The organism is Prevotella sp. P5-92, from assembly GCF_002251245.1.
Taxonomy (GTDB): Bacteria; Bacteroidota; Bacteroidia; order Bacteroidales; family Bacteroidaceae; genus Prevotella.
The window spans coordinates 1-56,448 of record NZ_NPJG01000085.1 but is presented as its reverse complement, the minus strand read 5'-3'; the positions used below and the strand labels follow the sequence as shown (position 1 = coordinate 56,448).

49 protein-coding genes and 2 pseudogenes are annotated in these 56,448 nt (G+C 48.3%); 33 read left to right on the top strand and 18 right to left on the bottom strand.

The window, feature by feature from the left end:
- The first annotated feature begins 36 nt into the window (after nucleotides 1-36).
- Nucleotides 37-561: a Fur family transcriptional regulator gene (locus tag CIK99_RS09410; RefSeq protein WP_094381273.1), complete on the top strand. Its 525-nt coding sequence runs from the start codon at nucleotides 37-39 to the stop codon at nucleotides 559-561.
- A gap of 397 nt (nucleotides 562-958) precedes the next feature.
- Here CIK99_RS09410 and CIK99_RS09405 read toward each other — a convergent pair whose 3' ends face one another.
- The 6 genes from CIK99_RS09405 to CIK99_RS09380 all read right to left on the bottom strand — a co-directional run bounded on the left by CIK99_RS09405 (nucleotide 959) and on the right by CIK99_RS09380 (nucleotide 8,633).
- The gene (locus CIK99_RS09405; RefSeq protein ID WP_094381272.1) at nucleotides 959-1,474 is read right to left on the bottom strand and encodes a pyridoxamine 5'-phosphate oxidase family protein; all 516 of its coding nucleotides are present in this window, start codon (nucleotides 1,472-1,474) and stop codon (nucleotides 959-961) included.
- 32 nt (nucleotides 1,475-1,506) lie between these two features.
- Nucleotides 1,507-2,400, bottom strand: a complete 894-nt coding sequence (locus tag CIK99_RS09400) for a hypothetical protein (RefSeq protein WP_094381271.1) — start codon at nucleotides 2,398-2,400, stop codon at nucleotides 1,507-1,509.
- Entirely contained in the window at nucleotides 2,397-6,044 is a 3,648-nt protein-coding gene (locus CIK99_RS09395; protein ID WP_094381270.1) for an ATP-binding protein, read from the bottom strand. The genes CIK99_RS09400 and CIK99_RS09395 overlap by 4 nt, the downstream gene beginning before the upstream one ends.
- Complete coding sequence (locus CIK99_RS09390) at nucleotides 6,041-6,580, bottom strand: hypothetical protein (RefSeq protein ID WP_094381269.1); 540 nt, start codon at nucleotides 6,578-6,580, stop codon at nucleotides 6,041-6,043. Before CIK99_RS09390 ends, CIK99_RS09395 begins: the two co-directional genes overlap by 4 nt.
- A gap of 81 nt (nucleotides 6,581-6,661) precedes the next feature.
- Nucleotides 6,662-7,876 carry a hypothetical protein gene (locus CIK99_RS09385; RefSeq protein ID WP_371591009.1) on the bottom strand — a complete coding sequence of 405 codons (1,215 nt, stop codon included), beginning with the start codon at nucleotides 7,874-7,876 and terminating at the stop codon, nucleotides 6,662-6,664.
- A 76-nt stretch (nucleotides 7,877-7,952) separates the two neighbouring features.
- Nucleotides 7,953-8,633, bottom strand: a complete 681-nt coding sequence (locus CIK99_RS09380) for a DUF2461 domain-containing protein (RefSeq protein WP_094381268.1) — start codon at nucleotides 8,631-8,633, stop codon at nucleotides 7,953-7,955.
- A gap of 395 nt (nucleotides 8,634-9,028) precedes the next feature.
- Here CIK99_RS09380 and CIK99_RS16060 point away from each other — a divergent pair, with 395 nt between their 5' ends.
- Nucleotides 9,029-9,394: a leucine-rich repeat protein gene (locus tag CIK99_RS16060; protein WP_371591011.1), complete on the top strand. Its 366-nt coding sequence runs from the start codon at nucleotides 9,029-9,031 to the stop codon at nucleotides 9,392-9,394.
- 59 nt (nucleotides 9,395-9,453) lie between these two features.
- On the opposite strand, the gene CIK99_RS09370 is transcribed toward CIK99_RS16060, so the two are convergent.
- Complete coding sequence (locus CIK99_RS09370) at nucleotides 9,454-9,972, bottom strand: methylated-DNA--[protein]-cysteine S-methyltransferase (RefSeq protein WP_094381266.1); 519 nt, start codon at nucleotides 9,970-9,972, stop codon at nucleotides 9,454-9,456.
- Between the two features lie 294 nt (nucleotides 9,973-10,266).
- On the opposite strand from CIK99_RS09370, the gene CIK99_RS09365 reads away from it, so the two are divergent.
- Entirely contained in the window at nucleotides 10,267-10,599 is a 333-nt protein-coding gene (locus tag CIK99_RS09365) for a Spy/CpxP family protein refolding chaperone (protein ID WP_144007948.1), read from the top strand.
- 187 nt (nucleotides 10,600-10,786) lie between these two features.
- Here the strand turns inward: CIK99_RS09365 and CIK99_RS16055 are convergent, their stop codons facing one another.
- From CIK99_RS16055 to ligA, 10 genes and pseudogenes are all read right to left on the bottom strand, one after another.
- Nucleotides 10,787-10,840: a hypothetical protein gene (locus tag CIK99_RS16055; RefSeq protein WP_371591010.1), complete on the bottom strand. Its 54-nt coding sequence runs from the start codon at nucleotides 10,838-10,840 to the stop codon at nucleotides 10,787-10,789.
- Nucleotides 10,819-11,046 (bottom strand): annotated as a pseudogene (locus tag CIK99_RS09360) (hypothetical protein); the annotation flags it as partial. The gene CIK99_RS16055 and the pseudogene CIK99_RS09360, both read right to left, overlap by 22 nt.
- 107 nt (nucleotides 11,047-11,153) lie before the next feature.
- The gene (gene rny, locus CIK99_RS09355; protein WP_094381264.1) at nucleotides 11,154-12,689 is read right to left on the bottom strand and encodes a ribonuclease Y; all 1,536 of its coding nucleotides are present in this window, start codon (nucleotides 12,687-12,689) and stop codon (nucleotides 11,154-11,156) included.
- Nucleotides 12,690-12,724: 35 nt separating this feature from the next.
- Complete coding sequence (locus CIK99_RS09350) at nucleotides 12,725-13,036, bottom strand: cell division protein ZapA (protein ID WP_094381263.1); 312 nt, start codon at nucleotides 13,034-13,036, stop codon at nucleotides 12,725-12,727.
- Between the two features lie 18 nt (nucleotides 13,037-13,054).
- Entirely contained in the window at nucleotides 13,055-13,351 is a 297-nt protein-coding gene (locus tag CIK99_RS09345; RefSeq protein WP_094381262.1) for a hypothetical protein, read from the bottom strand.
- Between the two features lie 81 nt (nucleotides 13,352-13,432).
- Complete coding sequence (locus CIK99_RS09340) at nucleotides 13,433-14,068, bottom strand: hypothetical protein (RefSeq protein WP_094381261.1); 636 nt, start codon at nucleotides 14,066-14,068, stop codon at nucleotides 13,433-13,435.
- A 181-nt stretch (nucleotides 14,069-14,249) separates the two neighbouring features.
- Nucleotides 14,250-14,594 carry a 50S ribosomal protein L20 gene (rplT, locus tag CIK99_RS09335; protein ID WP_094381260.1) on the bottom strand — a complete coding sequence of 115 codons (345 nt, stop codon included), beginning with the start codon at nucleotides 14,592-14,594 and terminating at the stop codon, nucleotides 14,250-14,252.
- Nucleotides 14,595-14,630: 36 nt separating this feature from the next.
- Nucleotides 14,631-14,828, bottom strand: coding sequence for a 50S ribosomal protein L35 (rpmI, locus tag CIK99_RS09330; RefSeq protein ID WP_094381259.1), 198 nt, complete (start codon nucleotides 14,826-14,828; stop codon nucleotides 14,631-14,633).
- A gap of 84 nt (nucleotides 14,829-14,912) precedes the next feature.
- Entirely contained in the window at nucleotides 14,913-15,623 is a 711-nt protein-coding gene (gene infC, locus CIK99_RS09325) for a translation initiation factor IF-3 (protein WP_094381258.1), read from the bottom strand.
- Between the two features lie 104 nt (nucleotides 15,624-15,727).
- The gene (gene ligA / locus CIK99_RS09320; RefSeq protein ID WP_094381257.1) at nucleotides 15,728-17,749 is read right to left on the bottom strand and encodes an NAD-dependent DNA ligase LigA; all 2,022 of its coding nucleotides are present in this window, start codon (nucleotides 17,747-17,749) and stop codon (nucleotides 15,728-15,730) included.
- A gap of 127 nt (nucleotides 17,750-17,876) precedes the next feature.
- Here ligA and CIK99_RS09315 point away from each other — a divergent pair, with 127 nt between their 5' ends.
- The 10 genes and pseudogenes from CIK99_RS09315 to CIK99_RS09270 all read left to right on the top strand — a co-directional run bounded on the left by CIK99_RS09315 (nucleotide 17,877) and on the right by CIK99_RS09270 (nucleotide 34,490).
- Nucleotides 17,877-19,859, top strand: a complete 1,983-nt coding sequence (locus CIK99_RS09315; RefSeq protein ID WP_094381256.1) for an ABC-F family ATP-binding cassette domain-containing protein — start codon at nucleotides 17,877-17,879, stop codon at nucleotides 19,857-19,859.
- 44 nt (nucleotides 19,860-19,903) lie between these two features.
- Nucleotides 19,904-21,943 (top strand): M13 family metallopeptidase, encoded by a 2,040-nt coding sequence (locus tag CIK99_RS09310; RefSeq protein ID WP_094381255.1) that lies wholly within the window; start codon nucleotides 19,904-19,906, stop codon nucleotides 21,941-21,943.
- A 167-nt stretch (nucleotides 21,944-22,110) separates the two neighbouring features.
- Nucleotides 22,111-22,983, top strand: coding sequence for a zinc ribbon domain-containing protein (locus CIK99_RS09305; protein ID WP_094381254.1), 873 nt, complete (start codon nucleotides 22,111-22,113; stop codon nucleotides 22,981-22,983).
- A gap of 5 nt (nucleotides 22,984-22,988) precedes the next feature.
- Complete coding sequence (locus CIK99_RS09300; RefSeq protein ID WP_094381253.1) at nucleotides 22,989-25,964, top strand: protein kinase; 2,976 nt, start codon at nucleotides 22,989-22,991, stop codon at nucleotides 25,962-25,964.
- Nucleotides 25,961-29,272: an AAA family ATPase gene (locus tag CIK99_RS09295; RefSeq protein WP_094381252.1), complete on the top strand. Its 3,312-nt coding sequence runs from the start codon at nucleotides 25,961-25,963 to the stop codon at nucleotides 29,270-29,272. The genes CIK99_RS09300 and CIK99_RS09295 overlap by 4 nt, the downstream gene beginning before the upstream one ends.
- Nucleotides 29,273-29,292: 20 nt before the next feature.
- Complete coding sequence (locus CIK99_RS09290) at nucleotides 29,293-29,865, top strand: FHA domain-containing protein (RefSeq protein WP_094381251.1); 573 nt, start codon at nucleotides 29,293-29,295, stop codon at nucleotides 29,863-29,865.
- Between the two features lie 4 nt (nucleotides 29,866-29,869).
- On the top strand, nucleotides 29,870-30,622 hold the full coding sequence (locus CIK99_RS09285) for a PP2C family serine/threonine-protein phosphatase (protein ID WP_094381250.1): 753 nt from the start codon (nucleotides 29,870-29,872) through the stop codon (nucleotides 30,620-30,622).
- A 10-nt stretch (nucleotides 30,623-30,632) separates the two neighbouring features.
- Nucleotides 30,633-31,551, top strand: a pseudogene (gene metA, locus CIK99_RS09280) (homoserine O-succinyltransferase).
- Nucleotides 31,538-33,463, top strand: coding sequence for a U32 family peptidase (locus CIK99_RS09275; RefSeq protein WP_094381249.1), 1,926 nt, complete (start codon nucleotides 31,538-31,540; stop codon nucleotides 33,461-33,463). Before metA ends, CIK99_RS09275 begins: the two are co-directional and overlap by 14 nt.
- Nucleotides 33,464-33,488: 25 nt before the next feature.
- The gene (locus CIK99_RS09270; RefSeq protein ID WP_094381248.1) at nucleotides 33,489-34,490 is read left to right on the top strand and encodes a beta-carotene 15,15'-monooxygenase; all 1,002 of its coding nucleotides are present in this window, start codon (nucleotides 33,489-33,491) and stop codon (nucleotides 34,488-34,490) included.
- Nucleotides 34,491-34,632: 142 nt separating this feature from the next.
- Here the strand turns inward: CIK99_RS09270 and mscL are convergent, their stop codons facing one another.
- Nucleotides 34,633-35,055, bottom strand: coding sequence for a large-conductance mechanosensitive channel protein MscL (gene mscL, locus CIK99_RS09265; RefSeq protein ID WP_094381247.1), 423 nt, complete (start codon nucleotides 35,053-35,055; stop codon nucleotides 34,633-34,635).
- A 200-nt stretch (nucleotides 35,056-35,255) separates the two neighbouring features.
- Between mscL and gap the strand changes: the two genes are divergently transcribed.
- From gap to CIK99_RS09165, 20 genes are all read left to right on the top strand, one after another.
- The gene (gap, locus tag CIK99_RS09260) at nucleotides 35,256-36,266 is read left to right on the top strand and encodes a type I glyceraldehyde-3-phosphate dehydrogenase (protein ID WP_094381246.1); all 1,011 of its coding nucleotides are present in this window, start codon (nucleotides 35,256-35,258) and stop codon (nucleotides 36,264-36,266) included.
- A 105-nt stretch (nucleotides 36,267-36,371) separates the two neighbouring features.
- Nucleotides 36,372-37,286 carry a tRNA (adenosine(37)-N6)-dimethylallyltransferase MiaA gene (miaA, locus tag CIK99_RS09255; RefSeq protein ID WP_094381274.1) on the top strand — a complete coding sequence of 305 codons (915 nt, stop codon included), beginning with the start codon at nucleotides 36,372-36,374 and terminating at the stop codon, nucleotides 37,284-37,286.
- Nucleotides 37,277-38,212, top strand: coding sequence for a diacylglycerol kinase family protein (locus CIK99_RS09250; RefSeq protein WP_094381245.1), 936 nt, complete (start codon nucleotides 37,277-37,279; stop codon nucleotides 38,210-38,212). The genes miaA and CIK99_RS09250 overlap by 10 nt, the downstream gene beginning before the upstream one ends.
- Before the next feature lie 266 nt (nucleotides 38,213-38,478).
- Nucleotides 38,479-40,401, top strand: a complete 1,923-nt coding sequence (locus tag CIK99_RS09245; protein ID WP_094381244.1) for a glycogen debranching enzyme N-terminal domain-containing protein — start codon at nucleotides 38,479-38,481, stop codon at nucleotides 40,399-40,401.
- 18 nt (nucleotides 40,402-40,419) lie between these two features.
- Nucleotides 40,420-41,688 carry a glycosyltransferase family 4 protein gene (locus CIK99_RS09240; RefSeq protein ID WP_094381243.1) on the top strand — a complete coding sequence of 423 codons (1,269 nt, stop codon included), beginning with the start codon at nucleotides 40,420-40,422 and terminating at the stop codon, nucleotides 41,686-41,688.
- A 58-nt stretch (nucleotides 41,689-41,746) separates the two neighbouring features.
- Entirely contained in the window at nucleotides 41,747-43,189 is a 1,443-nt protein-coding gene (locus CIK99_RS09235; protein ID WP_094381242.1) for a glycoside hydrolase family 57 protein, read from the top strand.
- Nucleotides 43,190-43,311: 122 nt separating this feature from the next.
- Nucleotides 43,312-44,493, top strand: coding sequence for a hypothetical protein (locus CIK99_RS09230; RefSeq protein WP_094381241.1), 1,182 nt, complete (start codon nucleotides 43,312-43,314; stop codon nucleotides 44,491-44,493).
- A complete protein-coding gene (locus CIK99_RS09225) occupies nucleotides 44,465-45,346 on the top strand; it encodes a nucleoside phosphorylase (protein WP_094381240.1) in 882 nt (293 codons plus the stop codon). Before CIK99_RS09230 ends, CIK99_RS09225 begins: the two co-directional genes overlap by 29 nt.
- A 31-nt stretch (nucleotides 45,347-45,377) precedes the next feature.
- Nucleotides 45,378-46,748 (top strand): tRNA uridine-5-carboxymethylaminomethyl(34) synthesis GTPase MnmE, encoded by a 1,371-nt coding sequence (mnmE, locus tag CIK99_RS09220; protein ID WP_094381239.1) that lies wholly within the window; start codon nucleotides 45,378-45,380, stop codon nucleotides 46,746-46,748.
- A 268-nt stretch (nucleotides 46,749-47,016) separates the two neighbouring features.
- Nucleotides 47,017-48,591: a helix-turn-helix domain-containing protein gene (locus CIK99_RS09215; protein WP_254047771.1), complete on the top strand. Its 1,575-nt coding sequence runs from the start codon at nucleotides 47,017-47,019 to the stop codon at nucleotides 48,589-48,591.
- Between the two features lie 183 nt (nucleotides 48,592-48,774).
- The gene (locus CIK99_RS09210; protein ID WP_371591007.1) at nucleotides 48,775-49,878 is read left to right on the top strand and encodes a tyrosine-type recombinase/integrase; all 1,104 of its coding nucleotides are present in this window, start codon (nucleotides 48,775-48,777) and stop codon (nucleotides 49,876-49,878) included.
- A 142-nt stretch (nucleotides 49,879-50,020) separates the two neighbouring features.
- Entirely contained in the window at nucleotides 50,021-50,716 is a 696-nt protein-coding gene (locus CIK99_RS09205; protein WP_094381236.1) for a hypothetical protein, read from the top strand.
- Between the two features lie 14 nt (nucleotides 50,717-50,730).
- Complete coding sequence (locus CIK99_RS09200; RefSeq protein ID WP_254047770.1) at nucleotides 50,731-51,099, top strand: helix-turn-helix domain-containing protein; 369 nt, start codon at nucleotides 50,731-50,733, stop codon at nucleotides 51,097-51,099.
- Between the two features lie 286 nt (nucleotides 51,100-51,385).
- Entirely contained in the window at nucleotides 51,386-52,105 is a 720-nt protein-coding gene (locus tag CIK99_RS09195; RefSeq protein ID WP_254047769.1) for a hypothetical protein, read from the top strand.
- A 171-nt stretch (nucleotides 52,106-52,276) separates the two neighbouring features.
- Entirely contained in the window at nucleotides 52,277-52,615 is a 339-nt protein-coding gene (locus CIK99_RS09190) for a helix-turn-helix domain-containing protein (RefSeq protein ID WP_094381233.1), read from the top strand.
- A 125-nt stretch (nucleotides 52,616-52,740) separates the two neighbouring features.
- Nucleotides 52,741-53,859 carry an AAA family ATPase gene (locus tag CIK99_RS09185; RefSeq protein ID WP_094381232.1) on the top strand — a complete coding sequence of 373 codons (1,119 nt, stop codon included), beginning with the start codon at nucleotides 52,741-52,743 and terminating at the stop codon, nucleotides 53,857-53,859.
- Between the two features lie 67 nt (nucleotides 53,860-53,926).
- The gene (locus tag CIK99_RS09180; protein ID WP_094381231.1) at nucleotides 53,927-54,874 is read left to right on the top strand and encodes a toprim domain-containing protein; all 948 of its coding nucleotides are present in this window, start codon (nucleotides 53,927-53,929) and stop codon (nucleotides 54,872-54,874) included.
- A gap of 273 nt (nucleotides 54,875-55,147) precedes the next feature.
- Nucleotides 55,148-55,627 carry a hypothetical protein gene (locus CIK99_RS09175; RefSeq protein WP_094381230.1) on the top strand — a complete coding sequence of 160 codons (480 nt, stop codon included), beginning with the start codon at nucleotides 55,148-55,150 and terminating at the stop codon, nucleotides 55,625-55,627.
- On the top strand, nucleotides 55,608-55,955 hold the full coding sequence (locus CIK99_RS09170) for a DUF4134 domain-containing protein (protein ID WP_094381229.1): 348 nt from the start codon (nucleotides 55,608-55,610) through the stop codon (nucleotides 55,953-55,955). Before CIK99_RS09175 ends, CIK99_RS09170 begins: the two co-directional genes overlap by 20 nt.
- 90 nt (nucleotides 55,956-56,045) lie before the next feature.
- Nucleotides 56,046-56,448 (top strand): DUF4134 family protein (locus CIK99_RS09165; protein WP_094381228.1); only part of this gene is annotated, 403 nt, incomplete at its 3' end.

Sequence of the window (56,448 nt, the reverse complement as noted above, 5' to 3'; positions counted from 1 at the left end):
GATTTACGCTTGTTTTGATTTGCAACACTAAGATAAGTGAAAAATCTGACATGGCAAAATCCTGAGCAACTTTTTGTTGCTCAGGAACTTATAAATAAAGTTAAATCAAAGTGTTGCGGAATTAAGGTGAATCAAAAATATAAAGAAATACTAGAACAAGCAGGGATTCGCTCGACCGCGAATCGTCTGCTTGTACTCCAAACCTTGCACGAAACCGTGCAAGGTACTTTCGCGTTTTCTGATATTATGGAGAAGATGCCTTATATGGACGAATCCTCTGTCTATCGTACATTGACCTTGTTTGCTGAAAACCACATCCTTCACCATGTTGATGATGGCTCTGGCAAACAGAAATATTGTCTGTGCCGATGCGACTTGAAAGAAGGCGGGAATGAACTTCATCATCAGGGACACGTTCACCTGACGTGCATCAAATGCCACAAGACCATCTGCCTTGACAACATTATGATTCCACAAGTACCGATTCCCGATACCTTTACTGTCATCGAGTCAGAATATATCATAAAGGGATTGTGTGAGAAATGCAGAAATAAAGGGTAGTCTTGTGACAGTACGTATGCGCTTCGGGTTGCCATGGGAATGGATGTGGCTTTGGTCTTGAAGTCGTCTTTCATTACGTCGATGTTTATGGCCTTGGCAATGTGTCCAATTTCATGTTTTTTTACTGTTGAATCAACCATTTCCAACATGGAATAACCTCAATCACTCCATATTCATCTTCAATTATCTTTTCTTCATCGTAGGTGATGATTACTCTACGTTTGCAAGACAAGGCTTTTGGCAACTTCTTTCATCTCACTCTCATTCTTATCCAAATTGACCGTGGAATCATCTATTCTAGCCACCTCATAACCGATGCCAGATGTGGCTCCCATTATTATAGCAAAACGTATGTTACTCATATTTAATCGTAGATAGTGGCAACCAATGTATTTAATTATACCATCCGTCCGTATTTCATTTCATCGCCGTTGGCATCATACTGCTTGCGCTTGCCAACAGGAGGTTCAGTAAGTGTGATGCGTACAACAGCTGTGCGCGACATGCTACGTTCCACGGCGGCGTCAAAAGCATCCATGTGATTGGGTAGAAAACGTTGGCAAATGGCGCGAAGAGCCTCACGTTTCTCCTCATCATCCGTAACCATCTCAGCCTTGCCAAATGCTATGGCCGACTTGAATTCCAATGTAAAACTGCCGTCCTTCGGGCCTACCGTGGGCTTGCATTTGCTTACAGCATTCAGGCATACATGCGGATTTGTCCGCAGTATGTCCAACTTCTTTCCCTCGATGGCGCAATGGAAATAAAACGTATTCTCGTCGGTGCGAGCCAAAGACAAGGGAACGGAATAAGGCATCCCGTCGGCATCTGTCATACTCACTGTCATATATGGTGCCTTGTCCATCACTTCAAGTGCCCAGGAGGCATCCATTTCTCTGCTTTTCTTTCTCATAATTAGTACTTGTATAAAGTGAACAAAACTCCTTAACTTCCAAAAAGTTGAGCACATGCGAAACTTAAGTATGTGATATATCCTTCCTGGTCGTAACACCTGTGATATTTATTAATAAGGTCTATCAGGTGTTGCAGGGAAGGATTGTCGCAATGCAGATGACGGAAATGACAGTACTGACTGTCGTACCGTTCTCTTGAACCGCGGGACAGCCTTGCCTCAATGTCTTCGGGAATAAGGAACAAGGAGCGTTCGCCTAAGTGTATATGAAACTCGGTAAGGAAGATATGGATGCCGGCAAGGTCGAAGTCGCCGAAATGTACATATCGGTTGGGAATGTGTTGCAACCACGAGACGAGGTCGGTGGATTGCGGATAGCGTGAGACAAAGAGCAGTTGCGTGCTTCCAATGAATTGTTCAAACAATGTGCGTTGCTGGCGGATAAAGCGGAAGTTCTCCATGTTCTCTATGCCTACAACCACAACATCCTCCGGAATGCTGAACTCCTGCCAATCAGTCACAAACAGGAAACTTCCTTCCTCTGGACTAACCACGAACTTCTGACCATGCAGACTGCATACAATCGGCTCGTAGGAGTTGACGGGAAAGCCTGGACAGGAGCGTACGGTCAGCAGTTTGGAGTTGCCAGTTGTTGCGGCTTGTTTGGCACGTAATGCCTCCTCTGATAATAGCATCTCCCTCATCTGACTCAAGTCAGCCAGCCTCTCGTCCATAGCAGACAAGGCTTGACAGAAAGGGTGGGGTAGGGGGGCACGGAGTGTTCTGCGACTGCCATACGAGGTGCTTACAAGGATGCCTTCGCTTAGCATCTCGTCAACCCATTCTCCTCGCAGTTGGCTGGCTGGCAGCGACTCTCCATTGCGCAAGCGGATGAGTTTGTCGATGAGTGCAGTGGTTATCTTCATAGTTGTGAGATGAGTGGATGAATGATGGTCTTCGACTTGCCGTCCTTCTGCAGAAGATAGGTATAGCGGTAGTCGGTCACATTGTATGTGGTGGGCGATGAGTTGATGAGCAGGATGTTGCGTGCGTTGGCAAAGTCGAGTATGCCTTTCACGTTCTGCGGATGCAGCTTACCTATCTCGTCCATCATGCAATGGATGAGGAAGTCGCCGAACTTGCGGCTCACCTTCGCCTTGAACACGTTGATGAGCATGATGTTGATCATCGCCTTTACGAGTGTGTCCGTCCCCTCGCTGCCCACATGCGAGAGTTTGTCTGCCCAGCCCGTATCGTTGTCGTTCTCTATGATGCGAAACTGAAGCTGGAAGAGGTCGGAGAGCGAAAGGAATTGGCGTTGGGGATTGTCGGAGAGCGACTTCATGAAGTCGAGCAGATGAACTACCGCCTTCTGGTTCACCTCCTCACGATTAGCGGTGGAGAAGAGGTTCATCTCGCCCATAGCAAACTGGTTGTCGTCGTTGAACTCCTTGATGCGCTTCATCAGTTGCACCATCTTGTCGGCTGACGGCACCGACTGGAGTGCTATCAGCTTTATGACCCCCACGAAGTTACGCTCCTTGAAATCATTATTGATGTCATGGATAATCTTGTCAACGTCCGACTCGTGGCGTGTCAGTTCGCCCATCTCTTTCGACACACGGGCGAGTATGTCCACATAGCGTTCGCTGGTCCTGCGGCGGTATTCCTCAAGTTTGTTGTTGATGAGGAAGTCGTCGAGGTTGTTGGCGAAGTCAAGGTAATCCTCGTCGAGGGTCAGTTCGGTGCGGAAGTTGAAGGTGTTCTTCGCCGAGAAATTGGCTTTGAACACATTGACTCCCTGCTTAAACAGGTTTTGGCATTTCTGTCTTGACACGATAATGCTTGTGAGTTCGTCAACGGCCTGTCCGGGAGTGCGCAGAGTCTGCTTCTCCCTTGCATCAGTTAGCATTGGCGGACAGATATTCTCGTCGTGGGCGAAACGCTCTGCCTTTGTCAGTTCCTCTTCCAGTCGCAGCTTCTCGTCCCTTCGTCCGCTCAGTTCTCTGGCGATGGCGGTCAACTGACCGTCGTGCTTCTGCTTGCGCAGTGCGTATTTCCCGTTCAGTTGCGAGAGTTTGTCGGCAAGCATCCTCTTTAGGGTCTTGAGGTTCTCTTCCTGGTCGAAGAGTTCCTCCTTGTCATGACGGTAGTCATACACTAACTTGCGATGCTGCTCGATATACCTCAGTTCATTCTCCGAGGACAGTATCTTTGTCTTGCAGTCTTCCACTAAAGCCGTGTCTGCGCCACGTCCTTTCAGTTCCTCCACCTCCATCTGCCTTAGTTTCATCAGTTCTGCCTCGGCTTCTTTCTCGCGGAGCTTGGTTTCAGCCCGAATATCTTCCACTCGTTCCGTATGGCCCTTTTCGTTATTCCTCTTTGCCTCGTCATATTTCTTTTGTGCCGCGGTGATTTGCTTTTGTTTGTCGGCATTCATTTTTTCAAGATGCGCTTGTGCCTCTGTCATGCTGTGAGCCAACTCCAGCTGACGGGTGTTCAGTTCCTGCTGTCGCTGTTCAATGAGAGTCTTGCCCTTGGCTTCAAAGTCATCTATCTTTACTCGTATGGCTTTTCGTTGCTGTGGAATCATGTTCAGCTCAGCCTCGGCAATCGACTTCTTCTGTCTGAGTTCCTTCACTTTCGGACTAAACTGATGTTTCAAGTCCCCGATGGCTTTCTCCCTTTTCTCCTGCAGTCTATTCAGCTCAGCCTTGACACCATTCCCTTTGTTTTCCAGTGCCGTCTTCTCTTCTTGCAGTTGCTTGGGCTTCCTTACGTTAAGCGGAAGGTCGGCAAGGTCCAGTCTCACTCCATACAATGACGTACCCTCAGCTTTCTGTGGATGCAGACCTGTCTGATAGAGCACCTTTTCCTCATTGATCACCTTTCCGATGTTCTTCTCCCAGTCCTTTTTGTTTTCTTCGAGCCATTCATACAGAGAGCCTTTCGTGCGGTCGAGCATCTTGTCAATCTCGGCAATCTGCTCTTTGAGTGAATCCATTTGCGCCTGCTTTTCATCCATCTGGCGTTGATGTTTGGCAAGAGTCTCCACCTCCTGCTTGTCATATTCTGCCTGAAGTCGGTTAATCTCCGCTGTCTTGGCAGCTATTGTGCCTTGCAGTTCCTTATCCTTAAGACTCAGTTCGTTAAGCTGACTGTTCAGGGCATCCTTCTCTTCTTTAAATGGATTGAGATACTTTAGTTTCAAGAGTTCCTTTTCACAATCGTTCTGCTCAGAGCGTATGCTTTCCATCGAAGCCGACGCGGTGGCAATCTTCTCTTTGAATGAGAATTCTATCTCAGTGCGTGCCGTGTTGTATTCGTTGAGAAGACGCTCGTCCGTCTTCTGTTTGTCTTGACCTTCGAAGAGAATGCGTTCCTGCTGTGCGTGTCGGAATGTCTCCAATTGGTTGGTGACGTTCTGACAAAGTGCCTTGTACTTTGTCGTGATATCGTTGAAGCGTGCGGTAAGTTCGGCGAGTCTCTCCTTGAGTGTGTCCAGTTCCGCTTTCACGCCTTGCTCCTTGTCGTATCGTTTGATTACTTCCCCTATCTGCTCCTTGGCATAGAAGTCACGACGTTCCTTCAGTCGTTTCAGTTTTTCGTTTACGACACCTTGTTCCTGGTTGAGGCTCGATTTCTCCGCATCATGCTTCTGCTGCAGTTCCTCGAGCAGTCGTTTTTGCTTCTCCTGCTCCTGCATAAGCTCGGCAATCTTTGCCTCGATAAGGGGAAGCCGCTCGCGTGATATGCGCTCGGCATATTTCAGTTCGCCGCATAAGTCTGTGATTTGCTGTTTTATATAGAGCAACTCATGGTACGCCTTTACCACAGCCTCAGCCTGTTTCCTTACCACCGATTCTCCCTTTTGGTTCTGCTTGTACCAGCAGGAGATGTCGCGGTATTCCTGTTCAAAGTCAGCCACCTGACGTCGGAAATATCCCAAGTCAATATTAGCCTCCTCCTCACTCATCGAGCGGATGATAATGTCCTTGATGAAATTGGCGTCGAGGCGTGAGTTGAGGAACACGTTCTGAATGCTGCGCGGAATATTCTGATAGCGGTTGCTCTCCATCAGTTGGAAGCGCACGAACTCCTTGCCCACAGCCTGACGGTTGCCGTAGATGATATCGCGATACTGCTCGTAGCGGTCGATTATCTTGCTCATAAACACTCCGTTCAACCGCTCACGTATCACCTTGCTCTCTGCCGTCACCTCGCCATGTTCATCCACTATCCACTCTTTCTGATAGGCAGCATCCACAAACCTGTAGCATGCCCGGCCTGACGAACGGAATACAAGGATGGAGAAGGGGCCATGCTCATGCTCCACCTCATAGACCATATAGGAATTGGCATGAGGAAGATAGAACTCGTCGAACGATTTCATCTCCTTGGGGATGCCAAGATGTAGCTTGTCGGCATTATAAAAGAACAGGATTGCGCGGAGAAGTGTACTCTTGCCCACTCCCTGCGTGCCGATGAAATGCACATTGCCGTCCAACTTCACCTCGGCATAACGTATGTTGGCACTGTTGATGAAAATGATTTTCCGTAATGCTCTCATGCTTCTTCTGTTTCAATGATGGTGAGACAATCTATCAATTCTTCGATATAGTGGAATGCGGCAGTCACCTTGTAGGTGCCGTCAAGCTCATTCTCCAACTCCACAAAGCCTTGCCGCTCCAGGTCGGCGATGAGTTTCTCCATCTTCTCTTCGTTGGTTTTCACTTCGGGATAGAGGTTGCGTGCCTTTTCCTTCAGCTCGATGTCGCTGGAGAATTGCTCTAAGATGTTTGACTTCTGGAAGGAGAATCCCGAAGCAAAGGTATTGTTGAAAGTCTTGAGGAAATCCACACGGTCAATCCATAGGGCAAGACGCTGCACCTTGTCGGCAAGGTCAACCTTGTTTTCTGTGCGCGAGAAATAATAGTAGCCGTTGCCGCCTTCGAGCAGGAAGCCTATGCCACGGTAGTACTCCTGATAACTTTCAAAGTCATCCTCTATCGCATCGTAGAGGTGCGACCGCTGCTGTGATATGGAGTTCTGGGAGATGAATCCGCCCTTGCTCAGTATGTCGAATATTTCTTTCGTATAACGCATAATTATTATTTTTAGTTGACAAGTTGACGAGTTGTTACCGTCATCGCATATAACTTGTTTACTTGTCAACTTGTTTACTTGTCAACTTTGTTTAGAAAAAATCATTGGATATTCCATATTGCCGAATTGGCGATATTCTGCCGAAATTTGCATTTCGTCGAGATATTGTGTGGCAATCTGACAGAACAGCACCAACTTGGCTTCATCGTCCATGGGAATTCTGTAGTTGGAATAGTTCATAATGAAATGGAAGAGGTGGTCGCCTGATGCCATGAAGGCATTCTTCACCTCACTTATATCAACCATCTGGAGCATCTGTCGCTGCTCGGTAAGTTCCTCAGCAGTCAATGGTTCTGCCAGGTTGCCTTTCTTCAGGCGGCTGTTGCCTTTTCCTTTGGCAATATCCTGGACGATTTTCAGTCCCTCTTCCGTATTGCGCAGCATCGACAAGGAGACCTTTAGCGGATAACGTGGGCGAGGCTCCATCCAAACGGGGTTTCTCGCCGAGAGCTTTGCCCTGATGTCGGTATTTGTGTCCAACAACATTTGGTCGTGCAGATATTTCAGCTTCTGCACTTTCTGGAACAGTCGGTTCTGATATTCTATCAGATTCAAGTAGTTGATAATCTGGCGGTCAAGTTCCAGCAGATTGTGATACACCTCGCGCAACTGCAACTTCACGTCGGTCACTATCTCCTTCAGCTGCACGTCCATGGCAACTATGAAGAACGTGGTCTGCTTTTCGTCAATCACCCGCTCACACTCGTTTATCAGCACAGCTATGTCATGCCGCTTCTCATCTAAATGGACGAGTTTCTTTTTCTTGATGGCGAAGGTAGGCTCGTTCTTGTAGGTGTTGTCGATGTTGCGTTTCAGGTCGATGACATTCCTTAGCGTTGTCAACGCTATCTTGCGGAGCATCCGCTTCACGTCGCGCAGGTAGCCGTATTTCCTGCTTGGGTTGTTCTCGCTGAGATAATAGTCGATGGCATTGTTCAGCGAGTCGATGCTCTCCTTCACGCTCGCCACGTTGATGTCCTCGTTCACCTCCAGCACTTCCTCAAAGAAGGAGAGATAGACATCCTCCAACTCCACGAAGTCGGCATTCTCACGTATGATGCCGTAGCGGCGCAGAAACTCAATGCTCTCGTCCCTCTTACTGGCCAATTCACGTGCCAGGTCGTATCGGAACGACAGCCGCTTCCTGTCCTGGAAGAGAGCATGCAGCAACTTTCGCTCCCTGTCCAAGGCACGTATCAGTTCGTCGAGCGAACGGAAATGAGAGATATTGTCCATAATGTCTTAGTCATTCATTTTTATCATGCTGATTCAATGTATTTAATCATTCCATCCGTCCGTATTTCATACCTTGTCAATCCTTCTCGAAATCCACAGCGCGGTTGATATAGTCGTTGAAGGGCTTTACGGTTTTGAACAGTTCTGCCACACGAGTTACAAGGTCGGGCTGGAGAATGAAATCGTCGTCGAGATATGTAACCAATGAATAACTTTTAAGACGCATGAAGTCGGCGTATGGGGCGTCAGCGGGATAATCCTTTGGCACTCGCTTCAGCGCTCCGTCCATATCCACCTTGAACGAAGGGTGAGCAACATCAAGCACATCCTCCTTGAACTCCTCCCAACCGAAGCTGATATCCTCGCGAAGCATCTTTACGACGCGAGGCTCAAAGCAATAGTTGCCCGATGCTATCATGTGGCAATGAGGGTATTCATTCCCTGTTCCTGTTCCCACATGGAAGTAATATCCGGCGTGCATGGATTTCTTGCCGCCTTTTGACAAGAACACTCCAAAATGAGTCTTGTAAGGACTTTTGTCGGCACTGAAACGTGTGTCGCGATAGATGCGATAGGTGCAGTCCTTTACAGAGAGTAGGGCAATGTCTGGGTCATATTGTCCTACTGCCTGAATAAGTTCTCCGCAAAACTCATTCCAACGCGACAATACCTCCTGATAGCGTCGCTTGTTGGCATTAAACCACTCCTTATTATTATTGCGCGATAGGTCGAGCAGGAAATCAATTATCTCTTTCATTTTATTTTCATTCTTATATTACTCAACCTCCTTAACTTCTGTAATATTGTCCTTCATACCAAAGGGAGTAATATTATGTTTTTTATATAATTAGGTTGCAAAGTTAATACAAATCTAAGATATTACAAAATTAAAGTGCCAAAACTTAATAAAACACGTGTTGTTTTCTGTTTATGGCGTGCTTAAAGTAGGTCTCATAGAACGGTTTAAGCACGCTATAAACAAATATCCTCCATATTAGCGGCATATAGCGGCACATTAGTCATCAAGTCCTGCTCACGATAGTCGGACATCGACAGGCGGATGGCATGCAGCGAGGGATAGCGGGCTATAAAGGCAGAAAGACTCTTGGTGACTTAGACTAGAAATAGTTGTCACTTCTTTTGCCTCCTAAAGTGACAACTTTTTCTAGTCTAAGTCATAGGGCAGTATGCTTTTTATGGTTGCCAAAATTGACTTCTGATGTAAGTTTTAATAATGTAACATCTATTGGAGAAAGTGCTTTTGAGAGATGTGGCGATGGATGGCTCAATTTGACAATCAATGATCTTGATTGTTATGAAATTTCTGATGCTGCATTCCGTAACTTTAATGGCACTGTGAATTTGAATGGTACAGTCAAAGTTATCTATCAAAATGCTTTCTGCAATTCTAATAATAATGAAAATTTTATAGTGAATGCTACACTAAGTGGAATTACAGAGATTCACCAAAATTGGCTCTACAGATTATGTCCGTGGATAACCCACACAAATCTGTAGAGCCAAAAAAACACCCGTTTTGGGCAAGGTACCTTCGTCAAGCGATGAAGGTACCTTCGTCATCTTCTCTCCAGTTCTATCAGGAACTTCTTCTTGTCCAATCCTCCTGTGTAGCCAGTCATTGAATGGTTGCTGCCAATGACACGATGGCAGGGGATAAGAATGTCGATGTCGTTGGCACCGATGGCTTGTGCCACAGCCCTTACTCCCTTCGCATTGCCGATCTTGGTGGCTATCTCCATATATGTCCTCGTTTCCCCGTATGGGATGTCGACCAACGCCCTCCATACCAGGAGCTGAAAATCAGTACCGAAGGGATGCAGAGGTATATCGAACGTCTTGCGGTGGCCTGCGAAATAGTCGTCAAGCTGCCTCTTTGTCTGTTCGACGACTGGGGAAGACTCTACTCGGAAATCCACATTCATATATCGCCCAATCCTGCGTATGTTTCGTTTGGCACACGCCATTCCGCTCCAGTCGCACAGACACAGCTCATGGCCCATCGAAGCTAAGACGAGTTCACCGCATGGCGAACTGTAATGTTGTATGCTGATCCTCTGAACTTTTTCTCTATCCATGCTGCAAAGTTACGAAAATGGTTTTACTTTTGAGGAGCCTCACCTGACAATTTGCCTTCTCGTTTGCATAAATTAACTCATCGCTCCCCATGACGTAACTACTCAGCACCTTGTAAACAAAGGAACATGACGCCTAAGTGTTAATTCATCCTAAATACTACTGCTGTGCGATTAAACCTTTTACCCTTTTGTCAGTCATATAACCAAAAGCAACATTCATCTGATGTTTGTGACAAGATAATAAAAAATGATGCATCGAAATAATTAAATTAGTAACAATAAAAAAGGAACATTATGAAGAAAATTTTTGTATTTGCCTTGGCAGTCCTTTTGGGCGCAGGCACCATGTCGGCACAGCGTGAAGGCGGTCCTCGACGAATGTCAACAGAAGAGCGTGTAGAACATATGGCAAAGGCTCTTGACCTCACTGCCGAGCAGCAGAAGAAGATAATCGACATCTACAAGGGATTCGAGTCGAAGCGTCAGGAAGGCACACGCCCCACACGTGAGGAGATGCGTGCTGAGTTTGAGAAGATAGACAAAGAGGTCAACGCCGTGCTCACCGACGAGCAGAAGAAAAAGTATGAGGAGATGAAGCAAGCTCGTCGTCGCGGTCCTCGTCGGTAATCCTCTCTTCTTCAGGCAATTTTTATAGGTTGAAGAGCAAGTGGGTCTTCTGTGTCATGGTGGGAAAAGCCTTGGCAGGAGACCCTTCTTCTTGTGTGGAAAAGGGGTGTGTGGGACATTATCATTCGCAAAATGAAAGCGGTGCCGAGGCAGTTGCCTCAGCACCGTTTCGTATATTAACCAATCGTCACACGTATTGTTTCACTACCATACAACTCGTCACTCCGAGAGTTGTAGCAATAGCAGACAATGCTGCCACAATGAGCTGCCACTGCCTCCGTCGGTGTTGTCAGGGTCCTCAACGTCGCCGCCGTCGCCCGAGGTCACGTTCTTGATCACTTTGCCGTCGCGGTTGTAGCAGGTGATGTTGATGGCAGTGTCGTGAAGTGCGCATTTGATGTCAACGCTTGGGGTGAAGATCACTCGTCGGGGGGTGATGAGCGATGTAAAGTGTCTTTCTGCCCACTAATTGATGCAACATATTGTTGAACAAAATAAAGGGGAGACTACTCGTTAGAGCGGCCTCCCCTTTAACCTTTATAATTATATTTGATTTATTTTGCGTAAGCTACGCTGCGAGTCTCGCGGATGACGGTGATCTTAACCTGTCCAGGATAAGTCATCTCGTTCTGGATCTTGTTGGCGATTTCGCCAGAGAGTGCTTCGGTCTCGACGTCGTCCATCTTGTCGGCACCTACGATGACGCGCAGCTCGCGACCTGCCTGGATGGCGTAGGTCTTGGTCACTCCCGGATAGCTCATGGCAATGGCCTCAAGGTCGTTTAGACGCTTGATGTATGCCTCTACAATCTCGCGGCGTGCGCCTGGTCGGGCTCCGCTGATGGCGTCGCACACCTGTACGATAGGGGCGAGCAGTGTGTTCATCTCGCACTCGTCGTGGTGGGCGGCAATGGCGTTGCAGATGTCGGGCTTCTCCTTGTATTTTTCCGCTATCTTGGCTCCGTAAAGTGCGTGTGGCAGTTCGCTCTCCTCGTCAGGCACCTTGCCGATGTCGTGCAGCAGTCCGGCGCGTTTTGCCTTCTTAGGGTTGAGTCCTAACTCAGACGCCATCACGGCACAGAGGTTGGCTGTCTCGCGTGCGTGCTGCAGCAGGTTCTGTCCGTAAGAGCTGCGGTACTTCATCTTTCCGACAATACGTATCAGCTCGGGGTGGAGTCCGTGGATGCCGAGGTCGATAGCGGTGCGCTTACCGGTCTCGATCACCTCGTTGTCGAGTTGTTTCTTTACCTTCTGCACCACCTCTTCGATGCGTGCAGGGTGGATGCGGCCGTCGGTGACGAGCTGGTGGAGAGCCAAGCGGCACACTTCGCGGCGTATGGGGTCGAATGCAGAGATGACGATGGCCTCTGGTGTGTCGTCAACGACGATTTCGACGCCTGTGGCGGCTTCGAGAGCACGTATGTTACGTCCTTCGCGTCCGATGATGCGTCCCTTCACCTCGTCGTTGTCGATATGAAATACGCTGACGCTGTTCTCGATGGCCGTCTCGGTAGCCACTCGTTGTATGGTCTGTATGACTATCTTGCGAGCCTGCGCGTTGGCGTTGAGCTTGGCTTCGTCCATAATCTCGTTGATGTAGCTCTGCGCGTCGGTGCGGGCCTCGTCTTTCATTGCTTCCACGAGGCGTTGTTTTGCCTCGTCGGCCGAGAGACCAGATAGCTCTTCGAGTTTCTCGCGCTCCTTGAGCTGCATCTTTTCGAGTTCCTCGTGTTTCATGGCGAGCATCTTCTTCTCGTTGTCGATGCGCGTTTGCTGGTTGTCGAGGTCGTTCTTGCGTCTTCCCAGTTCCTCTTGGCGCTGGTTGAGCGAGAGCTCGCGCTGCTTGAGTCTGTTCTCGCTCTGCTGGATGTGCTGGTTTCTCACCTGCACTTCCTTTTCGAGTTCGCTCTTCTTGTTGAGGAATTTTTCCTTTACTTCGAGAAGTTTTTTCTCCTTGATCACTTCCGCTTCTTTTTCCACGGTGGCCATCATTTCGTTGTACTTACCTTTCAGCACGTACTTGAAGAAAAGATATCCACCCACTCCACCTAAGATGAGTGTTGCGGCGGCTATAATAATTGTCAAAATCATAAATAGTTATTTAATTTAAAAGTTAAAAAAATGTTCTATTTCTTATTGATTCCCAGCGCATAGTCGATGTCGGCAGAGAGGCGCTCGATGGCCTTGTCGTAGGGACTGACATCGTTTTTCTGTGCTTCTATTTCGTATAGCAGAGCAATATCAATGAGAGTCATAAGGGCGATGGTGTGGTCGCTCTTATGTGTTTTGAACATTTCGGCGTACTTGTTGTATCTTTCGGTAATGAACTTTGCCGCCCTACGGTAGAGCGGTTCGTCCTCGGGTCTCACGGCGATGGTGAAATCCTCGTCGTACACATGTATGCGTATATGCTGTTTTTTGAGGTTGTCTTCTGCCATTGGGAATCGTGGGTGTTGTTAATCTTGTTCGGAGAGCAGAGTGATGCACTTGTTGACGTGTCTGATGAGAAGCGTGAGGCGTGCTTTCGTGGCCTGGATGTCGTTGTCGCTGACTGCTATCATCTTCGCCGTCTTGTAGTCGTTGAACTTCTGCTTTGTCTTATTGAGCTCGTCCTGCAGTCTCTTGTTTGCGGTTTCGCTTTTTTCGAGCATGGCATAGAGCTCCTCGTTCTCCTCTTTCAGTTTCTTGTAGTGGAGGATGAGGTTTCGGAGCTTTGCCTCGAAAGCGGCTAATGTGGTTTCGCTTGGACTCATGTTCTGTTGCTCAATAGTTTGTTACAAAGGTATCGCTTTTTTTCCAAATAATGGATGATGAAGTCGAAAATTTAAGTTTTTTTATTTCTTTATGTCTTCATCCTTTGGTCTCGGCTCTTTCTTTGCGAGCATCACGACTTTCTCGGCGAAGAGTGCTGTCCACTGCTGCGAGAAGCCGAGCTTGGCGGCGTACTGTCTCACGCCAACGGCGGTCTTGAGTACGGCAGCGTCGGTGTAGTCGTTTTTGTTGAAGATGTCGTCAACAGTCTTGTTGATCAGCGAGCGCAGGGTCTTCTGCATGAACGAGGGTAAGCGCAACTTGAACTTCATAAGGTTGCTCAGCAGCATCATGAGGTCTTGAGTGAAGTTCTGGAACTGTATCATATAGGTCTGCACGTCTTGTAGCCTTCTGCAGCGCTTCCGCAGGCTGGAGTCGATTTCCTTGAAGAAGAAGTCGTCGATATCGTACATGTCTTTCAGCATCTTCTTGCATCGTGTGCGTTCGCCTATGCCGAGGCGGTTGTTCACGGTAGGCACGTGCAGTGTGGTCTTAAACACTCTGAGGTCGGGCAGGGCGGCGAGGTTTGTAATGCCGAGGTCTGCTGCCATGGCTGCCTGGAAATATACTCTTATGAGGGTCATGAAGTCCTCCATTCCTCCTGTCTTCTGTTGTTGTTCGGCGTCTTTTCTGCCGAGGATTTTTGATAGTATGCTCATTTATTTCGTTTTTGTGTGCAAAGTTACATCTTTTTCTTCAGATTATAGATTTTTTTTGTGACAAAATTGCCGTATATGGCGATTTTTTCTTCCAAAAGTGGTGTGGATGCAGAAAAAAGCAGAGCCACCGTCATGGATTTTGACGATGGCTCTGTAGGGTTATGTGTAAGATGTGTTATTCTTACTTTACCTTTGCAACGATGGCCTTAAAAGCCTCAGGGTTGTTGACAGCGAGGTCAGCGAGCACCTTGCGGTTGATTTCGATACCAGCCTTGTTGAGTGCGCCCATGAGTACTGAGTAGCTCATGCCTTCGAGGCGAGCGGCAGCGTTGATACGCTGGATCCACAGTGCGCGGAAGGTGCGCTTCTTGTTGCGGCGGTCACGGTAAGCGTAGGTAAGACCCTTCTCCCATGTGTTTTTTGCTACGGTCCAAACATTCTTGCGTGCGCCATAGTAGCCGCGAGTAAGCTTTAAAATTCTTTTTCTCTTTGCTCTTGAAGCAACGTGATTTACTGATCTTGGCATAGTTTTTCTTACTTTAAAATGTTAGACAATAAGGGATTAACGGAGACACAACAGGTCACGAACCTGCTTCAAGTTTGTGCTATCCACGATAGTGTCGTGAACGAGGTTGCGCTTTTGCTTCTTTGTCTTCTTTGTCAGGATGTGACTGTGAAAGGCGTGAGCTCTCTTAATCTTACCTGTACCGGTGAAACGGAATCTCTTCTTCGCTCCGGAGTTTGTCTTTACTTTTGGCATTTTTTTAATGTTTTAATTTGTTGTTATTTATTATATGGTGGCAACGCATATACCGGGCGTTACGCACTTATTCCTTTATGTTCTTTACTCTTTTATGTTCTTTATTTTCTCCTTTACGGCGTCGCTCATCTTGGCGTTGGCGAACAGGCCGCCGTTGGCCGGAATCTCTACCAAGGCGTCGTCGGCAGTCTCAGCGGCTTTCTGTCGCGGAGCCTCTTTCTGCTCGGCGGCTTTCTTCTCGCGGTCGAGGGCCTGCTGGCTCTTCTTGGCTGCACCGGCTTTCTTTGGCGCGAGGTAGAGGAACATCTTCTTTCCTTCGAGCGAAGGCATGTGCTCTACCTTGCCGAATTCCTCAAGGTCGTTGGCGAAACGAAGCAGAAGCACCTCTCCCTGCTCTTTGAACAGGATGGAGCGTCCGCGGAAGAAGACGTAGGCGCGAACCTTGTTGCCGTCCTCGAGAAACTCCTTCGCGTGCTTGAGCTTGAACTGGTAGTCGTGCTCGTCGGTCTGTGGTCCGAACCTTATTTCCTTCACCTCCACCTTCACCTGCTTGGCCTTCATCTCCTTGGCGCGTTTTTTCTGCTGGTAGAGGAACTTCGAATAGTCGATAAGACGACATACGGGTGGGTTGGCGTTTGGCGAAATCTCGACCAAATCCACTCCTTGCTCACGAGCCATGTCTAATGCTTGGCGTGTAGGAACCACTGTAGATCCGCCGTCTCCTACGATGCGGACTTCTCGTACACGTATCTGTTCATTAACACGGTACTGATTTTTTATATTGTCATTCTTCATTCAACTATTTTTGTGAAAATCGGCTGCAAAGGTACTAAGAAAAATGAAAATTTAAGAATAAACTGTGAAGAATTTCTTTCTTAGCTTCTTTCTTTTAACATTTTTTACGCATTTAGGCCTATCATTTCGAGGAATTGTTGTTCGTTTATTATCTTAACTCCTAATTTTTCAGCCTTTTGCAGTTTGGCAGGACCCATATTGTCGCCAGCGAGAAGGTAGCTTGTCTTGGCGCTGATAGAGCCAGTGTTTTTGCCTCCGTGCTGTTCGATGAGTGTCTTGTATTCGTCGCGGCTATGGCGCTGGAAGACGCCGCTGATGACGATAGTCAGGCCTTTGAGACGATCGGTGTGGCCGGCGAGTTGTTCTTCCGAGAGGCTCATCCTGAGGCCGTAGTCCTTGAGTCGTCTGACGATGGTGGCGTTCTCGTCATTTTGGAAGTAGCTGATGACGCTCTTTGCCATTATCTCTCCTATGCCGTCGATGTGGGTGAGCTCGTCGAGGGTGGCTGCCTGGAGCCGGTCGATGTCTTTGAAGTGCCGTGCGAGTGTCTTTGCCGATGTCTCGCCCACGAGACGTATGCCTAAGGCGAACACAACGCGTTCGAATGGCACTTCGCGCGAGGCGGCGATGCCCTCCACTATTTTCCTTGCCGACTTCTCGCGGCTGCCGTCGCCATTGATCTGTTGCACGTCGATGTCGTATAGGTCAGCTATGTTTTTGATGATACCCCGGCGATAGTACTCGTCTATGGTCTCGGGGCCGAGCGAGTCGATGTTCATTGCCCTGCGCGAGATGAAGTGTTCGATACGTCCCTTTATCTGAGGCGGGCAGCCGTCGTCGTTGGGGCAGTAGTGTACGGCTTCGCCCTCGTATCTCACCAAGGGAGTGCCGCATTCGGGGCAGCACTTGATGAACTCCACCCGTGTGGCGTCTGCCTGACGCGAGTCGAGGTCAACTCCTACTATCTTCGGTATGATCTCTCCTCCCTTTTCTACATACACATAGTCGCCTATGTGGAGGTCGAATGAGCGGATGAAGTCTTCGTTGTTGAGTGTGGCGCGTTTCACCGTCGTGCCTGCAAGCTGGACGGGTTCCATGTTTGCCACGGGGGTGACGGCTCCAGTGCGTCCCACCTGGAACGTCACGTTGATGAGTCTGGTGCGCTCTCTCTCAGCCTTGAACTTGTAGGCTATTGCCCATCGCGGACTCTTGGCAGTGAAGCCCAAGGCGCGCTGCTGTCTGAGGCTGTTCACCTTCAGCACGATGCCGTCGGTGGCCACGGGCAGGTTCTTGCGCTCGGTGTCCCAGTAGTCGATGAAGTCATAAATCTCGTCGAGCGAGTGTACTTTTTTCATGCCCTTGCTGATCTTGAATCCCCATTGTGAGGCTTTTTCGAGGTTTTCGTAGTGGCCTATGGAGGGGAGCTCTTCACCTATTATATAATATAGGTATGCGTCGAGTTGACGGCTTGCCACGAGAGCTGACGAGAGGCTCTTCAAAGTGCCGCTGGCGGCGTTGCGTGGGTTGGCGAAGAGCGGTTCTTCGGCTTTCTCACGCTCGGCGTTGAGGTGGTTGAACACGTCCCACGGCATGAGTATTTCGCCTCTGATCTCAAACGAGGCGGGGTAGGCGGAGCCGGTGAGCACGAGCGGTATGGACCTTATGGTGCGCACGTTGGCGGTGACGTCGTCGCCGCGCACGCCGTCTCCACGTGTCACAGCCCTGACGAGTCTTCCATCCTCGTAGGTGAGGCTGATGGACAGACCGTCGTATTTCATCTCGCAGCACACCTCAAAGTCCTCGCCTTCCAGTCCTCGCTTCACACTGTCGTACCAGTCGGCCACTTCCTGCTGGTTGTAGGTGTTGGCAAGCGAGAGCATGGGGTAGCGGTGGGCCACGCTCTGGAAGCCACCCATGAGGTCGCTGCCCACACGTTGGGTGGGTGAGTTGGGGTCGTACATCTCGGGATGAGCCTTCTCAAGACTCTCTAACTCGTGCATCATGTAGTCGAAGTCTTGGTCGCTGATGACAGGCTGGTTTTCCACGTAGTAATGTATGTTATGCTGGTGGAGCTGCTGGCGCAGTTCGACGATTCTCTCTTTCTCGTTTCTCTCTTTTTCGTCCATTGTTTTTGATATTTGGGGGCAAAGTTACATATTTTTGATGAGAAAAGCCCTCTTTGTGAGAAAAAAAATTAAAAGATTTTGTGATGTAGCATAAAAGGTGTAATTTTGCAGTCCAAAATAAGTATATATGATATCAGTAGAACAACTAAAGGTGGAGTTTGGCGTCAAGCCGCTCTTTTCAGGTGCCTGTTTCGTGATCAACGACCGCGACCGCATCGCCCTTGTTGGAAAGAACGGTGCAGGCAAATCGACCCTCCTCAAGATACTCTGCGGCAAGCAGAAGCCCACGGAAGGCGTTGTGGCTGTGCCTAACGACACCACCATTGGCTATCTGCCGCAGGTGATGATCCTTCAGGACGACACCACCGTCAAGGACGAGGCGCGCAAGGCGTTTGCCAATGTCAACGAAATGCAGCGGCGCGTTGACGACCTCAACAGGCAGTTGGCGGAGCGTACCGACTACGAGAGCGAGGACTATGCACGCCTTGTGGAGACGTTCACCTCCGAGCACGAGCGACTTCTGATGATGGGAGCCGAGAACTGCGAGGCGGAGCTGGAGCGCACTCTGTCTGGATTGGGCTTCACACGCGAGGACATGGTCCGTCCTACGAGTGAGTTCTCTGGAGGATGGCGAATGAGGATCGAGCTGGCAAAAATCCTGCTTCAGAAGCCCGACGTGCTGCTGCTCGACGAGCCCACCAACCATCTCGACATCGAGTCGATACAGTGGCTGGAACAGTTTCTCAGCACACAGGCCAAGGCTGTGGTGCTGGTGAGTCACGACCGCGCCTTCATCAATAATGTCACCAACCGCACGTTAGAAATCTCGTGTGGCAAGGTGATTGACTACCGCGTGAAGTATGACGAGTATGTGAAGCTGCGCCAGGAGCGTCGCGAACAACAGTTGCGAGCATACGAGAACCAGCAGAAGGAGATTGCCGACATAAAGGACTTCGTGGAGCGTTTTCGCTACAAGCCCACCAAAGCCGTACAGGTACAGAGCCGACTCAAGCAGCTTGAGAAGATCGTGCCAATAGAGATAGACGAGGTGGACAACTCAGCACTCCATCTGAAGTTTCCGCCCTGCCTTAGAAGCGGCGACTATCCCGTCATCTGCGACGAGGTGAGGAAAGACTACGGACAGCACACCGTCTTCGACCACGTGAACCTCACCATAAAACGTGGCGAGAAAGTTGCGTTCGTGGGGCGCAACGGAGAGGGAAAGTCAACACTCGTGAAATGTATCATGGGCGAGATTCCCTTCACTGGCGGACTGAAGGTGGGACACAACGTCCAGATAGGCTATTTCGCGCAAAACCAAGCGCAACTCTTGGACGAGAGCCTCTCGGTGTTTGAAACCATCGACAATGTGGCGCGAGGCGAGATACGCTTGAAGATAAACGACATCCTCGGTGCGTTCATGTTCGGTGGCGAAGCGTCGGAGAAGAAGGTGAGGGTGCTGAGCGGTGGCGAGCGCAGCCGACTGGCAATGATAAGGCTACTGCTCGAACCCGTCAACCTGCTCATCCTCGACGAGCCCACCAACCACCTCGACATGCCCTCGAAAGACGTGCTTAAGGAAGCCATAAGGGCCTTCGATGGGACGGCAATCATCGTGAGCCACGACCGCGAGTTCCTCGACGGACTGGTTAGCAAGGTCTATGAGTTTGGCGGTGGAAAGGTGCGCGAACATATAGGAGGCATCTACGACTTCCTCCGCGAACACCAGATAGAGAATCTCGACGCCCTCGGAGGCAAGTCGCTCGCGGCAGTAACACAGGCACAGTCGTCGCCGAAGACTGCCCAACAACATAACTCTAATGCAGCAGACATACCCGTGACCGACAGTAAGATGAGCTACCAGGAAAGGAAAGAGATGCAGAAGAAAATCTCCAAGGCGGAAAAAACCGTGAAGGAGTCGGAACGCAAGATTGAGAGCATGGAGAAACGACTGAAAGAACTCGACGACATACTCTGCCACCCTGAAAACGCCAGTGACATGACTATCATCACCGAATACACCTCGACAAAGAAAGCTCTCGACGAGGAGGTGGAACGATGGGAGGAGGCGGAGATGCAGCTCGACGAACTAAAGGCTACGATGGGATAAGACCACGGCAAGACAAGAAAGAACAACGAAAAATCGAAATAATTATGGAACTGAAGAATTTATTGACTGTAATCACAATGGCTACCGTCACCATGGGAGCCGCGGCGCAAGACAACCTCACAGCAGGTGTGTCGGCCGACAATCTCGACAAGACCGTGCGTCCTGCCGACGACTTCTACTCCTTCGCCTGCGGAGGATGGATGAAAGCCAACCCGCTGCCAGCAGCATACTCCAGGTACGGCAGCTTCGACCAACTGGCCGAAAACAACAACAAACGGATCAACGCCATACTCGACGACCTGAAAAACGCCGACTACAAGCCTGGAACCACAGAACGAAAGTTGAGCGACCTCTATAAACTCGCCATCGACCAGCAGCGACGTAATGCCGACGGCGTGAAACCACTCATGGAAATCATCAACCGCATGGAGAAAGCAAAGACCGTGACACAGCTCTTCGACATCCAACTCGAACTCGCTGCATACGGCGACAACGAGTTCTTCGGAGCTTACTACGGCACTGACCGCAAAAACTCAAAGCAGAATATCCTCAACGTGTGGCAAGCCGGAATAACACTCAGACAGAAGTCGTACTACATAGACGAAGACCCAGCAACCACAGCCATCAGGGAGGCTTACAAGAAACATATCGTCAGCATGTTCAAACTCTTGGGTTTCAGCGAGAAAGCTGCGCAGGCAAAAATGCAGAACATCATGAAGCTTGAAACCACATTGGCTAAGGCGTCGAAGTCGCCGGCTGAGCTCCGCGACCCTGAGGCCAACTACAACAAGATCACACGCGAGGAGTTTAACAGACGTTACCCCAACACTCAGCTCGACCGTCAGCTCAAGGCAACAGGCATCGACCTGAAATATATTGATGAGGTGGTTGTCGGACAGCCCGACTTCGTGGCGGCTGCCGACAAACTCATCGGTAGTCTCACACCTGCCGAATACCGTGACTATATGGAGTGGGGACAGATTATGGACGCTGCAGACCTGCTCAGCGACGACATCATAGCAGCGAAATTCGACTTCTTCGGCAAGACCATGTCGGGACGAAAGGAAAACTTCCCGCTGTGGAAACGAGCCACACAACAGGTGGAAGGAGTGATGGGAGAGGCTCTCGGAAAGATCTATGTGGAGAAGTACTTCCCTGCATCGTCAAAAAAACGCATGGTGACTCTCGTGCGTAACCTGCAGACTGCCCTCGGCGAACGCATCAAGGCTCAGGACTGGATGGGAGAAGAGACAAAGAAAAACGCTCTCGACAAACTCTCTACCTTCTATGTAAAGATAGGATACCCCGACAAGTGGGAAGACCTCAGCCAACTCACCATCGACCCCTCAAAATCGTACTACGAGAACATGAAAGAGTGCTCGCGCTTCTGGCTGAAACGAAGCCTCGAAAAAACACTAGGCAAACCCGTCGATCGAGACGAGTGGCACATGACACCACAGACCGTCAACGCATACTATAACCCCACCACAAACGAGATCTGCTTCCCCGCAGGAATCCTTCAGCCGCCATTCTTCGACCCTGAAGCCGACGACGCTTTCAACTACGGTGCCATCGGTGTGGTCATCGGACACGAGATGACACACGGTTTTGACGATAGCGGACGCAATTACGACAAAGATGGTAACATGAACGGATGGTGGACAGAAGACGATGCGAAGAAATTTAACGAAAAGGCTGACCAGCTCGACCGCTTCTTCTCTGACATCAAGGTGCTACCCGACCTTAACGCCAACGGACGATTCACACTCGGAGAGAACCTTGCCGACCACGGAGGACTGCAAGTAGCTTGGACAGCATACCAAAACGCCACAAAAGGCAATAAACCCGCAGAAAAAGAGGGGTTTACAGCAGACCAACGATTCTTTATGGCCTATGCTGGAGTGTGGGCAGGCAACATCACCGATGAGGAAATACGCAACCGAACAAAGAGCGACCCGCACTCTCTCGGACGATGGAGAGTGAACGGAACACTGCCACATATCGACGCCTGGTACGAGGCGTTTAATGTGAAAGAAGGCGACAAACTTTACCTCCCAAAGAGCCAAAGACTGGATCTCTGGTAAAACCACAAATTTTAAAATATTAAAATAAAGACCACTGGATTTAAAAAAATCTGGTGGTTTTTTTTGGTATTTAAAGAAAAATTTATATCTTTGCACGCAATAAACCGTATTCCTTGTGTTCGTCTAATAAAACAGACGCACAAAAAATAAACCAATTGAAACCTTTTATGGACGATAATAACATTCAGACAGACATAAACGAACTGGAACAGACACTGCCCAAAACACTGTCGAAACAACTATTCCAGACAATGGATTCAGACAACGAGATGATGCCTTTTGAATCCATAGGACAGATGCAATACCAGCAGGCTGACGCAATGACCATTTGCCCTAACTGTGGTGCTACAATGTCACAAGGCTCCGACTTCTGCGAGGCTTGCAAACACTACGTCAAGTACGACACATGCTCCTTCTGCGGAGCACAACTGCAAGGCGACGAGGCCTACTGCCCTGAGTGCGGAAACCCAAGGGGCGGAGTGGTCTGTCCACGATGCAATACGATGAACGACTTCGCCTTCTGCAAACAGTGTGGGATGCCCCTTACAGACGAGGCTAAACGACTCCTCCATCAGGTAAGGCAGACTCCCGAATATATGGAGATGCAGAAGATTGCAGACAAACTCTGCGAACTCGACAAGGCCGTGCCGATGACCTCAGAAATCGAGGTAATGCACGAAAAAGCCAATCAGGCTCTCCGCGACCGAGTGCTCAAACTGCTCGCCGAAGACCGAGGAGAGACTAATCCCGTCATTCCCGAGATAAAGTCGAAGAGAATAACACAAGAAGATTATAAGGAAAACAAAAAAACACTCACCGACCAACTCATGGAGGCATTGGACGCACTGAAAACTCAGCCAATGGAAAAGCCGGTAGAGGCAAGAAACTATGCCATGGCGATGAAACCGGCTGGACTCAGACTCGCCTGGAAATGCAACTATAAGAATGCCATTCACAGCAGCCCTTGCGGATGCGCAAAGCCTCACCTCGGAGGAAAATGGATTATTCTCGGACAGAATACTAAAACAACTAAAGACTGACGACAATGGATGAAAGTACGATAAGAGGCATGGGCAACAACGATGTGACGCTAAACAGCGTGACACTCAACGACGAGACGTTCAACAGTTTGACACTTAACGACGGGACACTAAGATCCGACGCGAAGCTCAACGACGCGACAAATATTACCCTCTCGCATGCCAATGCCATGCTCGACGTCACTGGACGTATGGACGACGATGGACAGTCGCAGATGCCTAACAACGATAGCATCGACACCGATACGTTTGAAATAAACAACACATACTACCGAAAGGTAAGATGCCTGAGCGACAACTCTGGAGAGGCACAGGTGTTCCTCGTGGAAAACAACGGAGAACTCCTCGTGCTGAAAATCTATTACCCAAACTTCACGGTGAAGAAAAAACTGCTGAAGATCATTGCGGGTATAGGATTCGAGATGATCGTACAGGTCTATGACTTCGGAAAAATGTATGTCGGAGGCGTAAGCCGTGACTACGAACTCATGGAATACCTTAGGGGCGGAACACTCTCCACATATAAACTCAACGGCGACATGAACCGCTTCCGACGCATCGCGCTGCAAGCTGCAGCGGCTCTGGAGTATTGCCACAACAACAACGTGATTCACAAAGACATAAAGCCAGGCAACTTCTTCTTCAGAGACGAAGAGCAGACGCAACTCGTGCTCGGAGACTTCGGAATATCGTCAGTGGTGAAAGACAAAGACGAACTGCACCGCACCACACAGGCAAGAACACCTATCTACGCCTCGCCTGAGATGTACAACGACGTCATCGACGGAGTGGTGGAGATAACACCAGCCACAGACTACTACTCACTCGGAATAACACTGCTAACGCTCTGGAGAGGTAACAGCCCTTTCAACGTGGGCGAACGAACTATAATAAAACGAAAAAACGAAGGACGACTACCGGGCATCGACTCGCTGCCTGACAGAGTGAAGATGATTGTCAAGGGACTCACCTCCGTCAACGTCGCAAAACGATGGACATACAACGAAGTGGAACGGTGGTTCCTCGGCGAGAACCCTGAAGTCGATCTCTCTTCGCCGTTCCTCAGATATCAGTCGTTCATCGTCGATCCCGAACGTAACCTCGTGGCTGAGAACGTGCAGGAGCTCATCCCTCTGCTCCTCAGCAACGAACGCATAGCACGAGGATACCTCTACGGCGGACGACTCGCCAACTGGTTCGACTCCTGCGGCAACAGCAAGACGGCAATGCAGCTTAAAGACATCGTCACAAACCGATATCCTGCCGACCAGCACGCCGGACTCATGGCTGCCATCTATACCATGGACCACTCATGGCCTTATACTGACATCAACGGACAGGAATGTAACGACATCCACAGCGTGGCGGTGAGCATGGTCATCAACTCACAACAGTATCAGATTGCACTGCGCAATCCGCACGACAACCTGTGGGTGTATGTGGAAAGCCATACCGACTGCGACGTCAACCGCATGAGAGGATACTTTACCGGAGTGCCTAACGATAAGCTCGGCATCTCTATCCTACGCTCTGTATATGAGATGGACAAGGACATGCCTTTCTTCACCAACTATAAGTCGAGGACTCTCAAGGAAATAATACACTGCTTCGGTTACGAAAACATGAGCAAGGACGACTGGAGAAGCATCACCGACGGACGACTGCTCTCGTGGATGTATAGTCACGAAGACCGTATGGCGTGCGAGTCGCTCAGGATAATGACCGAGGGAAAGGAGTACTCCAAGACATTGGCTTACAAGGTGCTCTATAATGTTGACCGCACAACGGCATTCGACCTCCGAGGCGCAAACACACCTGCCAAGGTGGGCGCGCTGCTCGCCGAGAAACTGAAACAGTGGCAGAGCGTGAGTGATGAGGAATTTGCAAAGAACATCAACGACTTCTGTGGAAAAGACGGACGCTTCCTCTTCTATGCACAGCTACACGGATGGAGCAAACAGATACACGAGTGCAACCGTTGCTTCGACATCAAGAGCGACGAAAATCACTGCCGACTGGGATTCTACGACCTGCGCGTGGCTGCTTACCGCTTCTGCCGCATCCTCGATACCACCCCGTCTTACCTGCTGCCGTCGGGCAAGGTGCTCGACAACGGCAACAAACTCGAACATGAGATGGCAGCCGAGATGAGCGCTGAGATAAACAAGGGTAGCCTCATGCAGTGGCTTGCCGTCTTCTTCCACGAGAATCCTTACGAGGACTTCTCACAGGAATACAGCTATGAGAAAAGTCTTGAGAAATGGATACTCGCCATAGGCTCTATCGACCCGCAACAGAACTATTTCCGTCGATATGTGAAAGCAAAAGACGAGACCTCACGGAAGTACGACGACGTGAGAAGGGAGTACAGACGGGCGAAATTCCAGACAAGGATTCTAAAACAACTCTTTTATGCCGTAGCTTCCATATTGGCCATCTTCTTCCTTGTCTTCGGATTCAAAAATAGGGACGCCATGCTCGACAACGGATTCATGAGACTGTGCCTCCCCATAGGTCTGCCCACAGCACTCATCGTGGGAGTGAAGTCTTACTTCAAGGGCTTCGGAGTGATGATGTCCGCCTTCTTCGCTGCAATAGGATTCGTCACCTCGTTTATCCCGTTGCTCTCAATGAGATGGGTAAACCACCACTACGGCTCGCTGCTACTGCCCCTCACCATCTCCTTCATGCTCATCTATGTAATAATATGTTGGCTCACCGACGACAGCAAGGAGACGGAAGAGGACAAGGCTCTCATAGCCGAAGTGATGGACGACGACATGAAATCATCGCTGCTCGAACCACTATACTACACGTTCAAGACAAAGGCACAACGGTTCAAAGGATCGAAATTCGGTGTGCTCGACGACGTGAAAAACCAACTCAAGACCATGAGTAGCGAGTCTTTGATACACTATGCTTTGTGGAGCCTCTTGGCTCTCTCGGTATTGGGAGTGACAATAGTAAATGAAATGTTATGAAATGCGAACATTGCCATAAGGATAATCGGGCTATTGCCAAATTCTGTCGATGGTGCGGCAAACCTATGAAGACACAGGACGTGTTGTCGAAAATCGTCGGACTCGACGACGTGAAAAGCCAGCTGCAGACCATCGTGGACACATATACCTTCCTGCAGAGTCGGCAAGACGTGGCGAGGGTTAGACTCAGCGTCAATGCTATAATAATAGGTGAGACGGGTACGGGAAAGACCATGCTCGCGGAGATCATACGCGACTATTTCTACCAACACCATATTATCTCAAAACCTAAACTCACCATGGTCGATGCGGTCGATTACAAACGCTTTGTCGATAAGTGGGACGACAATGTGAAAAAAGCTAAGGACGGTATCCTCTTCTTCGACAATGTACAGAAACTTCTGCCTGACAGATACTCAAACCAAGTGAACCCGCTCGACAAACTCTTCGTGGAGATGGACCACTGGGACGACGGACCTATCGTCGTCATCTCTGGTCTCACACGAGGACTCGAGGACTTCATCACCAATAATCCCGCAGTAAGTAACCGCTTCAAGTATAAGTTCTACCTTCCTACCCCTAACTATCAGGACCTCACGAAGATATGTCGAGGAATACTGCGTACGAAATACGGTCTCGACAGCTTTTGTCTTGAGGCTGAACATAAGCTGGCACGATACTTCAAATACCAGCTGAAAAAGAAAGACGAGAGCTTCGGATACGCTCACGAGGCAACAAAGGTGGCCGAGGATGTGTTTACTTCGTTTATCAGCCGTGGAGTGGATGCTCACATCGTAGAACCTGACGACATAAAGGGCTATGTACCTGCAGAAAGGTCGCTCGACGATATACTCGCCGACATGGATCGCTTCATAGGAATGGACGAGGTGAAAAAGGCCGTGAGGGAGATCGCTTTCTCGGTCAAAAACGGCATTGAACGACAAGGACGCGGCCTCGGTGGAGGCGAGAAAATGTCGATGCACATCGTTCTTACCGGTAACCCGGGAACAGGAAAGACTACCATAGCAAGAAAACTCGGCGAGGTGCTCTCATCAATAGGATACCTGGAGAGCGGACACGTCGTAGAAGTTGACAGGTCGAAGATGGTTAGCCAATATCAGGGCGAGACGCCAAAACTCGTCAACAGACTATGCGACAAGGCCATGGGAGGCATTCTCTTTGTCGATGAGGCTTACACCCTCGCACCGATAAACCAGACCGGCGAACGCGACATGCAAGGTGCACAGGCCTTAGAGACGCTTATGAAACGTATGGAGGACGATAGGGGCGAGTTCGTATGCATCGTGGCAGGATACAGGATGGAGATGGACAACCTCTTCAGAATAAATCCAGGATTCAGAAGCCGCTTCAATTATTTCCTCAACATCGATGACTATACTCCCGATGAGCTCTACCGCATCATGCTTACCTTCGCCACAGACAAACACTATGTGTTCACTCCTAAGGCTGAGGACAAGGCGAAGATGGTGATCAACGAACAGTATGAACACCGTGACAAAAATTTCGCCAACGGACGGGCCATGCGACAGCTCTTTGACAATATCTGCAAACGACAGGCAGAGAGACTCGAGAAAAACGACCTCAAGATGCTTTCTAACGAGGAACTGATGACCATATCAGATGATGACATCCCGTACGACCGCCCGCAGATGGTTGATTACACCGACTGCCTCGTGGAACTAAACCAACTCGTGGGACTGCAATCCGTAAAACAGGAGGTGGCAAACCTCGCCTCATTCATCAACCTTCAGATACAACGAGGCGAACGAGACACCTTCCTCGGAAAACATTATATTTTTACCGGTAATCCGGGTACAGGTAAGACCACCGTGGCACGTATCATGGCTAAGGTACTCACCACACTCGGAGTGCTCTCGCGAGGACAACTCGTCGAGGCTGACCGCAGCAGCCTCGTGTCAGGATATAGTGGACAGACTGCCATAAAGACAAACCAACTCGTGGATTCCGCTATCGGCGGTGTGCTCTTCATCGACGAGGCTTATACGCTCAAGTCGAGCGACCAGGACTCGTTTGGCTCTGAGGCCATAGACACTCTCCTGAAACGACTCGAGGACGACAGAGGGAAGTTTGTCTGCATCGTGGCGGGTTACACGCAGCAGATGCACGAATTCATCGACTCTAACCCCGGACTGAAAAGCCGCTTTACGCAGACCATCCATTTTGAGGATTATAACCCCGACGAACTGTCAGAGATATTCTTCAATATGGCCGCGGCACGCAAATACACCCTCGACGATGACACGCGCGGAACGGTACACCGTACGTTTGAGCAGATGTGCCTCAGACGTGACAATAACTTCGGTAACGCCCGCGAGGCAAGGAAACTCTTCAACGAGAGCGTGGAACGACAGAGCCAGCGTCTCGTCGAGGAGATGGGAAAGAAGAAACTCGAGGAGATGGACATGTATGAGCTCACCTCTGCCGACATCCAACAGGATGACGCTTGTGGCAAACGACCGCTCGATGAGGTGCTCAACGACCTCGACGGATTTGTCGGCATGCGCTCCGTAAAAAACATGATACGACGACTCGCCGTGCAGAGCATGTTCATGAAACAACGCTCGGCAAGTGGAGTGGGAAAGGTGCAGCAGATGGTGATGAACTTCGTGCTCACCGGCAACTCAGGCACGGGAAAGACGTCATTGGCACGGCTCATGGGCGAACTGCTCCAAAGCATGGACATACTGCCGTCGAAAAACGTCATCGAGGTAAGCCGTGCACAACTCGTCGGAAAGTATATGGGCGAAACGCCTAAGCTCGTCAACCGCTACTGCGACCAGGCTCTCGGCGGTGTGCTCTTCATCGACGAGACTTATTCCCTCTGTCATGATGGTGAAGACCCCTACGGACACGAGGCAATCAGCTCTCTCGTGAAACGAATGGAAGACGACCGCGGTAAGTTTGTGGTCATAGCCGCAGGATACAAGGACCGTATGGACGCCTTCCTGCAAGCTAACCCCGAACTGGCAAGCCGTTTCACCCACCGCATGAATATCGAGGACTATAACGAGGACGAACTGCTCGCCATTTTCAAGAAGATGGCCGCACAGGAAGACTATCACCTCTCCATAGAAGCCGAATACAAACTCATGGGAGTAATCTGCCAGAAGGTGATGGCTAAGGGACAGTCTTTCGGAAACGCACGCGAGATACGTACCATCCTCGACGAGACCATAGGAAGGTTGTCTGAACGAGTGGCTGACATGGACCCCGAGCAGATAACAACCGAGACGTATAAAACAATTACTCCCGATGATATCGGGTAAACACTCTAACAGTATCAAGTATGATAATTTGTCCATATTGCAAGGAAGAAATAGAGTCAGGGTCATACTTTTGCGACCAGTGCGGCAAACGTATGATGTACTGCATGAAATGCGGACACGTGGGCACGGGACGAAGATGCACCTCGTGTGGAGGCATGATGGCCACAGCGGAGGAAATAGAAATGCAGAACCAGCATACCACCATGTCTGAACACTTCTCAATACCGGTCGCCGTCACCTCTGGACGTATGGAGGTGTCGTCGTCGATGATCGACACGTCAATACCACAACTCAAACTCGTCAACCGACAGCTGAACATTGACCTCGTAGCTGTTAATGGCGCTGTCATCGGCAGACGACAAGGACCCTATCGAAACATGTTCGTGCAGAATAAATATGTATCAGGTGTACACGCGCAACTGTTCTTCAAACGGGGCGAAGGGTGGGTCATCATGGACAAGCATTCTTCTAACGGCTCGTGGCTCAACAAACGCAAACTCGTACCTGACGTGGCCATGACTCTCAACAATGGCGATGTGCTCACCATCGCGAATGTAAACCTTCAAGTGGTTATTAACTCAACAAAACGCTGACACTATGAAACTGAACAACGTTATGATCTCTTGTTCGAGTAACGTCGGACTGATAAGACATAATAACGAAGACATGATCCTCGTCAGGAACAAATTCGTACGTGACGAGAACTATTCGGCAAATATATCACTCAAAGAGTGCGACCGGTTCATCATGGCCGTAGCTGACGGAATGGGAGGCTACAGCGCGGGTGAGGTGGCAAGCCAGGAAGTGCTCGCCTCGCTGCATTTCTATATTGGCGACCTGCCCATGAAACTCACATCTGCTCATTTCTGCGAGGCACTGGTAGAATGGTTGCACTCCACCAATGCCACAATAAACACCAAGGGACAGCTCAACCGCGAGACTTATAACATGGGCACTACACTCGTGGCAATCATCGTCTATGAACGCCGCTTCTTCTGGATCAACTGTGGTGATAGCCGCATCTATCGCTATCGTGACGGAGTACTCAAGCAACTCTCTTCCGACCATTCGCTTAACGTGCTCCTCGGCGAGTCGAAACACTCAAATACGCTCACCAACTGTATTGGAGCTGGATGCGACTCTCCTTTCATCGACATCATCGAGTTTACCGACGACATACAGTCAGACGACGTCTTCTTGCTTTGCTCCGACGGACTCAGCGACATGGTTGACGACCTCCACTTGTCACAACTCCTCAGCATCGACTGCGATGCACCCCAACTCTGTCAGGCTGCCATCGATGCAGGCGGCTTCGACAATGTCTCAGCATGTAAAATAAAGATTGTATAAATAATAAACTATGCCATTAAGACTACCAGACAAGCTCCCGGCTATAGAGCTTCTAAAGAAAGAGAATATTTTCGTTATGGACAATACCAGGGCTACGACACAGGATATTCGTCCTCTGAAAATCGTTATCCTTAATCTCATGCCTCTGAAGATCACCACCGAGACTGACCTCGTGCGTCTGCTCTCCAACACGCCGCTTCAGCTCGACATCTCGTTTATGAAACTCAAGAGCCATACGCCAAAGAACACGCCCATCGAACACATGATGATGTTCTATCGCGATTTTGAGACAATGAGAAACGAGAAGTTCGACGGAATGATCATCACCGGAGCTCCAGTGGAGACTTACGACTATGAAGAGGTGACATACTGGGACGAGATCCGTACTATCATGACGTGGGCAAGAACTCACGTCACTTCTACAATGTATATTTGCTGGGCGGCGCAGGCCGGCCTTTACTGTCATTACGGCATTCCCAAGTATCCGCTTGAGAAGAAGATGTTCGGCATCTTCAGACAATATACACTCCAGCCTCAGATGCCTATCTTCCGGGGCTTCGACGACGTCTTTTTCATGCCTCACAAGCCGACATACAGAAATCAGACGAGAGGATATTGACAAATGTCCCGACCTCTCTGTCATCGCTGAGTCGCCTGAGAGTGGCGTCAGCATCGTCATGGCGCGTGGTGGACGTGAGTTTTATGTAACAGGTCATCTCGAATATGCGCCTGACACACTCGACCGCGAATATCGTCGCGACCTCGGCGTGCGCGACGACGTGGGCGTACCGGTCAACTATTATCGTGACAATAATCCTGAATTCGAACCTGTCGTAACGTGGCGCGCTCACGCTAACTTGTTGTATAGCAACTGGATAAACTATTACATCTATCAGGAAACTCCATACGACATTGATGAAATCAGTTGAACTTCTGGCTCCTGCCCGTAATCTCGAATGTGGCATTGCTGCCATCGACCATGGTGCCGACGCCGTGTATATCGGTGCCGACCACTTTGGCGCACGTGCGGCGGTGGGTAACAGCATCGACGACATCGCTTCGCTCTGCAACTACGCTCATCGTTTCGGCGCAAAGGTGTTTGTCACGGTCAACACCATCGTCTATGACCCTGAACTGGAGGCTGTACGACTCTTGCTCAGACAGCTCGATAGGGTAGGGGTAGATGCTGTGTTGGTCCAGGATATGGCGCTTGTACCAATGATGCACGATCTGTGGAACGAAGGCGGTACAATGAAGATGCACGCCAGCACACAGACCGACAACCGCTCTGTGGAAAAGGTAAGATGGCTCTCTAATCTCGGCTTTTCAAGGGTGGTGTTGGCTCGCGAACTGTCTGTCAGCGAGATTGCCGACATCCATCGTGCTTGTCCTGACGTGGAACTGGAGGTTTTTGTCCATGGTGCTCTCTGTGTTAGTTACAGCGGACAGTGTTATGCTTCGCAATTCTGTTTCTCGCGATCTGCCAACCGTGGCGAGTGTGCTCAGTTCTGCCGTATGAAGTTTGATCTCATCGACGCCGACGGTAACATTATCGAGAGGGAGAGGTATCTGCTTTCGTTGAAGGACATGTGTCAGATCAACAATATCGAGGCTTTAGCTAAGGCTGGTGCTGTCTCGTTCAAGATTGAGGGCCGTCTGAAGGATTCTGCCTATGTGAAAAATGTGACGGCTGCTTACAGTCAGCGGCTCGACGACCTCGTAGGCCGTTGTCCGACAGAGTATGTTCGCTCTTCGTTGGGCAAGTGTGAATATTCGTTCCAACCTAATCTCACGAAGACGTTCAATCGTGGTTTCACCACGTATTTCGCCTCGGGACGTGTTCCCGACATCTCTTCGCCCGACACTCCCAAGGCACTTGGCGAATATGTGGGTAAGGTGAAGGAGATACGCTCGCCGTGGTTCTCCGTGGCGGGACTGGCTAACTTTGCCAATGGCGACGGTCTATGCTTCGTCAATGCCCGTCGCGAGCTGGAGGGATTCAGGGTCAACAAGGTGGAGCGCAACAAACTGTTTCCTCACCGCATGCCCTCGGGACTTCGTCCAGGACTGGCTCTTTACCGCAATAACGATCAGGACTTCGAGCGTGTCTTGAGCCGTCGTTCGTCGTCTCGGCGCATCCCTGTTGCTCTCGCCTTCGACACTATTGACAGCTGCCTGCGTCTCGCAGCAAGGGTCTGTGCCACCAACATCTCGGCTGTCATCATCTCAGATCCTCAGTCGCTTGAAAAGTCTGAGAAGCCTCAGCACGACAATATCATACGCCAATTGTCTAAGATGGGAGCCACGCAGTTTGTCGTCCAGACCCTTGACATTGCCGATGACTTTGACTTCTTCATCCCTTCCAGTATCCTCTCTGACCTCCGACGCCGTATCGTCGATGCTCTCGACGAGGCAGTCGTCAAGAGTGTAGCTAAAGAAAGATTATCTGTAAAAGAACATGGTGCTATTGCGCCACTGAATGACGTTACAAATACAGTACTTCACGCTCCGTATGACGTGGTCTCTTCTTTCTATCCACAGCGTTTTTCATATCTGTACAATATAGCCAATGCGGCCAGCAGATCTTTCTATAAGGAGCATGGCTTGAATCATGTTGCACCAGCTTTCGAGAAGGTGCGGCCTGACGAGGGCGTGTTGATGCAATGTCGTTATTGTCTCAGATATTCATTGGGCTGTTGTGTAAAGAGAGGTGGCCGTGTTCCTTCATGGAAAGAACCGCTCGTCCTTCGTCTATCCGACGGTCGCGAGTTCCCTTTGCAGTTTGATTGTAAGCATTGTCAGATGAATGTCCTCTCTGCTCCACGCGAGAAAGGTAGATAAGTTGTACGTGTAAACAAATAAGATAATGAAAATAATCTGCCACATGTTTTGCTTGCTGCTCTTCCTTGCAGCATCGCTCTCGTCTTGTTATAATCAGGCGAGTCAGACTCCCGACGCTTGGAGCCTTACAGACAAACAGCAAGACTCTATCTCGTTCTATAGTACACACCATTATACGCAGAACTTCAACTTCGTGGTCAAGGGCGACTCTATGGTCCTCTACGAACTGCGTAGCGATGAACGGGGGGACAACCTCGCATATCAAGGTGAAGACTCAGTCGTCATCCCTCCAGGAGAACGTGTGGTAGTGGCCGACATCGTCTATGTCCCTACAGACACCATCGATTCCGTTTGGGTGAAACTCGCCCATGACCAGACTACACAAGGCTGGATACAAGAGAGTAGCATGCTTGGTAATGTGAAACCCGATGATCCCATCTCGTGGTTTATCGATTTCTTCTCCGACTCCCACCTGCTCATCTTCCTTGCCCTCCTTGTCGTGGTGGGTGCCGCCTATAGCATCAGGCTCATCCGCAGGCGTAGGGCTATGATCGTACACTGGAATGACTTCAACTCGGTCTTTCCCATGTCGTTGACACTGCTGGTATCCACTGCAGCAGTGGTTTATGCCACTATACAGAATTTCGCCCCAGAGGTGTGGCGCCATTTCTATTATCATCCCAGCCTCAATCCCTTCGTCTTGCCACCCATATTGTCGTTCTTCATGGCATTAGTATGGACCATCCTCATAGTCTCTATCGCCGCCCTCGACGACATCATTCGCGGTTTCTCGTTTGGCGAGGCAGTCCTTTACACTATGGGCTTGGCGGCCGTATGTGCGGTCGATTATGTCTTGTTCAGCATTTCCACCTTATATTATATAGGCTATCCGTTGCTCGTGTCGTATTTCGTCTATGCCGTCCACCAGCATCGTTCCTTAAAAGGCGAGAGCTACCGTTGTGGCAACTGTGGACAACGCATAGCTCATCTCGGCATCTGTCCTCATTGCGGAGCAGACAATGTATAATTTTTAGTTGACAAGTAAACAAGTTGACAAGTAAACAAGTTGACAAGTGAACGAGTTGACGAGTTGCTACACTTGTTGCATTCTGGTTAGACTATCAACTTGTTTGCTCGTCAACTCGTCAACTATTAAATCAACTCCAAGATTATTTATTCTTCAAGAGGTCGCGAATCTCAGTAAGCAAGAGCTCTTCCTTTGACGGAGCAGGAGGGGCAGCAGGCTTTTCTTCTTCCTTCTTCTTCTTCTTTGCTAGCTTGTTGATACCTTTCACAAGCATAAACACGCAGAAGGCGATGATCGTAAAGTCGATGATGGTCTGTATAAATGCACCGTAGTTGATGGTGGCGGCAGCCAGCTCTTCACCAGCTATTTTCACTGTAGGCAGTTCGCATTTCAGTTCAGAGAAGTTTACGCCCCCTATCAGCCATCCTATCGGAGGCATGATGATGTCGTTGACGATCGACGTCACTATTTTGCCGAAAGCGCCACCGATGATAACACCGACAGCCATGTCCACAGCATTGCCTTTTACGGCAAATTCTTTGAATTCATTGATAAATTTACCCATACTTTAAATTTTTTATATTAAATAATGCTTGATTTTTGTGCAAAATTAAAAAATTATTTGTAACTTTGCGCCCGAAAAGGAGAAAAAAAAGCTCGTGAAGGCGAAATAAAGTGTGTTTTTGCATGTTTTTCAGCCTTATTCGGAGCAATGATAGTAAAAAGAGAGCATATTTAACCCTTTAATAATAATAAAGAAGTAAAATGATTAAGATTGGTATTAACGGATTTGGTCGTATCGGCCGTTTCGTTTTCCGCGCAGCTCAGACTCGCGACGACATTCAGGTAGTAGGTATTAACGACCTTTGCCCAGTAGATTACCTCGCTTACATGTTGAAGTATGACACTATGCACGGTGCTTTCCAGGGCACAATCGAGGCAGACGTAGAGAACAGCCAGCTGATTGTTAACGGAAAGAAGATCCGCGTAACAGCAGAGCGCAACCCAGCTGACCTGAAGTGGAACGAGGTTGAGGCTGAGTACGTTGTTGAGTCAACAGGTCTCTTCCTTACTCAGGAGAAGGCTCAGGCTCATATCGAGGCTGGTGCAAAGTACGTTGTAATGTCAGCTCCTTCTAAGGACGCCACTCCAATGTTCGTATGTGGTGTAAACTTTGACAAGTATGAGAAGGGAACACAGTTCGTTTCTAACGCATCTTGTACAACTAACTGTCTGGCTCCTATCGCCAAGGTTCTGAACGACAAGTTCGGTATCACAGACGGTTTGATGACAACTGTTCACTCTACAACAGCTACACAGAAGACTGTTGACGGACCTTCTATGAAGGACTGGCGTGGTGGTCGTGCTGCTTCTGGCAACATCATCCCATCTTCTACAGGTGCTGCAAAGGCTGTAGGTAAGGTTATCCCTGAGCTCAACGGCAAGCTGACAGGTATGTCTATGCGTGTTCCTACTCTTGACGTGTCTGTTGTTGACCTGACAGTAAACCTCGCTAAGCCTGCTACATACGCTGAGATCTGTGCAGCAATGAAAGAAGCTTCTGAAGGCGAACTGAAGGGTGTTCTGGGTTACACTGAGGATGCAGTAGTTTCTTCTGACTTCCTTGGCGACACCCGCACTTCTATCTTCGACGCTAAGGCTGGTATCGCTCTTACCGATACATTCGTTAAGGTTGTATCTTGGTATGACAACGAAATCGGTTACTCTAACAAGGTGCTCGAGCTCATAGCCCACATGAAGAAGGTTAACGGTTAATTCGATTCGACTAAACCACTTTTTCAAGAAAAGGTTAAATTGAGCCGCCCAGGGGCACTTGCTCCATGGGCGGCTTTTTCAGTAAAAGCGAAGAAAGAGATTATGATGATAGCTATCGTAGGTCCTACGGCTTGCGGAAAGACTGCCCTCGCCGCCGCCCTTGCCGCCGATATAGACGCTGAGATCATTAGCGCCGACTCCCGTCAGGTGTATAAGGCAATGGATATTGGTACAGGCAAAGATCTTGCCGACTACACCGTCCATGGCCGACAGGTGCCGTATCATCTCATCGACATCGTGCAGCCAGGCGAGAAGTACAACATCTTCCAGTATCAGCACGATTTCATCAAGGCCTATGACGACATCACCTCGCGGGGGAAGAATGTGGTTCTCTGTGGGGGCTCAGGACTGTATGTAGAGTCTGTCATCAAGGCTTATCATCTCGCGTCTGTTCCTGAAAACAAAGAGCTACGCAAGAGACTTGAGGGGAGGTCGCTCGCTGAACTCTCTGCGATGCTACAACAACTAAAACGGCAGAATGGCTCGGTGATGCACAACATCACTGATGTCGATTCGGTTCAAAGGGCCATCAGAGCCATCGAGATCGAGACGTTCAATGGCGAACACCCCACCGAGAGTGCCGTCATACCTTCTATCGACACCCTCGTCATCGGCGTGAATATCGACCGAGAGGAACGAAGGGCGAAGATCACCCATCGCCTCAAGGCCCGACTCGACGAAGGCATGGTTGATGAGATACGCTCACTGCTCGCCCGCGGCATCTCTGCAGCAGACCTTATTTATTATGGTCTTGAGTATAAGTACGTTACCGAATATGTCATCGGAAAACTCACCTACGACGAGATGTTCCGTCAGCTCGAGATTGCCATACACCAGTTTGCCAAACGGCAGATGACCTGGTTCAGGGGTATGGAGCGACGTGGCACTAAGATACACTGGATTGAAGCCGCATGGCCAATGGAAACAAAAATTGAAGAGATAAAGAAACTATGGCATTAGAACATACAAAATGGGGCATCCTTTTCTGCCCAAAAGGCTCGTCAGCCAACACAAGGAAATACCGTAGCCGACTCGAGGATATGCTGAAGACTAATAATGTTGAGTACGATTTGGTGCAGAGCGAGTCGGAGAGTAGTGTCGAACGACTGGTTAAGATGTTTATCGACAACTCTTACAAGACCATAGTCATCGTTGGAGGCGACTCAGCCCTCAACGACGCCGTCAACTGCCTTATGGACTGTCCGTCTGAGCTGCGCGACACCATCTCGCTCGGTGTCATCCCCAATGGCGTGCTCAACGACTTCTCAAAGTTCTGGGGCTTGAAAGAAGGCGACGTATCCTTTTCCATCCAGACCCTTCTCGGTCATCGTGTGCGTAAGATCGACCTTGGCTGTATGCACTATGCCGACAAGGAGGGCGAGGGGCACAAACGTTATTTCATCAATTGTATCAACATCGGTCTCATAGCCGACATGATGAACCTCCGCCGCCAGACACGCAGTCTCCTTGGCTCCCGCACCCTCTCTTTTCTCGTCTCAGCCCTCCTCCTCATCTTTCACCGCATGGAATACAAGATGCGGCTGAAGATAAACGGCGACCTCATCGATCGCAAGGTGATGAACGTCTGCATAGGCAGCGGACCAGGCTACGGACAGACACCCAATGCTGTGCCGTATAATGGCATGGTCGATGTGTCGCTCGTCGTTCCCACCGAACTGCTCCAACTCCTCGAAGGCTTCTGGCTCCTGTTCACTGGCCGTTTCCTTAACCATCGTGGTGTGCGTCCCTATCGTGCCCGCAAGGTGGAGGTCATCAAGGCCTCCCAGGCTCTTGTAGGTGTCGATGGCAGGCTCGTCGGACGTCTTTCAGGCGAGTGTGAGATAACCGTCGAACAAGAAGTGATAAACTTCATCATTCCACGCTGAAAAATCACGATAAAACACCATAAATAATACGACTATTGCTGCCATTTCATTAAAAAAGTGTTTAAAAAAGCCTAAAATCACACTATTTCTGAAAAAAATCAGACTTTTGTTTGGTAGAACGAAACAAAATTACTAACTTTGGGGTGGATTGGAGAGAGAGTCCGTTAAATGACCTTTCCCTTTTCACAAGATAATATTAAAACTAACTTCGTATAAATTACCTTAAGATAGGAACTATGAGTTATTTACGATTTGAAAAAGCTGTAATGACTAATCTTGAAGAGTCATTGCGTCGTGAATTGTTGAGAACGAATCGTTCTGGAGCTTACGCTTGTTCTACCATCGTAGATTGCAACACGCGCAAGTATCATGGTTTGCTCGTTGTGCCCGTGCCTGAGCTCGATGACGAAAACCACGTTTTGCTCTCTTCGCTCGACGTTACAGTGGTTCAGCATGGTGCTGAGTTCAACCTCGGCCTGCACAAGTATCAAGGCAATAATTACAGCCCTAAAGGTCACAAGTACATCAGAGAGTTTGATTGTGACAAAGTGCCTACCACCATCTATCGAGTGGGAGGCGTTGTGCTAAAAAAGGAAGTGGTGTTCCAGCATTATGAAGACCGAATCCTTCTTCGTTACACCCTCGTCGATGGCCATTCGGCAACGACACTGCGCTTCCGCCCGTTCATGGCTTTCCGCAGCGTGCGTCAGTTCACTCACGAGAACTCCACCGCCAGCCGGGCTTACGACGAAGTGGATAATGGTATCCGTACATGCATGTATGCCGGCTATCCTTATCTCTACATGCAGTTCAGCAAGAAAAACGAGTTCATCTTCAATCCCGACTGGTATCGTGGCATCGAGTATCCGAAAGAGCAGGAGCGTGGCTACGCCTCTAACGAGGATCTCTACGTGCCTGGATATTTCGAGATGCCTATAAAGAAAGGTGAGAGTATCGTCTTTTCCGCTTCTACGAGTGAGATAAAGACGGGCAAGCTGTCTAAGCTGTTTGAGGAGGAAGTGGAGAGCCGCGCACCACGCGACAATTTCTTCCATTGTCTCGTCAATGCCGCCCACCAGTTCCATATCCGCGAGAAGAACGACGACCGTTATCTCCTTGCCGGCTATCCTTGGTTTAAGTGCCGCGCCCGCGACACGTTCATCTCCCTGCCTGGTCTCACCCTTGCCATCGACGAGCAAGACTATTTCGAGTTTGTGATGAAGACGGCGTCCAAAGCTCTGCGCGAGTTTATGGCTGGCAAGCCTGTCACCGGCAAGATCTACGAGATCGACCAGCCCGACGTGCCTCTGTGGGCTATATGGTCCATCCAGCAGTACGCTAAGTTCGCTGGTAAGGAGAGGTGTACCGAGATGTATGGCCAGCTCCTTGAGGAGATTATCCACTACATTATCGACGGCAATCATCCTAACCTCCGTCTCGACGACAACGGCCTGCTCTATAGCGATGGTCGCGACAAGGCTATCACCTGGATGAATTCCACGGCATACGGCCGTCCTGTCGTTCCCCGTTCAGGATATATCGTTGAGTTTAACGCCCTTTGGTATAATGCTTTGAAGTTCTGCGCAAGCATTGCATCTGGCAATGGCCGCGAGCGTGAGGCTGCCGACCTCGAGGAGTTGGCAAAGGTGTGCGGCGAGTCGTTCGTCGGCACGTTCCTCAACGAGTACGGCTATCTCTACGACTATGTCGATGGCAATATGGTTGATTGGAGCGTACGTCCAAACATGATCTTCCCCGTGGCGTTCGACTATTCGCCACTGTCGAAAGAGCAGAAGCGCTCCGTGCTCGACATATGTACACGTGAGTTGCTCACACCTAAGGGTCTTCGCTCTCTCTCTCCTAAGAGTGGCGGCTACAACCCCATGTATGTTGGTCCGCAGACACAGCGCGATTATGCCTACCATCAGGGCACGGCATGGCCATGGCTTGGCGGATTCTATATGGAGGCCTGCCTAAAGTTGTACAAGAACACCCGATTGAGCTTTATAGAGCGCCAGATGGTGGGCTACGAGGACGAGATGAACTATCATGCCCTCGGTTCCATCTCCGAACTCTTCGACGGCAATCCTCCGTTCCACGGCCGTGGTGCGATGTCGTTTGCGATGAATGTGGCAGAGGTGCTCCGCTCTATCAAGCTCCTTGCTTTGCAATATACGTATCAGAAATAAAATAAGGAGGACAAGAATATGAAAGTATTAATGTTTGGTTGGGAGTATCCTCCTCATGTCTTTGGCGGTCTTGCCACTGCCAACTATGGTATCAGTCAGGGGCTTCACGCCCAGGGCGACGTCGAGACTGTGCTCTGTCTTCCTCGTCCCTTCGGCGACGAGGACACAAGTGCCTGTCGTATTGTTGCCATGAATTGTGTGCCTATCGCCTGGCGCGACGTCAGCTACGACTACGTCAAAGAGCGTTGTGGCAATGTAATGTCGCCCGAGTATTACTTCAAGCTGCGCGACCATATCTACGCCGACTTCAACTATATGAACGTCAACGACCTTGGCGCCATGGAGTTTGCAGGCGGTTATCCAGGCAACCTTCACGAAGAGATCAACAATTACTCTATCATCGCCGGACAAGTGGCTCGTGCTGAGGAGTTTGACATTATCCATGCTCATGACTGGCTCACCTATCCTGCAGGTATCCATGCCAAGCAGGTCAGCGGCAAGCCTCTCTGCATACACGTGCATGCCACCGACTTCGACCGCAGCCGCGGCAAGGTCAATCCCACAGTGTATTCCATTGAGAAGAACGGTATGGACTGGGCCGACTGCATCATGTGCGTGTCTGAGCTGACCCGTCAGACCGTTATCAATCAGTACCATCAGGATCCCCGCAAGTGCTTCACCGTGCACAATGCAGTATATCCACTCAAGAAAGAGTTTGACGACATCCCTCGTCCTGACCATACGGGCAAGGACAAGGTGGTCACCTTCCTCGGACGTATCACCATGCAGAAGGGTCCCGAGTATTTCGTCGAGGCTGCCAATATGGTGCTCAAGCGCACCAACAATATCCGTTTCTGTATGGCTGGCTCAGGCGATATGATGGACGCCATGATCCAGTTGGCTGCCGAGCGCGGCATCGCTGACCGGTTCCACTTCCCAGGCTTCATGCGTGGCAAACAGGTATATGAGTGCCTCAAAGACTCTGATGTCTATGTCATGCCGTCGGTGAGCGAGCCCTTCGGTATCTCGCCACTCGAGGCGATGCAGTGCGGCACCCCGTCGATTATCTCCAAGCAGAGCGGATGTGCCGAGATCCTCACCAACTGTATCAAGGTCGATTACTGGGACATACACGCCCTTGCCGATGCCATCTACGCCATCTGCGCCAACGATAGCCTCTTCACCTATCTTAAGGAAGAAGGCAAGCGTGAGGTTGATCAGATCACATGGGAGAAGGTGGGCGCATGGATTCGTACGCTCTATCTGCGAACCTTAGGCTGGAACTAACGACATAAAATCCTGAGAAAAAGAAAATAAAAAAACGACAAAAATAGAAATTGTGATTATGAAAACAATATGCTTATATTTTGAGATACATCAGATCATACATCTCAAGAGATACCGTTTCTTCGACATAGGCATCGACCACTACTACTACGACGACTATGAGAACGAAAGAAGCATCACAGAGATAGCTGAGAAGTCGTACATGCCGGCTCTCAACACCATCGGCGAGATGATTGCCGAAAATAACGGATTGTTTAAGGTGGCTTTCTCTATCTCGGGCGTGGGAATGGAACAGCTCGAGATGCACGCACCACAGGTCATCGCAAAACTCCAGGAACTCAACAACACGGGTTGCGTAGAGTTCCTCGCCGAGCCTTACAGCCACGGCCTGTCGTCGCTCGCCAACGAGGAGGCGTTCGCTGCCGACGTGAAGAAACAGTGCCAGAAGATGAAAGACTACTTCGGCAAGGAGCCACAGGTGCTCCGTAACTCGTCGCTCATCTATAGCGACGACATCGGCGGACAGGTGGCTGCCATGGGCTTCAAAGGTATGCTTACCGAGGGTGCCAAGCACGTCCTCGGATGGAAGTCGCCTCACTATCTCTACAACTGCAATATCGCGCCAAATCTTAAGCTTCTTCTCCGCGACGTGGAGCTCAGCGACGACATATCTCTCCGCTTCAACAACAGCGAGTGGGAAGGCTATCCTCTCTTTGCCGACAACTATATCGACCGCATCGCCAACCTCCCGCAGGAGGAGCAGCTCATCAATATCTTCATGGAACTCTCTGCCTTGGGCATGGCGCAGCCTCTCTCGTCCAACATCCTCGAGTTCCTCCGCGCCCTGCCTGCATGCGCCAAGGAGAAAGGCATTTGCTTCTCCACTCCGTCTGAGATATGCGCCAAGATGAAGAGCGTGGCTCCTATCGACGTGCCTGACACCCTCTCTTGGGTCGATGAGGAACGTGACGTCAGCTGTTGGCTCGGCAATGCCATGCAGCGCGAGGCGTTCGACAAGCTATATAGCGTTGCTGATCGCGTGCGTATCGTCAACGACGTGCGCCTGTCGCAAGACTGGGACTACCTCCAGGCGTCAAACAACTTCCGCTTTATGACAACCAAGCCGTCTAACGTCGGTCTCGACCGAGGCATATATAGCGGTCCGTTCGATGCTTTCACCAACTATATGAATATCCTCGGCGACTTTATCAATCGTGTCAAGAGCCTCTATCCTGAGGAGATCGACAACGAGGAACTCAATGCCCTCATGACCACCATCCGCAACCAAGGCGATGAGATTGAGATGAAGGATAAGGAGATCACACGTCTCAAGACCAAGCTCGAGAAGATGGAGGCAGCAGAGGCAAAGGCAAAGGCTGCGGTAGAAAAGAAGTCTTGTGCAAGGAAGCCTACCACAAAGAAGGCTGTTGCAGAGAAACCTGCCAAGAAAGCACCTGCCAAGAAGCCGACTGCTAAGAAAGCTGCTGAAGAGAATGCATAACTCATCTGAGTCCTAATAATATTGTCCCTGTCTTAAAAAATATTAAGATGGGGACTTTTTTTTGTCTTTCTTGATGTTTTACATTATCTTTGCAACACGATAAGAATTAAAGCAGAAGTATTATGAAAATAATGTATAAGATATGCGTCGTTGCCCTCGTGTCTCTCATCACCATGGGCACTACCGACGCTAACGCACAGAAGCGCCGTTCCAAACCCGCTAAGGTCAAGGTGCTCACAGAGGCCGAGGTGGCTCATATTGCCCGCATGGAGGAGATGCGCTACTCCACACAGAAGATTGTGTTCATCGATAGTCTCGTGGTTGACAAGGAGAAGATGCTTGCCGCCATCGGTCTGCCCTCAGAGGTGGGAAAGATAGGCTATGCAAACGAACTCTTCAGACCTGAGATAGGGCAGGGTGGGGCTTTCATCAACGAGATGGGCGACAAGTGTTGTCTCGCTGCCAACAATGCCAAAGGTATAAAAAAACTCTACAGTAGCTTCTTCCTCGACGGAACGTGGACAGCGCCCCAACCTCTCCGTGGACTTGAGCAGTTGGGTGACAGTGCCGTCTTCGACTATCCCTTTGTCATGGCTGATGGCGTCACGGTCTATTTCTCTGCCGTCAGCGACGAGGGTATCGGCGGCTACGACATCTACGTCACCCGCTTCGATGCCTCTGACAACTCTTTCTTCAAACCCGAGAATGTAGGCATGCCGTTCAACTCCGAGGCTAACGACTTTTTCTATATCGTGGATGAGTTTGACAATATCGGATGGTTTGCCACCGACCGCCGTCAGCCCGAGGGCAAGGTGTGTATCTATACCTTCATTCCCACCGAGGTGCGCGAGAGGTACGACGACATCGACGACGCTAAGCTGTCGCGTCTTGCCTCCCTCCATTCCATCAGTGATACATGGGGCGACGGCAAACAGCGTCAGGCTGCCCTCTCTCGTCTGCAGGCTGCCCACGACCGCAATGCCGTTAGTGGTGACGACATCGCAGCCGACAGCTTCTCGTTTGTGGTCAACGACAATACCGTCTATACCTCGCCGTCTCAATTTAAGGCCAAGGACAACGCTTCTCGCATAGCCCAACTTACTGCTAAACAAAAACATCAAGCTGAGATGTGCAACTTGCTTGAGACTAACCGCTTACGCTACGCCTCTGCAAGTGCGTCGCAAAAGAGTCAGATGCGTTCCGCCATACTTCAGGCAGAGCGCGACATAGAGACAATAGAAAAGGAGATTCATCAACTGACAAAGGAGATTAGATATGCAGAAAACAAAGAAATATTTCGCTGAGTCTGAACTCATCATCAACCCCGACGGAAGTGTGTTCCATCTTCATCTCCGTCCCGAACATCTCGCCGACAAGGTCATCCTCGTGGGTGATCCAGGACGAGTAAGCCTCGTAGCTTCCCATCTCCACTCCATCGAGTGCGAGGTATCCAACCGTGAGTTCACCACCGTCACCGGTCGTTATGCCGACAAGCGTATCACCGTGGTGAGCACAGGTATAGGATGTGACAATATCGATATCGTGCTCAACGAGCTCGATGCCCTCGCCAATATCGACTTCTCCACACGTGAGGAAAACGACACCTTCCGTTGTCTCACCATCGTGCGTATAGGCACCTGTGGCGGACTGCAGACCGACACCCCTGTTGGCTCGTTTATCGCCTCGGCAAAGAGTATTGGCTTCGACGGACTCCTCAACTTCTATGCCCGCCGTCATGAGGTGTGCGACCTGAAACTCGAAGAAGCGTTCCGCAGTCATACGTCCCTCATGCAGCAGATAGGCCATCCCTATGCTGTCGATGCCGACTGCGAACTTCTCGACCGCATTGCCTCCGACGACATGTTTCGGGGCATCACCATTGCCTGTGGCGGGTTCTATGGACCTCAGGGCCGCGAGCTGCGCCTCCCCCTTGCCGACCCGCATCTCAACGAGAAGATAGAGAGTTTCCAGTATGAGGGTTTGCTCGTGCGTAATTTCGAGATGGAGAGTAGCGCCGTGGCAGGTCTGTCAAAGCTCATGGGCCACAAGGCGGTCACCTGTTGCATGGTCATTGCCAACCGCAGGTCGTGCAATGTCAATCTCACCTATAAGAACACCATCGACGACCTCGTGAAGAAAGTGTTGGAAAGGATATAATCCGGACAAAAGAGTAAAAGGTAAAGAAGATATGAAAAATCCCAACACAGACACCATCTGTGCTATAGCCACGGCCACAGGTGGTGCTATAGGTATCGTGAGGGTGTCGGGTCCCGAGGCCATCTCCATCACATGTCGCGTCTTCTCGCGCGACATTTCTTATGTCAAGTCGCACACCATCCACTACGGTAACATCATCGACACCGACGGCACCGTCATCGACGAGGTGCTCGTCAGTGTCTTCCGTGCACCCCACTCTTATACAGGCGAGGACTCGGTAGAGATCTCGTGCCACGGCTCGCGTTATGTCATGGCCATGGTCGTACGCCGTCTCATCCAAGAGGGATGCCGACAGGCAGCGGCAGGCGAATATACTCAGCGTGCCTTCCTCAACGGACGTCTCGACCTCACACAGGCCGAGGCTGTCGCCGACCTTATCGCTTCAACTAACAAGGCCACACACCATATCGCCATCGGACAGCTCCGTGGCACCATTACCGACAGTCTCTCACAGCTGCGCGACCGTCTGTTAGAGATGACGTCGCTAGTCGAACTCGAACTCGACTTCAGCGACCACGAGGAACTCGAGTTTGCCGATCGTGGACAGCTGAGACAGTTGGCACTTGACATCGACAGCCATCTCACCCGTCTTGCCGACACCTTCGCTTCTGGTCAGGCAGTGAAACAAGGCATCCCCGTGGCCATAGTCGGAAAGACCAATGTCGGAAAGAGCACCCTCCTCAACGCCCTTGTCGGTGAGGAGAAAGCCATCGTCAGCGATATTCATGGCACCACCCGCGACACTATCGAAGACCTCATCGACATCCATGGTGTCACCTTCCGCTTTATCGACACCGCTGGTCTTCGCACCACGTCCGACACCATCGAACAGATAGGCATTAAGTTAGCATACAAGAAGATTACCGAGGCCACCATCGTCCTCTGGCTCGTCGATGCCATCCCTTCGGCAGCCGACATCGCCGACATGCTCTCCCGCTGTGCCGACCGCCAGCTTATCGTCGTCAACAACAAGACCGACCTTAGCGACCTCACCCCCCATCTTCGCACCCTCATCCCTGATGCTGAGGTCATCGGTATAAGTGCTCGTGGCGGCGTCAACATCGGTAAGTTGTCTGAGGCCATCTTCTCAGCAGCCAATCTGCCGTCCATAACCGCCAACGACGTCATCGTCACCTCAGCTCGCCACTACGACTCGCTCTGTCAGGCTCATCAAGCCCTGTCGCGAGTCATTGAAGGCATCGACTGTGGACTCAGTGGTGATCTCCTTAGCGACGACCTCCGCCAGTGTCTCCATTCTATATCAGAGATCACAGGCCGTGGCCTTATCACGCCCGATGAAGTTCTCACCAACATCTTCTCCCACTTTTGCATCGGTAAATAGACCGCCTGATCATACTTGCAAAACGTTTTTGTAACTGCTTATAAGCCACCATTTTGGTGGCTTTTTTCGTTTTAACACTTTCCATTTGTAATTTGTTGATACCAGTTTTTCGAGGTAACTTTGGCCCAAATTTCGTTCCTGCGTTTCAATCGTGCGAACAAATGGAATGGCAAAACGCTATTTTGGACACCTCGTGAGAAATACTGAGAATCCTCCATTATCCGTCACAACCGCTATGCAGGGCACTCGTGAGAAATACTGAAAAAATGTGATAAAGACTGAGACAAAATCGGGGGTCTTTTACAGCAAAAAACATCAGAATTGCAAGCGTAAAATGGAGATAATTAAAGAATGTGGAGTATGCGGAAAAGCGTTCGTTGCTTCCAAAATGTCGTTCAAGTACTGCTGTCGAGGGTGTGAACGTGTCGCATTTCGGAGACGCGAGGCGGAAAAGAAAAAAAGGGAGAAGGAAAATGCCGAATCTCTTCTAAACGCTGAGAGGAACATCTCTCTGCGGGATAAGGCATTTTTATCCCCCGAGGACGTGAGCGTTCTGTTCGATGTCAGTCTTCCTACAGTGTATCGTTATTTCCAGACAGGCTTAATCAAAGCCGTAAAGATAAGAAATAAGACGTTTGTGAGATACTCAGACATTGAACGTGTGTTTGATGATGCCACTCCCTATCGGAAAAGACGCTATCAGAGAAAGGAGGAGCAGGAATACTATACTCTTCAGGAAATCATGGAGAAGTACAAAATCGGCCGTAAGGCTGTATGGGGGCGTTGTGACCGTTTGGGCATCCCCAAGATATACGAAGGGCGCAATACCTTCTTTAGCAAGAAAGCCATTGACGCACATTTTGCTGATCTCCTTGAAGAGATTGACATTGATAATTATTACACTGCTGACCAAATCATGGAGATGTATAATATGACAAGGACAGCTGTTATCACTTTTGTGATGCGCCACAAAGTTCCGCGAGTAAACCGTAATGGTAAAGTCTTCTACTCCAAGGTGCATATTGATTGTATCAAACGCAAGGACGATAGTATCGATCCGGACTGGAGTACCTATGAAGAGGCAATGGAAAAATATGGCATATCAAAAGACCAAGTAAGTTACACCTTGAAGCATTTTGATGTCAGAACGGAAAAACGTGGAAAGTTTACTATGATATTCCGTACTGACTTTGATAAAGTCATGCGTGAACGAATGGCAAATGCAAAAGTAGCTGAAAAGTCAGACGGAGACGAAAAGCTTGTTTTCCAAGCTCAACACCAGGAGAAGAAATGTCCACCAACCCCAGATGGCTATTATTCAACTGAAGAGGTTGCAGAGATGTTCAAGGTGGGAGTTAAACATGTAGGTGTAATGACCAGGGAGCATAAAACGCCAAAGATTGCACTCAAAGGATTTAACTTCTATGAGAAGAAAGCCATAGATGTGCTGTATAATTTGAAGAACAACTATTCAGAAATTACAGACTGGATTACACCGGAAGAGATGCGTTCAACATATAAGATGACAGCAGAAGCTGTACGCTCCTTTATCTACCGCCATCAAATTCCCGCAAAGGTGGAGTATGGTACTACCTACTATTCTAAACAGCATATCGAACAAGTGAAAAATGGAGATTTTGATGGTCGCGAACGATATTACACTGTTGAGGAGGCAATGAAGAAGTATCATTTATCAAAAGATATAGTTCATTATTATGTAAAACGCTATAAAATCACAAAAGTAAAGAAGAAGAAATGCATATATTTCAGAAAAGAAGAGTTCGACAGATTGATGGAAAAACGTCTTTCAAAAGACGATTTACTATCAATTACTCTTGATTAGTACGATTTACTTTCTCTTTACTGAGGTCAACATTGTATCATTTAGGAATTTTGCATCAAAAACAAATAATAATAAAACAATATGCAAGTATGTAAATCTGTCAAACTCCGAATGCGAGATAGGCGCAACGGAACCAAATCCCTGTTCCTGGACTTCTGGCCCGGGTACAGAGACCCTGAGACGATGGAGTTAATTCGTCGTCGCTCACTTGGCTTGTATATCTATGCCAATCCAATCAATGCCCAGCAGAAGCAGTACAATGAAATCATCCTCTCAAAGGCAGAAGCCATCCGTTGTAGAGTGTTCATTGATGTAATTAACGAGAAGTACGACTTCTTTAATCAAGACAGGCTTAAAGAAGATTTTCTGATCTATTTCAAAGAAATGGTGAACAGGAACTTTGCAAAATGTGATGCTGCGTATAAACAATTCGAGAAGTTTTGCAAGGGCAAATGTACTTTTGAGATGCTTGATGTGGTGTACTGTAACAAGTATAAGGAATATCTTCTTGATACAAAAGTATCGTCAAGAGGTAGAAACATTGTCAATAAGCCTTTATCAAGAAACACGGCTTCCGCCTATTGGAATATATTCAAGCAAGTCTTGACAAAGGCTTATCGTGAAAGACGTTTTACCGACGATATTGCAAGTCTGTTAGATAACATACCTTGTACGCCGCCTGTAAAGCAAAGTCTCTCATTGGAAGAGGTCAGGAGACTTTATAACACAGAATGCTCTGAGCCTGTTGTTCGGAAAGCTGCTCTGTTCTCCTGTCTGAGCGGACTGCGTATCAGTGATATACTCAACCTCAAATGGAATAATGTTTGTAGCTATGCAGATGGTGGGCACTATCTGGATTTTGAATGTGTGAAAACAAAGAGACAAACAAAGGTTCCTATTGGAGAAGATGCTTATGCACTTATCATGCCCAAAACTACTGATGAATACGTATTTGAAGGTTTCAGCAGGTCTATGACCTACGGAGTAATGCAGCAATGGCTTAAAGCGTCAGGAATCACCAAGCACATCACCTTTCATTGCTTCCGCCATACTTATGCTTCACTGCAGCTCGAAATGGGTACGGACATCTATACAGTACAGCATCTACTCAATCATAAGAATGTGAGCACAACACAGATATACGCATCACATGCAGACCCCAAAACACGCGAAGCAGCCAACAGAATTACGTTAACGAATGTGAAAGGCGGATTACAAACAACAGAAAGTGAAAATAATCAAACAGAAACTAACCGAAAAGAAGATATAAGCAAAACAAAAAAGTGAAAGCAAAATCACTATGTAAAACGCTGAAACAGAGAAATATAAATAATGTTTAGGGCGGTCATTTTGTTGGTGCTAAATAGTAGTAAATAGAAGATTTCTCTCTAACTTTGCATTCATAAAACTCGAAAAAAGTACAGTTGCAATGATAAAAAAGCTAAAAGAGAACTTTTTGATTCTTCTCATTTCAAATCTCGTAACCGTTGCTTTGGTTGTAATCGCTCCAACAATTCTTGGAGCGATTACAAACCTGAGCCATACCTCTCAGACAGAGAAGGTATTCTTTTCTTTGCCGATGATATTCTATTATTTTCTATGTGTTATCTGTGTATGCACGGTTTTCAGTATCTTCAAATCTCAGGCCATTAGGGATTTTGTCATCAACAATAGCATCAATCCTGGGATCAACTCTCATGAAACAGATAAGGTCACGATAATGCGTGAACGTTATATTGCTAAACAGCAAAGCAGGAAAAGTGCTATATTTGATGCTGTTTCAGAATACACTTATGCAGTTTTCTCACCCTACATGACTGACGATAACTTGGAAATACTAAACCAGAATATCAAACTATATGAGGTACCAGATTCTTGTATTATTCCTGTTTATACAAATGGTAAACTCAACACTCTTGATATTAGACACTATGCATGGAACATCGGTGAGAGACTTGGTTGGAGTGGACAAAAGAGAGCGACTTTTATCAAACAATGCTTCCTCCAAGAACTTCAGGACGTTGAGATTGAAAGCATGAGAAGAACACTTAGACAAAGAGGTAAGTGTGTTATTGGAATTGATGTGCCCGATAACAACGATTACAAATTTCACTATCATAACTAATGGAAGAATACTATATGGAGTACGAAGAGATAACTTTTAATGACATTCCAAGAGTAATGGCCAATATCCTCAGGAAATGTGATTTGCTTGAACAATCTATTGATGTCTTGCGTGAAGAAATCCGGCAGACCAATAAACCATCAACCTCACAACATATACCTATGGATGTGAAGGAGGCATGTGATTTTCTCAAAATCAAGAAATCCACCATGTACCTGTACATCCAAAATGGCCAGATTCCTGTCAACAAGAAAGGCAAGAAATACACTTTCTTCAAAGATGACCTTATTAAATGGCTTGAATCTGGATGCAAGACTGAGGCTCCTATGACTCCTGATGAGATAAATCAAATCTTGCGCCAACGACCGAATAGAAGAAAATAATCTTCCATATCATCTTACAATTGAAATCTACATTGGACTTTCTGATGTAGATTTTTCATTTTATATCCCAAAATGATTGTAACATATAATAAATATCAAGCTGTGCAAATAGACTGCACCGTAATATTGTAATTTTGCACCAATATGACACTATATATATCGTTTACAAGTAGAGATAACATGTATTCGTCCGCCCTTTCATGCGGACTTTTATTATATATTTTTTCAATAACAAAAAGCATTATGAGTCAGAAGAAAAACTCCTCTGTGCTCTCTCTTTTTGTGTTTGCAGTGTTCTAATCATTGCCCAGAACAAGAGAATGAGCCTTCCAAAGATGAGCTTTGGACATTCTTTCGTGCTGCATACGAGCAGTACCAGTCGGAAATCGTTAATGATAGCAAGTTGTATGACCGCTATGTTAACGACTTTATCAGTTATCATCTTCCCGTTTTCTCTCAGGAAGAAGAATCTATCCGCAACCATTTCAAGAATCTTTTCAGCATCTATGAGTTGCTTACAACAAGAAAGGATTTAGTAGAAAAATTCTTCAAGTTGCCAGAGTTTGAGAAGAAAGATTTCTTAGAAATGGTTCATTCATTCAACCACATTGAATACGTGGTTGAAACTCCACATTCCTTGGCAACTTTCAATGAAAATCAGATTCGACTCATCACGCAATTCGCCAATGAGTCGAATTTCTTTGTTGATACAGTTGATGAAAGAACTGTGGATTTGTTTTTCAAATGCAAGTTGAAGCGTCCCCTTGTTGTCCAGAACATGCGTCATGTGCTTCAATTCATGTTTGCTCTCTCAATGCAAAAGATGATCCCCCATAATTGGGTATCGCTCATAGCAGACAACAAGTTGCTTTCACCTCAGAAAACCATGAAGCCATCATCTCGTGGTGCAATTAGTTCACGCCTGACAGAACTTAGGGCATCAACACAACCGTTTCCAAATGAAGCTTATTCAAATCTTGTAAATCAACTGAAAGAAATGCAATGAAATAAACTAAAGTAAGCAACTGAAAGCAAATTCCCCTTTCAATCCTCCTGACAAAATAAACTGTCAGGAGGATAGTCAGTTGCCGCCGACATATAAAGGGTAACTTTGCCGCCGAATCGATTCCGTTTCGGGGGTAGCTCCCTCATTGTCTAATATTTAATACATGTAATTATGGCAAACAAGAAAATTGACATAGAGATTCTCGCAAAACGCGTGGAGTTGTTAGAAATCACAGTCCGTGAGCTCAAAGCTGTCGAGCCTGAAGTGCTTGAAGAACGTTTGAAAAAGATTGAAAACAGTTTGTATATCACTAAGGAAATGCTCACAACCACTGAACTCGCAGAATATCTTGGCGTTTCACAGTCGCAGATATATAAGCTCACGATGAACATGGAGATTCCGCATTATAAGCCCAAGGGCAAGACAATCTATTTTGACCGGAAAGAGATAGTGAGATGGATGCGCTCTAACCACTGTTCGTTTGAAAGGAAAGAAACAGCAAAAGACTAATTAGATGAAAGGCCGAAAGAAGAACATGACCAGGATTTATTCTGATGTCCAGCTGACTGCCCTTCTGGAAAAATCCGAGGTTGTTATAGACCCATCAAAGTGTAAGCAACAAAACAGACAAAATAATGGCAAGAGGAAGAAACAGTAAAGGGGACAAAGATGAACCAGAAACAGGTTCACTTGAAGTTGGGATGCTATGTAAAAGCAGTTTCAACGACAATGAACTTGACAGTTATCTCAGGCAAGGAGAAATAAAAGCCTCTGAGAAGCCACCCGTCCCTCCTCAGATACTCTGGGTTGGAGATTGCACCATTGCCACCTTTGGCAATTTCAGTGCATCAACAGGAAAGGCAAAAAGCAAAAAGACTTTCAATATCACCGCAATGGTAGCAGCTGCCGTCACTAATACAACTGTACTTAACTACCGTGCAAGTCTGCCAGAGGGGAAGCGTATGATCCTATATTTTGACACCGAGCAAAGTAAGTTCCACTGTCATAATGTGATTGAGCGTATTTATCGTTTGGCAGGTCTTAGTTTGAACAAGGAAGATAAACGCATCAGATTCTATGGGCTCAGGGAGTTCACCCCTTCTCTACGTATTGCTCTCATTGACTATGCTCTCAGAACATTTGAAGGTGTTGGCCTTGTCATCATAGATGGTCTTCGTGACCTCATGTATGACATCAACAACGCTAAGGAGTCCACCGATGTGATGACGATGCTAATGGCATGGACGAGCAAATACAATCTGCATATACACTGTGTATTGCATCTGAACAAGAATGACAATAACACTCGTGGTCATATAGGAACAGAGTTAGAGAACAAGGCTGAGACAGTACTGATTATTAGCAAAGACAAGCAAGATGCCAATATCAGTGAGGTGAAGCCTATGCATATGCGTGACAAGGAGTTCTCCTCCTGGGCGTTTTACATCGATGACAATTCTCTACCTGTACTTGATGTGGGGTATCATGTTACAGTTGTGAAGCCAAAAGACAAACCTCTCACATCTCTTTCTGACGATGTTCACACAAGAGTATTGCAGAAAGTATTTGGCAACGAGCCACCACAGAAGTATCTTGAGTTAGTGAAGGCTCTTGGTGCATCCTATGCGGAAGAAGGCTACAAGCGTGGGGATAACGCAATAAAAGAAATGCTAAAGATATTCTACGAGCGTAAGCTGATAACCAAGAGTAAAGACGGCTATCACTACCACCCCATTCCTCGACCTCAAAAATAAGTTTATGAGTTTAAGTTTAAAGGGTATATATATAATAAACTACGATTGCCCGTAAATACATAGAGTAATGACAATAGACGAAATCAAATCTGTAAGCATCATCCAGTTCCTTGAAACACAAGGCTGCCATAAGTCTCATGTCTTCAAAGGAAACTATTGGTATCTGTCCCCATTTAGGTCAGAGCAATCTCCTTCTTTCAATGTCAATCCTGTCAAAAACTTATGGTATGACTATGGCGAAGGTCAAGGAGGTAATATCATTAACCTTGTGCAGAAGATGAAACCAACCTGGAATAGCCATGAAGTTCTTTCATTCCTGGAGAACGAAATTCGACAGCACAACCTTGATTTTGCAGCTGATTTTTTGGCAAGAATGAAAGAGCAAGAAGAAAAGGAGATCTGGAAGCAAAGCCAAAGAATGAGTCGGGGCGAAGACAAGGATGCACATACTGTAATCGATTTAATTGCTGAGTTATCGCATCCTTATCTTCGAGATTATATCCTGCAACGCCGTGTTGACTATGATGTAGCAAAGGAGTTCTGTAAAGAAGTTCACTATAGCATCTATGATAAGCATTATTATGCCATTGCATTTGAGAACATAGAAGGCGGTATGGAAGCACGTAACAAGTACAGCAAGAGGAGCATTGGTAAAAAATCAATATCCATAGTCCGTCCATCTGGCACTCAATGCTCACATTGTTGTGTCTTTGAAGGTCTTTTCGACATGCTGACTTATGCCAGCGTCAAGAAATGGGGGGTGGATATTGGTTTATGTATCGATGAAGACTGTGACTATATCGTTCTCAACTCTGTCAGCAACGTAAAATTACTGCTTCCTTTTCTTGCAGATTATACATGTATTCATTGTTTCCTTGACAACGATGATGCAGGTATTAAAGCCACCCAAAGGATAACAAACGCCTATAGTTGTCAAACCGTTGATGAATCACACAGATATTCCAATTATAAGGATGTCAACGATGTTATAAACGGTATTATGAAATCAGTATAACATATATCCCCTACTGTCAATGCTACTATTCGAGAGGTTCCTTCAACGGAGCCTCTTTTTTTATTAAAGTCGCTCCTTATAGTATGATTATTCAAAGAAAATCATACTTCTTTTGTAATGTGTGTTAAGTATGATACGCTTAACCCTGCAATTTTTCTTTGTTCGTTGAATTATATGTTCCTTTGCACTGATTTTCGGGATAACACAGGATAAGCGTCTATCTTCCGAGTATGATAATAATTATATTGGATAACATAAAAATCAAATTGAACAATGTCAGGATTTGTAATATTTGCACTCGTCCTAACCTTTGCTTATGTGGTGTACTTCGCAGTGCAGATCACTTTAGACCTCCACAGAAAGAAAGGTGAAAAAAGTACAGAAGAAGAGACCTATGATGTCAGTGACATGGCCAACGAGGAGCAGCCTGTTGCGGTGGAAGAGCACAACGATGACCCCGATTTAAGCGTCCCCACATATACAGAACAGGTTACGGAGGATGGACTTAGAGTTTTGAACCCAACAGGCAAATCAGTAGCAGTCAATCCTCCTGTAGCTGAGGAAACTCCACAACCGTCCCAGACGGAGCAACCCGTAACAAGCCAGGAACTCAATGAAGAGAATGATGCGCACTTGGAGCATATCGACCCCAAGACTCAGTGCAGTTTCTTTGCTGATGAGTTTATGCAGAATCTCAACGAGAAGCATAACAAACGAAAAATAGAGAAGAAGAATGCCAGAGATAAGATGTAAATACAATCAATTGTTTGCCATTGCAGGCATCATGCTCCTCTTGCCCATGTCGGCATCTGCCAAATGTGGTGGTGTTGATTACAGCTGGGGAGCTGATGCTCTTAGCAATGCCCACGATTTCACTGTGACCATGATGCTCTACGTGGTTTATCTCCTTTATGCCATATCAGCCATAGTTGCCATCATTGGCGCACTACAGATATATATAAAGATGAATACAGGCGAAGGAGATGTAACCAAGTCCATCATGATGCTTATCGGCGCATGCCTTTTCATGATAGGTGCCACCATCCTGTTCCCTGCCTTCTTCGGCTATAACATAGTATAGGTACAAAAGATTAAGGATAACAAAAACATCTCAACCTGCAGGAGAGATAATTGTGTGTAGTAACAAATTAAGTAAATCAAAAGAAAGCAAATGAAGAAAATCAAAACAATTGCGAAAAATCTGTTTGGAGCCAAGCGAATGAAGACGCTTGCCTTGATGCTCCTCTGTGGCACCATTGCCACCTATGCCCAGAACGCCGCTGGTGATTACACAGCCGGTACTGATGCTCTGGCAACCGTCACGGAGGAGATTGCGAAGTACGTGCCTTTCGTCGTGAAGCTCTGTTATGCCATCGCTGGCGTTGTTGCTGTGGTCGGTGCGATCTCGGTTTACATCGCCATGAACAACGAGGAGCAGGATGTCAAGAATATCTTAGTCCTCCAAAATTGGTTGGAAAGGATAAGAAAGGAAGTGACAAATAAAGTGCTTAGTATCAAGCGAATAAGCGATTTTTTGATTTTTCCGATTCTTGCTCAACCGACTCTTAAAAAGA

Bases quoted from the DNA above. Each gene is read 5' to 3' on its own strand.
- CIK99_RS09405 (WP_094381272.1), bottom strand. From the start codon at position 1,474: ATGAGAAAGAAAAGCAGAGAAATGGATGCCTCCTGGGCACTTGAAGTG.
- CIK99_RS09400 (WP_094381271.1), bottom strand. From the start codon at position 2,400: ATGAAGATAACCACTGCACTCATCGACAAACTCATCCGCTTGCGCAAT.
- CIK99_RS09395 (WP_094381270.1), bottom strand. From the start codon at position 6,044: ATGAGAGCATTACGGAAAATCATTTTCATCAACAGTGCCAACATACGT.
- CIK99_RS09390 (WP_094381269.1), bottom strand. From the start codon at position 6,580: ATGCGTTATACGAAAGAAATATTCGACATACTGAGCAAGGGCGGATTC.
- CIK99_RS09385 (WP_371591009.1), bottom strand. From the start codon at position 7,876: ATGGACAATATCTCTCATTTCCGTTCGCTCGACGAACTGATACGTGCC.
- CIK99_RS09380 (WP_094381268.1), bottom strand. From the start codon at position 8,633: ATGAAAGAGATAATTGATTTCCTGCTCGACCTATCGCGCAATAATAAT.
- CIK99_RS09370 (WP_094381266.1), bottom strand. From the start codon at position 9,972: ATGGATAGAGAAAAAGTTCAGAGGATCAGCATACAACATTACAGTTCG.
- CIK99_RS09365 (WP_144007948.1), top strand. From the start codon at position 10,267: ATGAAGAAAATTTTTGTATTTGCCTTGGCAGTCCTTTTGGGCGCAGGC.
- rny (WP_094381264.1), bottom strand. From the start codon at position 12,689: ATGATTTTGACAATTATTATAGCCGCCGCAACACTCATCTTAGGTGGA.
- CIK99_RS09350 (WP_094381263.1), bottom strand. From the start codon at position 13,036: ATGGCAGAAGACAACCTCAAAAAACAGCATATACGCATACATGTGTAC.
- CIK99_RS09345 (WP_094381262.1), bottom strand. From the start codon at position 13,351: ATGAGTCCAAGCGAAACCACATTAGCCGCTTTCGAGGCAAAGCTCCGA.
- CIK99_RS09340 (WP_094381261.1), bottom strand. From the start codon at position 14,068: ATGAGCATACTATCAAAAATCCTCGGCAGAAAAGACGCCGAACAACAA.
- rplT (WP_094381260.1), bottom strand. From the start codon at position 14,594: ATGCCAAGATCAGTAAATCACGTTGCTTCAAGAGCAAAGAGAAAAAGA.
- rpmI (WP_094381259.1), bottom strand. From the start codon at position 14,828: ATGCCAAAAGTAAAGACAAACTCCGGAGCGAAGAAGAGATTCCGTTTC.
- infC (WP_094381258.1), bottom strand. From the start codon at position 15,623: ATGAAGAATGACAATATAAAAAATCAGTACCGTGTTAATGAACAGATA.
- ligA (WP_094381257.1), bottom strand. From the start codon at position 17,749: ATGGACGAAAAAGAGAGAAACGAGAAAGAGAGAATCGTCGAACTGCGC.
- CIK99_RS09315 (WP_094381256.1), top strand. From the start codon at position 17,877: ATGATATCAGTAGAACAACTAAAGGTGGAGTTTGGCGTCAAGCCGCTC.
- CIK99_RS09310 (WP_094381255.1), top strand. From the start codon at position 19,904: ATGGAACTGAAGAATTTATTGACTGTAATCACAATGGCTACCGTCACC.
- CIK99_RS09305 (WP_094381254.1), top strand. From the start codon at position 22,111: ATGGACGATAATAACATTCAGACAGACATAAACGAACTGGAACAGACA.
- CIK99_RS09300 (WP_094381253.1), top strand. From the start codon at position 22,989: ATGGATGAAAGTACGATAAGAGGCATGGGCAACAACGATGTGACGCTA.
- CIK99_RS09295 (WP_094381252.1), top strand. From the start codon at position 25,961: ATGAAATGCGAACATTGCCATAAGGATAATCGGGCTATTGCCAAATTC.
- CIK99_RS09290 (WP_094381251.1), top strand. From the start codon at position 29,293: ATGATAATTTGTCCATATTGCAAGGAAGAAATAGAGTCAGGGTCATAC.
- CIK99_RS09285 (WP_094381250.1), top strand. From the start codon at position 29,870: ATGAAACTGAACAACGTTATGATCTCTTGTTCGAGTAACGTCGGACTG.
- CIK99_RS09275 (WP_094381249.1), top strand. From the start codon at position 31,538: ATGAAATCAGTTGAACTTCTGGCTCCTGCCCGTAATCTCGAATGTGGC.
- CIK99_RS09270 (WP_094381248.1), top strand. From the start codon at position 33,489: ATGAAAATAATCTGCCACATGTTTTGCTTGCTGCTCTTCCTTGCAGCA.
- mscL (WP_094381247.1), bottom strand. From the start codon at position 35,055: ATGGGTAAATTTATCAATGAATTCAAAGAATTTGCCGTAAAAGGCAAT.
- gap (WP_094381246.1), top strand. From the start codon at position 35,256: ATGATTAAGATTGGTATTAACGGATTTGGTCGTATCGGCCGTTTCGTT.
- miaA (WP_094381274.1), top strand. From the start codon at position 36,372: ATGATAGCTATCGTAGGTCCTACGGCTTGCGGAAAGACTGCCCTCGCC.
- CIK99_RS09250 (WP_094381245.1), top strand. From the start codon at position 37,277: ATGGCATTAGAACATACAAAATGGGGCATCCTTTTCTGCCCAAAAGGC.
- CIK99_RS09245 (WP_094381244.1), top strand. From the start codon at position 38,479: ATGACTAATCTTGAAGAGTCATTGCGTCGTGAATTGTTGAGAACGAAT.
- CIK99_RS09240 (WP_094381243.1), top strand. From the start codon at position 40,420: ATGAAAGTATTAATGTTTGGTTGGGAGTATCCTCCTCATGTCTTTGGC.
- CIK99_RS09235 (WP_094381242.1), top strand. From the start codon at position 41,747: ATGAAAACAATATGCTTATATTTTGAGATACATCAGATCATACATCTC.
- CIK99_RS09230 (WP_094381241.1), top strand. From the start codon at position 43,312: ATGAAAATAATGTATAAGATATGCGTCGTTGCCCTCGTGTCTCTCATC.
- CIK99_RS09225 (WP_094381240.1), top strand. From the start codon at position 44,465: ATGCAGAAAACAAAGAAATATTTCGCTGAGTCTGAACTCATCATCAAC.
- mnmE (WP_094381239.1), top strand. From the start codon at position 45,378: ATGAAAAATCCCAACACAGACACCATCTGTGCTATAGCCACGGCCACA.
- CIK99_RS09210 (WP_371591007.1), top strand. From the start codon at position 48,775: ATGGAGTTAATTCGTCGTCGCTCACTTGGCTTGTATATCTATGCCAAT.
- CIK99_RS09205 (WP_094381236.1), top strand. From the start codon at position 50,021: ATGATAAAAAAGCTAAAAGAGAACTTTTTGATTCTTCTCATTTCAAAT.
- CIK99_RS09200 (WP_254047770.1), top strand. From the start codon at position 50,731: ATGGAGTACGAAGAGATAACTTTTAATGACATTCCAAGAGTAATGGCC.
- CIK99_RS09190 (WP_094381233.1), top strand. From the start codon at position 52,277: ATGGCAAACAAGAAAATTGACATAGAGATTCTCGCAAAACGCGTGGAG.
- CIK99_RS09185 (WP_094381232.1), top strand. From the start codon at position 52,741: ATGGCAAGAGGAAGAAACAGTAAAGGGGACAAAGATGAACCAGAAACA.
- CIK99_RS09180 (WP_094381231.1), top strand. From the start codon at position 53,927: ATGACAATAGACGAAATCAAATCTGTAAGCATCATCCAGTTCCTTGAA.
- CIK99_RS09175 (WP_094381230.1), top strand. From the start codon at position 55,148: ATGTCAGGATTTGTAATATTTGCACTCGTCCTAACCTTTGCTTATGTG.
- CIK99_RS09170 (WP_094381229.1), top strand. From the start codon at position 55,608: ATGCCAGAGATAAGATGTAAATACAATCAATTGTTTGCCATTGCAGGC.